At 38.3% G+C, this 57,671-nt stretch carries 57 protein-coding genes, 6 tRNA genes, 1 pseudogene and 1 other annotated feature (1 of these 65 running past the window's edge); of the genes and pseudogenes, 11 read left to right on the top strand and 53 right to left on the bottom strand.

The window, feature by feature from the left end:
- Together BM098_RS00005 and tnpA are read right to left on the bottom strand one after the other, a co-directional pair.
- Window positions 1–863, bottom strand: an 863-nt coding sequence (locus tag BM098_RS00005) for an RNA-guided endonuclease TnpB family protein (protein ID WP_089829115.1), incomplete at its 3' end; no start/stop codon positions are given.
- A gap of 11 nt (window positions 864–874) precedes the next feature.
- A pseudogene (tnpA, locus tag BM098_RS00010) lies at window positions 875–1,273 on the bottom strand (IS200/IS605 family transposase).
- A gap of 292 nt (window positions 1,274–1,565) precedes the next feature.
- On the opposite strand from tnpA, the gene BM098_RS00015 reads away from it, so the two are divergent.
- The gene (locus BM098_RS00015; protein ID WP_089829117.1) at window positions 1,566–1,973 is read left to right on the top strand and encodes a rhodanese-like domain-containing protein; all 408 of its coding nucleotides are present in this window, start codon (window positions 1,566–1,568) and stop codon (window positions 1,971–1,973) included.
- Between the two features lie 45 nt (window positions 1,974–2,018).
- Here BM098_RS00015 and BM098_RS00020 read toward each other — a convergent pair whose 3' ends face one another.
- A complete protein-coding gene (locus BM098_RS00020) occupies window positions 2,019–2,513 on the bottom strand; it encodes a shikimate kinase (RefSeq protein WP_089829119.1) in 495 nt (164 codons plus the stop codon).
- A gap of 193 nt (window positions 2,514–2,706) precedes the next feature.
- Between BM098_RS00020 and comGA the strand changes: the two genes are divergently transcribed.
- Genes comGA through comGG form a run of 7 tightly spaced genes read left to right on the top strand, consistent with a single transcriptional unit; the run spans window position 2,707 to window position 6,557 of the window.
- Complete coding sequence (comGA, locus tag BM098_RS00025) at window positions 2,707–3,693, top strand: competence type IV pilus ATPase ComGA (protein WP_089829121.1); 987 nt, start codon at window positions 2,707–2,709, stop codon at window positions 3,691–3,693.
- The gene (locus BM098_RS00030) at window positions 3,671–4,714 is read left to right on the top strand and encodes a type II secretion system F family protein (RefSeq protein ID WP_159430068.1); all 1,044 of its coding nucleotides are present in this window, start codon (window positions 3,671–3,673) and stop codon (window positions 4,712–4,714) included. The genes comGA and BM098_RS00030 overlap by 23 nt, the downstream gene beginning before the upstream one ends.
- 12 nt (window positions 4,715–4,726) lie before the next feature.
- Entirely contained in the window at window positions 4,727–5,062 is a 336-nt protein-coding gene (gene comGC, locus BM098_RS00035; RefSeq protein WP_089829124.1) for a competence type IV pilus major pilin ComGC, read from the top strand.
- The gene (comGD, locus tag BM098_RS00040; protein ID WP_089829126.1) at window positions 5,025–5,501 is read left to right on the top strand and encodes a competence type IV pilus minor pilin ComGD; all 477 of its coding nucleotides are present in this window, start codon (window positions 5,025–5,027) and stop codon (window positions 5,499–5,501) included. The genes comGC and comGD overlap by 38 nt, the downstream gene beginning before the upstream one ends.
- A complete protein-coding gene (locus tag BM098_RS00045; RefSeq protein ID WP_089829128.1) occupies window positions 5,479–5,823 on the top strand; it encodes a hypothetical protein in 345 nt (114 codons plus the stop codon). The genes comGD and BM098_RS00045 overlap by 23 nt, the downstream gene beginning before the upstream one ends.
- Complete coding sequence (locus BM098_RS00050) at window positions 5,789–6,202, top strand: competence type IV pilus minor pilin ComGF (protein WP_089829130.1); 414 nt, start codon at window positions 5,789–5,791, stop codon at window positions 6,200–6,202. Before BM098_RS00045 ends, BM098_RS00050 begins: the two co-directional genes overlap by 35 nt.
- Window positions 6,171–6,557 (top strand): competence type IV pilus minor pilin ComGG, encoded by a 387-nt coding sequence (gene comGG, locus BM098_RS00055; protein ID WP_089829132.1) that lies wholly within the window; start codon window positions 6,171–6,173, stop codon window positions 6,555–6,557. The genes BM098_RS00050 and comGG overlap by 32 nt, the downstream gene beginning before the upstream one ends.
- 93 nt (window positions 6,558–6,650) lie before the next feature.
- Here comGG and BM098_RS00060 read toward each other — a convergent pair whose 3' ends face one another.
- From BM098_RS00060 to rpmG, 6 genes are all read right to left on the bottom strand, one after another.
- Entirely contained in the window at window positions 6,651–7,268 is a 618-nt protein-coding gene (locus BM098_RS00060) for an MBL fold metallo-hydrolase (RefSeq protein WP_089829134.1), read from the bottom strand.
- An 85-nt stretch (window positions 7,269–7,353) separates the two neighbouring features.
- Window positions 7,354–9,216, bottom strand: coding sequence for an LTA synthase family protein (locus BM098_RS00065; RefSeq protein WP_089829136.1), 1,863 nt, complete (start codon window positions 9,214–9,216; stop codon window positions 7,354–7,356).
- A gap of 129 nt (window positions 9,217–9,345) precedes the next feature.
- Window positions 9,346–10,305 carry an ROK family glucokinase gene (locus tag BM098_RS00070; RefSeq protein WP_307725222.1) on the bottom strand — a complete coding sequence of 320 codons (960 nt, stop codon included), beginning with the start codon at window positions 10,303–10,305 and terminating at the stop codon, window positions 9,346–9,348.
- Window positions 10,305–10,514 carry a YqgQ family protein gene (locus tag BM098_RS00075; RefSeq protein ID WP_089829138.1) on the bottom strand — a complete coding sequence of 70 codons (210 nt, stop codon included), beginning with the start codon at window positions 10,512–10,514 and terminating at the stop codon, window positions 10,305–10,307. The genes BM098_RS00070 and BM098_RS00075 overlap by 1 nt, the downstream gene beginning before the upstream one ends.
- A 55-nt stretch (window positions 10,515–10,569) precedes the next feature.
- A complete protein-coding gene (locus BM098_RS00080) occupies window positions 10,570–11,121 on the bottom strand; it encodes a 5-formyltetrahydrofolate cyclo-ligase (RefSeq protein ID WP_089829140.1) in 552 nt (183 codons plus the stop codon).
- A gap of 113 nt (window positions 11,122–11,234) precedes the next feature.
- A complete protein-coding gene (rpmG, locus tag BM098_RS00085) occupies window positions 11,235–11,384 on the bottom strand; it encodes a 50S ribosomal protein L33 (protein WP_089800746.1) in 150 nt (49 codons plus the stop codon).
- A 214-nt stretch (window positions 11,385–11,598) separates the two neighbouring features.
- On the opposite strand from rpmG, the gene BM098_RS00090 reads away from it, so the two are divergent.
- Both BM098_RS00090 and BM098_RS00095 read left to right on the top strand, forming a co-directional pair.
- On the top strand, window positions 11,599–11,937 hold the full coding sequence (locus BM098_RS00090) for a hypothetical protein (RefSeq protein ID WP_089829142.1): 339 nt from the start codon (window positions 11,599–11,601) through the stop codon (window positions 11,935–11,937).
- 17 nt (window positions 11,938–11,954) lie between these two features.
- Window positions 11,955–12,500, top strand: coding sequence for a hypothetical protein (locus BM098_RS00095; RefSeq protein ID WP_089829144.1), 546 nt, complete (start codon window positions 11,955–11,957; stop codon window positions 12,498–12,500).
- 41 nt (window positions 12,501–12,541) lie between these two features.
- Here the strand turns inward: BM098_RS00095 and BM098_RS00100 are convergent, their stop codons facing one another.
- From BM098_RS00100 to lepA, 42 genes are all read right to left on the bottom strand, one after another.
- Complete coding sequence (locus tag BM098_RS00100) at window positions 12,542–14,680, bottom strand: peptidoglycan D,D-transpeptidase FtsI family protein (RefSeq protein WP_089829146.1); 2,139 nt, start codon at window positions 14,678–14,680, stop codon at window positions 12,542–12,544.
- 108 nt (window positions 14,681–14,788) lie between these two features.
- Complete coding sequence (locus BM098_RS00105; RefSeq protein WP_089829148.1) at window positions 14,789–15,400, bottom strand: superoxide dismutase; 612 nt, start codon at window positions 15,398–15,400, stop codon at window positions 14,789–14,791.
- 149 nt (window positions 15,401–15,549) lie between these two features.
- Entirely contained in the window at window positions 15,550–16,056 is a 507-nt protein-coding gene (locus BM098_RS00110; RefSeq protein ID WP_234987358.1) for a TraR/DksA C4-type zinc finger protein, read from the bottom strand.
- Window positions 16,057–16,199: 143 nt separating this feature from the next.
- Window positions 16,200–16,272, bottom strand: a tRNA-Phe gene (locus BM098_RS00115).
- 16 nt (window positions 16,273–16,288) lie between these two features.
- Window positions 16,289–16,381 (bottom strand) — tRNA-Ser (locus BM098_RS00120).
- 31 nt (window positions 16,382–16,412) lie between these two features.
- Window positions 16,413–16,489 (bottom strand) — tRNA-Ile (locus BM098_RS00125).
- Window positions 16,490–16,493: 4 nt separating this feature from the next.
- Window positions 16,494–16,569: transfer RNA gene (locus BM098_RS00130), tRNA-His, on the bottom strand.
- A gap of 22 nt (window positions 16,570–16,591) precedes the next feature.
- A tRNA-Met gene (locus BM098_RS00135) sits at window positions 16,592–16,668 on the bottom strand.
- A 4-nt stretch (window positions 16,669–16,672) separates the two neighbouring features.
- A tRNA-Asn gene (locus BM098_RS00140) sits at window positions 16,673–16,747 on the bottom strand.
- A gap of 176 nt (window positions 16,748–16,923) precedes the next feature.
- On the bottom strand, window positions 16,924–18,588 hold the full coding sequence (locus BM098_RS00145; protein WP_234987359.1) for a Na/Pi cotransporter family protein: 1,665 nt from the start codon (window positions 18,586–18,588) through the stop codon (window positions 16,924–16,926).
- A 140-nt stretch (window positions 18,589–18,728) separates the two neighbouring features.
- Window positions 18,729–19,370 carry an NfeD family protein gene (locus tag BM098_RS00150; protein WP_089829155.1) on the bottom strand — a complete coding sequence of 214 codons (642 nt, stop codon included), beginning with the start codon at window positions 19,368–19,370 and terminating at the stop codon, window positions 18,729–18,731.
- Between the two features lie 383 nt (window positions 19,371–19,753).
- A complete protein-coding gene (locus BM098_RS00155) occupies window positions 19,754–20,443 on the bottom strand; it encodes a transglycosylase SLT domain-containing protein (protein ID WP_089829156.1) in 690 nt (229 codons plus the stop codon).
- Window positions 20,444–20,759: 316 nt separating this feature from the next.
- The gene (locus BM098_RS00160) at window positions 20,760–21,653 is read right to left on the bottom strand and encodes a deoxyribonuclease IV (RefSeq protein ID WP_089829158.1); all 894 of its coding nucleotides are present in this window, start codon (window positions 21,651–21,653) and stop codon (window positions 20,760–20,762) included.
- A gap of 5 nt (window positions 21,654–21,658) precedes the next feature.
- Window positions 21,659–22,972, bottom strand: a complete 1,314-nt coding sequence (locus BM098_RS00165; RefSeq protein ID WP_089829160.1) for a DEAD/DEAH box helicase — start codon at window positions 22,970–22,972, stop codon at window positions 21,659–21,661.
- A gap of 83 nt (window positions 22,973–23,055) precedes the next feature.
- On the bottom strand, window positions 23,056–24,177 hold the full coding sequence (locus BM098_RS00170) for a Nif3-like dinuclear metal center hexameric protein (RefSeq protein WP_089829162.1): 1,122 nt from the start codon (window positions 24,175–24,177) through the stop codon (window positions 23,056–23,058).
- Window positions 24,170–24,868 (bottom strand): tRNA (adenine(22)-N(1))-methyltransferase, encoded by a 699-nt coding sequence (locus BM098_RS00175; RefSeq protein ID WP_089829164.1) that lies wholly within the window; start codon window positions 24,866–24,868, stop codon window positions 24,170–24,172. Before BM098_RS00175 ends, BM098_RS00170 begins: the two co-directional genes overlap by 8 nt.
- Before the next feature lie 46 nt (window positions 24,869–24,914).
- Complete coding sequence (locus tag BM098_RS00180) at window positions 24,915–25,481, bottom strand: hypothetical protein (protein WP_089829166.1); 567 nt, start codon at window positions 25,479–25,481, stop codon at window positions 24,915–24,917.
- Window positions 25,482–25,585: 104 nt separating this feature from the next.
- Window positions 25,586–26,698, bottom strand: coding sequence for an RNA polymerase sigma factor RpoD (gene rpoD, locus BM098_RS00185; RefSeq protein WP_089829168.1), 1,113 nt, complete (start codon window positions 26,696–26,698; stop codon window positions 25,586–25,588).
- A 29-nt stretch (window positions 26,699–26,727) separates the two neighbouring features.
- A complete protein-coding gene (gene dnaG, locus BM098_RS00190; RefSeq protein WP_089829170.1) occupies window positions 26,728–28,536 on the bottom strand; it encodes a DNA primase in 1,809 nt (602 codons plus the stop codon).
- A 347-nt stretch (window positions 28,537–28,883) separates the two neighbouring features.
- A complete protein-coding gene (locus BM098_RS00195) occupies window positions 28,884–29,690 on the bottom strand; it encodes a pyruvate, water dikinase regulatory protein (protein WP_089829171.1) in 807 nt (268 codons plus the stop codon).
- A 19-nt stretch (window positions 29,691–29,709) separates the two neighbouring features.
- Complete coding sequence (gene glyS / locus BM098_RS00200; RefSeq protein ID WP_089829173.1) at window positions 29,710–31,797, bottom strand: glycine--tRNA ligase subunit beta; 2,088 nt, start codon at window positions 31,795–31,797, stop codon at window positions 29,710–29,712.
- Window positions 31,784–32,674, bottom strand: coding sequence for a glycine--tRNA ligase subunit alpha (gene glyQ / locus BM098_RS00205; protein WP_089829175.1), 891 nt, complete (start codon window positions 32,672–32,674; stop codon window positions 31,784–31,786). Before glyQ ends, glyS begins: the two co-directional genes overlap by 14 nt.
- A gap of 111 nt (window positions 32,675–32,785) precedes the next feature.
- Window positions 32,786–32,961: a binding site (T-box leader), on the bottom strand.
- Window positions 32,962–33,009: 48 nt separating this feature from the next.
- Entirely contained in the window at window positions 33,010–33,753 is a 744-nt protein-coding gene (gene recO, locus BM098_RS00210) for a DNA repair protein RecO (protein WP_089829177.1), read from the bottom strand.
- Window positions 33,754–33,782: 29 nt separating this feature from the next.
- On the bottom strand, window positions 33,783–34,691 hold the full coding sequence (era, locus tag BM098_RS00215; RefSeq protein ID WP_089829178.1) for a GTPase Era: 909 nt from the start codon (window positions 34,689–34,691) through the stop codon (window positions 33,783–33,785).
- Between the two features lie 23 nt (window positions 34,692–34,714).
- Window positions 34,715–35,095 carry a diacylglycerol kinase family protein gene (locus tag BM098_RS00220; protein WP_089829180.1) on the bottom strand — a complete coding sequence of 127 codons (381 nt, stop codon included), beginning with the start codon at window positions 35,093–35,095 and terminating at the stop codon, window positions 34,715–34,717.
- Window positions 35,070–35,540, bottom strand: coding sequence for an rRNA maturation RNase YbeY (ybeY, locus tag BM098_RS00225; RefSeq protein ID WP_089829183.1), 471 nt, complete (start codon window positions 35,538–35,540; stop codon window positions 35,070–35,072). Before ybeY ends, BM098_RS00220 begins: the two co-directional genes overlap by 26 nt.
- A 5-nt stretch (window positions 35,541–35,545) precedes the next feature.
- Window positions 35,546–37,714, bottom strand: coding sequence for an HD family phosphohydrolase (locus tag BM098_RS00230; RefSeq protein WP_234987368.1), 2,169 nt, complete (start codon window positions 37,712–37,714; stop codon window positions 35,546–35,548).
- A gap of 119 nt (window positions 37,715–37,833) precedes the next feature.
- Window positions 37,834–38,781, bottom strand: coding sequence for a PhoH family protein (locus BM098_RS00235; protein WP_089829187.1), 948 nt, complete (start codon window positions 38,779–38,781; stop codon window positions 37,834–37,836).
- 220 nt (window positions 38,782–39,001) lie between these two features.
- The gene (locus BM098_RS00240) at window positions 39,002–39,508 is read right to left on the bottom strand and encodes a hypothetical protein (RefSeq protein ID WP_089829189.1); all 507 of its coding nucleotides are present in this window, start codon (window positions 39,506–39,508) and stop codon (window positions 39,002–39,004) included.
- A 35-nt stretch (window positions 39,509–39,543) separates the two neighbouring features.
- Window positions 39,544–40,542 (bottom strand): flotillin-like protein FloA, encoded by a 999-nt coding sequence (gene floA / locus BM098_RS00245; protein ID WP_089829191.1) that lies wholly within the window; start codon window positions 40,540–40,542, stop codon window positions 39,544–39,546.
- Between the two features lie 2 nt (window positions 40,543–40,544).
- Complete coding sequence (locus tag BM098_RS00250) at window positions 40,545–41,873, bottom strand: NfeD family protein (protein ID WP_234987360.1); 1,329 nt, start codon at window positions 41,871–41,873, stop codon at window positions 40,545–40,547.
- 172 nt (window positions 41,874–42,045) lie between these two features.
- Window positions 42,046–42,492: a GatB/YqeY domain-containing protein gene (locus BM098_RS00255; protein ID WP_089829193.1), complete on the bottom strand. Its 447-nt coding sequence runs from the start codon at window positions 42,490–42,492 to the stop codon at window positions 42,046–42,048.
- 46 nt (window positions 42,493–42,538) lie between these two features.
- Window positions 42,539–42,712, bottom strand: coding sequence for a 30S ribosomal protein S21 (gene rpsU, locus BM098_RS00260; protein ID WP_089829195.1), 174 nt, complete (start codon window positions 42,710–42,712; stop codon window positions 42,539–42,541).
- Window positions 42,713–42,883: 171 nt separating this feature from the next.
- Entirely contained in the window at window positions 42,884–44,224 is a 1,341-nt protein-coding gene (gene mtaB / locus BM098_RS00265; protein WP_089829197.1) for a tRNA (N(6)-L-threonylcarbamoyladenosine(37)-C(2))-methylthiotransferase MtaB, read from the bottom strand.
- Window positions 44,225–44,228: 4 nt separating this feature from the next.
- Window positions 44,229–44,978 carry a 16S rRNA (uracil(1498)-N(3))-methyltransferase gene (locus tag BM098_RS00270; RefSeq protein ID WP_089829199.1) on the bottom strand — a complete coding sequence of 250 codons (750 nt, stop codon included), beginning with the start codon at window positions 44,976–44,978 and terminating at the stop codon, window positions 44,229–44,231.
- Between the two features lie 13 nt (window positions 44,979–44,991).
- On the bottom strand, window positions 44,992–45,939 hold the full coding sequence (prmA, locus tag BM098_RS00275; RefSeq protein ID WP_089829201.1) for a 50S ribosomal protein L11 methyltransferase: 948 nt from the start codon (window positions 45,937–45,939) through the stop codon (window positions 44,992–44,994).
- A gap of 23 nt (window positions 45,940–45,962) precedes the next feature.
- A complete protein-coding gene (gene dnaJ, locus BM098_RS00280; protein WP_089829202.1) occupies window positions 45,963–47,078 on the bottom strand; it encodes a molecular chaperone DnaJ in 1,116 nt (371 codons plus the stop codon).
- A 144-nt stretch (window positions 47,079–47,222) separates the two neighbouring features.
- Window positions 47,223–49,049, bottom strand: a complete 1,827-nt coding sequence (gene dnaK, locus BM098_RS00285) for a molecular chaperone DnaK (protein WP_089829204.1) — start codon at window positions 49,047–49,049, stop codon at window positions 47,223–47,225.
- Between the two features lie 79 nt (window positions 49,050–49,128).
- Window positions 49,129–49,716 (bottom strand): nucleotide exchange factor GrpE, encoded by a 588-nt coding sequence (grpE, locus tag BM098_RS00290; RefSeq protein WP_089829206.1) that lies wholly within the window; start codon window positions 49,714–49,716, stop codon window positions 49,129–49,131.
- Between the two features lie 69 nt (window positions 49,717–49,785).
- Window positions 49,786–50,805: a heat-inducible transcriptional repressor HrcA gene (hrcA, locus tag BM098_RS00295; RefSeq protein ID WP_089829208.1), complete on the bottom strand. Its 1,020-nt coding sequence runs from the start codon at window positions 50,803–50,805 to the stop codon at window positions 49,786–49,788.
- Between the two features lie 96 nt (window positions 50,806–50,901).
- Window positions 50,902–52,065, bottom strand: a complete 1,164-nt coding sequence (gene hemW / locus BM098_RS00300) for a radical SAM family heme chaperone HemW (protein WP_089829210.1) — start codon at window positions 52,063–52,065, stop codon at window positions 50,902–50,904.
- A gap of 156 nt (window positions 52,066–52,221) precedes the next feature.
- Window positions 52,222–54,036 (bottom strand): translation elongation factor 4, encoded by a 1,815-nt coding sequence (lepA, locus tag BM098_RS00305; RefSeq protein ID WP_089829213.1) that lies wholly within the window; start codon window positions 54,034–54,036, stop codon window positions 52,222–52,224.
- 433 nt (window positions 54,037–54,469) lie between these two features.
- Here lepA and rpsT point away from each other — a divergent pair, with 433 nt between their 5' ends.
- On the top strand, window positions 54,470–54,736 hold the full coding sequence (gene rpsT, locus BM098_RS00310) for a 30S ribosomal protein S20 (RefSeq protein ID WP_089829215.1): 267 nt from the start codon (window positions 54,470–54,472) through the stop codon (window positions 54,734–54,736).
- A gap of 123 nt (window positions 54,737–54,859) precedes the next feature.
- Here the strand turns inward: rpsT and holA are convergent, their stop codons facing one another.
- Together holA and BM098_RS00320 are read right to left on the bottom strand one after the other, a co-directional pair.
- Complete coding sequence (gene holA / locus BM098_RS00315; protein ID WP_089829216.1) at window positions 54,860–55,876, bottom strand: DNA polymerase III subunit delta; 1,017 nt, start codon at window positions 55,874–55,876, stop codon at window positions 54,860–54,862.
- Window positions 55,877–56,001: 125 nt separating this feature from the next.
- Window positions 56,002–57,671 carry the 3' portion of a DNA internalization-related competence protein ComEC/Rec2 gene (locus BM098_RS00320; RefSeq protein WP_089829218.1) on the bottom strand. The gene runs 583 nt beyond the window's last position, so 1,670 of the gene's 2,253 nt are visible here — the last part of the coding sequence; its start codon lies off the right edge, out of view; it ends in the stop codon at window positions 56,002–56,004.

Here is a 57,671-nt window from a genome sequence, read left to right on the forward strand (position 1 = left end):
CTTTTACCAAACTTTAGCGCTTGTGACATCCCTATCATATCTAAATCTTCAATCACAACCGCATCATAATTTGTTACTAATGCTTTTGATTTATGGTGAAGGAAATTCTTACGTTGATTGGCGACCTTCTCTTGAATTTTAGCTACTCGAATACGTTGTTTGTCCCAATTTGAAGAACCTTTCTTTTTACGAGAAAGTTTACGTTGTTCAACGGCTAACTTATCAAGCATTTGTCGATAAAATTTAGGGTGATTGGCTTTCTCACCCTCGCTATCAACAAACAACCCATCCATCGCAAAATCTAACCCAACGACTTTTTCAATGTCTTTCGTTTCAATCTCTTTCTCATATTCTGTCAGAATAGAAATATAATATTTTCCTGATGCGGTTATTGATAGGGTACAAGATTTGATGACGCATTCCGAAGGAATGGCACGATGTTGTTTGATTTTAACCATTTTTAATTTAGGCAATTTGATATAACCATCCAATAATTGTATGTTTTCATTGACGCCATTTGTTGTGTAGCTTTGTTTATGTCGTTTACTTTTGAATTTTGGGAACTTGGTATGCCCCTTAAAAAAGGCTTTATATGCTTTATCTAAGTTGAGTTGAGCGTTCGCCAAAGCTAAAGAATCTACTTCTTTTAGCCATTCATATTCCTTTTTGTATTTGGCAGGCGTGGGGCGTTTTACTTTCTTTAATGCTTCTTTATTATCTTTTAGACTTTCATACGTTTCTTTTCGTTCTGCTAACATTTTGTTATAGACAAAGCGAACACAACCAAAGGTTTTGCGTATCACCATAGCCTGTTCTTCTGTCGGATATAATCGAAACTTATACGCCTTATTTTGTTTAGTCATATCAAATCACCTCACTTTATCCCTTGATTTTCAATATATTTTTTCACCACTTCAATAGGTGAACCACCCGTTGTCAACAAACAAAAACTTCTTGACCAAAACATTTCTTCCCATAACTTTTTACGAACATGAGGGAAATCCTTCTTAATGAGTCTTGAACTGGCACTTTTATAGGCATTGATGAATGTCGATCATTCACTATTAGGTTGTGCTTTGAACAAAATATGAACATGGTCAATATCGTGATGCCATTCGACCAATGTGATAGTATATTTTTCGCTCAATGACACAAATTTATCTTTGGCATAGTCTGAAATCCTATCATCTATGACTTTCCTTCGATACTTCACGACTAATACAAGATGGTAATACATTAAGAACACTGAATGGTTATTACTGTCTAGTTTCACTATTACATCAGTCCTTATATTTTATATGACTGATTATAACATATTGAGAATAAAGACAAAAGAAAAAACTTTGGGCTATCGCCCAACCGACATTCATCTCCCCCTTACCGTTGGGCTACGCCCTTCACACGCTTGAAGAGGGAGACTTCTTTCGGAAGTACGTTAAAAAAAGATTACACTTCTATTCACTTTTAATACCATACACCTCTCTTTATCACTCAAAAGAAAACGGTTCACTTTTTGTAAAAAAAGTCGTATAATAGACGCAGACTAAAAAAAGGGGATTTTAATTATGAATATATCACTTGGCATTGCCTGGGACTGGATTGTACTCCTAACCCTTGTCATCGCTTATATCGGGTATACGTTGTATCGCTATTTCAAAACAAAAAAAATACTGACAACTTTATCCGAAGAAGAATTTAGAGAAGGTTACCGAAAAGCACAATTAATTGATGTACGTGAACAAAAAGAATTTGATGGCGGTCATATTTGGGGCGCTAGAAACGTACCTGTTACTCAGTTAAAACAACGGATGAAAGAATTACGAAAAGACATGCCTATCTATCTTTATTGCCAATCTGGTTCACGTTCTCAACGTGCTGCTTGGTTACTCTATAAAAATGGTTACACCCAGATTTACGACCTAAAGGGTGGCTACAAAGATTGGAAAGGAAAAATAAAAAAAGCGTCTAAATAAACAAAAACCCGCTCATCATAAACGTGAGCGGGTTTTTCATAAATTTTATCGGCCTAACTGAGTCATGATCCTTTTTGCAAGTTCAGTCGGTGTACTAATCCGGGTATCAATGACGCATCGGCTCACTTCTTCGTAGAACGGTTGCCTTCGGTTAAACAGGTGTTCTTTTTCGGCTAAGCCTTGTTGCCAAAGTGGACGCGTTTTGTCATGTTTCAATCGCTCAACAATCATTGACCACGGTGTTTCTAAAAAAACAACCTGTTTATCTGTTAGCCACGCTCGATTATCAGCTCGTTCAATAACACCTCCACCTGTTGAAACTATACCCTCATACTCAAACGTTTGAATTAAAGCATCATGTTCCACTTGTCTAAAATAAGCTTCACCATCATCCTTAAAGATTGCTGTGATTGGTTTTTTTTCTTGTTGTTCTATCAATTGATCTAAATCGATTAACGGTTGTTGTTTCAATTCAGCTAAAGCTTTACCAACCGTTGTTTTCCCACTGCCCATAAAACCCACTAAATAAATAGGAGTCACTATCTTTCACACCTTCCCAAAACATTAAGTTATCTGAATTATTATACAAGTTTTCCGAAAAAATTGCCAGGTACATTAAAAATCTCTTCTATAAAGGTTATATTTTTGAAATACTTTCTTTACGCCCCTACTTGTTGTTTCCCCGTTCTTCCATTACAATCAACAGTAGTTAAAATAACTGGAGGTGAAAAAAATGTATAGTTCGGATCGGTTTTTAAATGCCTTGATCTTGTTTGCGGTCAAAGAAAATGTTTCAGATATTCACTTTGTTCCACATGTTAATGAAACAACCGTCTACTTACGTGTACACGGTGAACGACATTTGTACAAAAATCTCTCAAATGAGCATTACACTCACTTACTAAACTATTTGAAATTCCAAGCTCAAATGGATATTGGTGAAAAAAGATTACCTCAAGACGGCGTCGTTACATTACTCGTAAATACCGTAAAAATTGATTTACGCTTGTCCACACTGCCGGCCAAACAAGAAGAATCTTTGGCTATTCGTCTCCTTCCACACAATGAAATTAAACCTCTCAACCAACTTTTACTATTTCAATCGCAAGTAAAAAAACTAACATCGTTAATTAAGAACACCTCAGGCATTGTCTTACTAACAGGCCCAACCGGTTCAGGAAAAACCACCTTGCTATATAGCTTAATTGAAACATTACTTTTGGAACAGTCCTTTCAAACGATTACGTTAGAAGATCCAATTGAAAAAGATTTAAATCATTTCGTCCAAGTTCAAATTAACGAAAAAAGCGGCATGACGTATCACACTGGATTAAAAGCAGCGCTTAGGCATGACCCAGATATCTTAATGGTAGGTGAGATTAGAGATGTCAAAACAGCTGAGTTCGTTTTTCATGCCGCGTATACCGGTCATCTTGTTTTTTCTACACTACACGCAAAAGATGCAACCGGCACAATCCACCGCTTGGTCGAGATGGGTATAAAACCGATTGATCTATCTCAAAACCTATTAGCAATTTGCGCAACAGAGCTGATGAACCTTGATCATCCAAACTACGACCGTGCAGCAATCATTGAATTTTTAACAGGTGAGAATCTTTTAGGTTATTGTACGGACTTTACGAAACCGATAAAGTCCGAAGCAACATTTGCAGATTTGAAACGAAAGGCTTATGCTTATGGCTTTATTTCAACCACGTAAATCAACAGCCTCTCTATCCATTCATCATCAGTTAGCCTTTATGAAACGACTGCAAACGCTTTTAGAAGCACACTATTCAATGAAAGAAGCCTTAACTTATGTTCAGTTTAATAAAAAATTTTATCACGCTTCAAATTTCTTACTCCAAGAACTTGGTAATGGCAAACACTTTGATGTTTCCTTAGCAGAACTTTCATTCCACCCTCAATTTGTCACACACGTACACTACGGTTTGTTGCAAGGTAACCTTGCCGAAGGAATCTACCAGGCCGTTAGCTTTATCACTCAACAACATCAATTAAAACAACAATTCATTAAAACAATTCGCTATCCACTTGTACTGATACTTGGGTTCCTCACCATACTGTATTTTATTCAAATGTACATTTACCCTAATTTTCTTCAGTTATTCCAAACAGCTGAACAAACGTCACCAATGATTGAAACGGCTATTTTCTGTGTCTCTTTATTGTTTTATTTCCTTCGCATAAGCCTTATGTCTCTTATGCTTTTTGGTCTCATAGCCGTGTTTATTTATAAAAAAATGAGTCCTTCTCAGTTAATGAGTTTATTACTACGTTTGCCGATAGCTTTTCAGTTCGTACGTCTGCACACCAGTTTTTTCTTTGCCCATCATCTTAAAAATTTACTCGATGGTCATTTTTCAATTAAGGAAGCATTAACGTTAATCACAAAGGAACAAAATCAATCCATCCTCACACAATCACTGACTGAAATATTGTCCACTTTAGACCAAGGTGACAGCTTGTATCAAAGTTTATCAGCCCATTCTTTTTTCAGTGACCGACTCAGTTACATCTTCCAAACGAATGAATCTCAAGCATTAATTCGCCTTTCACTCGACCTCTATCTAACAGAAACATTTGAGGATGTGACACAAACAATTGAAAAATTAATAAAATATATTCAACCGATCATCTTTTCTTTAATTGCTATGAGTATTGTACTTATTTACCTCTCGATCCTCATGCCTATGATTAATATGATGAATACGATTTAGGAGGACAAACTTATGTTTAAAAAACTTTGTAATTTTATTAAAAATGAAAAAGGCTTTACCCTTATTGAAATGTTAATTGTGATGAGTATTATTGCGGTCTTACTTATCCTTATTACTCCAAAGCTGGCTGATCACCAAGAAAATATTACAAAAAAATCAGATGAAGCGATTGTTGGTTTTGTTAATACGCAAATCCAGGCGTATTACTTAGATACCGGTACATTTCCAACGACTATAAATGCGTTAGTCACAGATAACTATATTGATGAGGATTTGATTTCGAGTGCGTCAAAAGCGATTATTTTTACGGATGAATCCAACAAAAAAGTCGCCCTCGTCAGTGAATAATAAAGAAGCAGGATTCACCCTAATAGAAGTTATGATTGTTCTTTTCGTGATACAGATCCTTTTATCCATTGGTTTTTACGCACTTGATAAATCAGAAGATAAACAAAACTTTAACCGCTGGTACGCTCAATTTGAATTAGACATATTATATCTACAAAAGCGGACGAGCCTTTCAGAGAATCGGCCATACCTTCATTTTAATTTGCCCAGTCATAGCTATACAGTCATCATTAACACTCATCAATCACCGCTTCTTTCACGAACGCATCCAGAAGATTGGAAGATTGTGTTCGCTTCAACGAAAAATAAATTGGCCTTTAATAAAAATGGCCAATTTATTGAACCCGGTACAATCAAAATTGAAACCAATTATTATGTTTTTACGATTGTATTCCCTTTCGGGAAAGGAAGATGTTATGTCACCTACACAGAACGCTAATGGTTTTTTACTACTTGAAGCCTTATTTGTTTTAATGCTAATATCGATGATGGTATGTATCCATCTTCCTCTGCAACAGACGCTTAGAGATCAGCAACAAATTGAAGAAGAACGCACATTACTTTATCATCAGTTTTATGATTATATTATGATGAATGTTGACAGCGAGCGAGTCACTCTCGCGTCTCAAAAGGTTACTATCGACCGGATGCCTATTGGTAATGTTATTCAAGTCACCGGCACCTATGTTAACCGTAACAATGTAGAGGAAGTGATGACTCTGTATTATGTACCGAAACAACAACGGATTTACAATGATTGAATTATTATTAACCATCCACGTGACCATCTTAACAACCATTCTATTATCTATGCTTATCCCCTACATGAAGCCACCATCAAGCTATCAAAGTTTTCAAATCTACCAATTCTTTGGCTCACTTGAAAAAGAAATCCAAACGAGTCAGCACGTTTATATCAATGATGATACTTTGTCGATTCATACTTTAAATGGTGATATTATCACGATTTCTCAGTATCAGCATGTTATTAGACGTCAAGTCAACGGACGTGGACATGACATTCTGTTAAGAGATGTTCAGACCTTCACCATTACAGAAGAGGAGCAGATTCATATCACCATTGAAACTAAAGAGGAGGCGTTGTTTTATGACACCGTTACGCTCTTTCAATCGGGATGAGTCCGGTTCCATCACAATCGTCACCCTCTTTGTTATTCTTGGTCTATTTTTATCATTGTCGTCATTAATGCAAATGTATATAACTGAAAAACAATTTGCTGCACTTGAACAGGTGGAATTACAACATCGATCGCTCCATCAAATGACGTATCAACTTGTCTTAAATCAAGTAAACCAAGAGGTTCCAACGGCATTTACAGGCCAATTTAGTTTCCCTAACGGTGTTACGACGTACACAATATCAAAAATAGATGCGCTTGTTTTGCTTTACATTGACAGTCAAACACCTGACTCTTACAGCGTTCGAAACTACTACGCACTGCCAGAGGCAGCAGCATTGTTTAATGAACCGTAACAGCTTTATATATGTTATTTTTCACTATCAAACAAGAGATTCATCCGAGCTGATATGTCAAAACCCCCACCAGATATCTGATGGGGGTTTTCGTTAAACAAATGGATTCAATTTCTTTTCATCACCAATCGTTGTTTCTGGTCCATGGCCAGGATGGACAATATACGCATCAGGTAAAGAAAATAATTTTTCTTTAATCGTTTGAATCAGCGTATCGTAGTCGCCTAGCGGCAAATCTGTCCGTCCTATGCCTCGATTAAAAAGGCTGTCACCAGAAATAATGTGCTGTTCTTGATTAAACACAAACGCCACACCACCAGGTGAATGACCTGGTGTTTCAATAACAGTAAAGTCAAAGGCACCGATTGACATCGGCCCAGGTTTTAAGTAGCGGTCTGCCGGCTGACAAATAACTTCTTTGACCGGAAAATATTTTGAACCATTCAGAGCAGGATTTCCCATCCATTCATGCTCATTTTCATGTAAATAAACCGGTAAATCATATTGTTTACGTAAAGGTTCTACTGCTCCAATATGATCAAAATGCGCATGGGTTAGTAAAATAGCTTTTGGTTTCATCGCCAATCTATCAATTTCTTTTATTAAACGATTAGGTTCACCAGCTGGGTCAATGATGAGTAAGTTGTCCTCTTTTAAAACAAGATAACCATTCGTCCCCAACTGACCTAATACATACTTTTTAATTTCCATCACTACACCTCAACTTTTATTCTTTTATCAAGAATAGCACAAAAAAACCATCTGAGCCAACAGAAGCACCAGATGGTTTTTACTATTATTTATTTAAATCATGGAATCGCAACAAATCACCATAAATCAATTGATCTGAATAAGTTAACTCTTGTTGTGCACGTTCTTTTAATTCTAGTAAGGCGTCCGTTGTTTCAACCACTTCACCAGTTGAACGATCATAAAACGAGTCTTTCGTGTAAATCACGTCATCTCCAATAAAACTACCGTCCCGTAAAGTGATGAATTCTTTTCTATTTTCACCAAACAAGTTCGTACCAAACCCAATTTCATTACTTCCATCAATACCAAGTAAGTGAAGCAATGTTGGTTTAATATCTATTTGACCGGCTATATCTGAAATAACTTGTCCTTCTTCACCAGGGATATGAATATACATTGGCACCCGTTGTAACTGAATGTGGTCATAGGGTGTAATCTCTTCTTTTTCAAGGTAGCGTGCTGTTGAGCGATCATGAAAATCACTGATACCATAATGATCTCCCATAAGCACAATCACAGAATCTTCATATTCTCCTGAAGCTTTAAGCTCTTCAAAGAATAACTCAAGCGATTCATCTAAATAACGCACTGTTTGGAAGTAATGATTTAATGTTTTAGAATTTGAATCATACGGTGCTAACGTTGCATCTTCTTCATCAAGTGTAAAAGGATGATGATTCGTTAAGGTAATCATCCGGGTGTAATAAGGCTCTTCTAAGCTGGTTAAGTACTTCATGGATTGTTTGAAGAAATCCTTATCTTTCAATCCCCAGCCTACTTGATTCGCATCGGTGACGTTATATGCTTCAACATCATAAAAATGATCAATACCTAAATTGTCATACATCACATTTCGATTCCAGAAACTACTATTATTTGCATGGAACACTGAAGAATTATAACCTGCTTCACCCAACAAATCTGGCAATGACTGATAGGTGTTTTCGCTATGTGTGAAATACACAGCCCCACTTGGCAATGGATATAGGGATGTTTCTGTAATAAATTCTGAGTCTGACGTTTTCCCTTGTTCTGTTTGATGATAAAAATTCTCAAAGTAATAACTATCATCAATTAAATCATTTAAAAACGGCGTGACTTCTTCTCCATGTAGCTCATTATTAATTACAAATGTTTGTAATGATTCTAACCAAACAAAAATAACATTTTTATCTTTGGCAATGCCAAACGTGTCAGTCTCTGACGTATCCGTCGCCTCTTCATCAATATAGGTAATAATTTCGGATAGTTCGTTGCCATCTGCCAGGACACGCTGCGCTTTTGATCGTGACTGTTGAACAATATCATACAAATGGAAGTTGAATAAGCCAATATTTTTGACTAAATACTCCCGGTCAAACCCACGCTGTAACAATTGTGGGCGTTCAATCTCAGCCAGTACATAGTTTCCTAATAAAAAGACGACTGATAAACTTAAAACGAACTTCTTGCGTTTGGGACGCATTGTTGCAGTCACTTGCGTGAAGCTCACATTAGGTTTTGCTAGATAAAAGATAGCGGCAAGATCAAGAAATAGTAATACGTCATACCATTCAATGAGGTTTAGTACACTAGACCCAAGATCTTTTGCGTTACTACCTTGGAACAGAATCGGAATCGTTAAAAAATCTCCAAAGTTCCGGTAAAACATCAAGTTTAAATACAAAATCACTGATCCTAAAATCGCAATCACTTTAATGTATTTCACCTGGTTTTTCTTTTTAAACCAAATCGATAAAGCAAACATGAAAAAGGCTGACACAAAAGGATTAATAAACAGAATCGTTTCTTGCATCATATTTTCTAAATTTATATTAAATAAAAAGCGATAAATCACGTACGTTTTTATACCAAAAAACAAACTGGCAATGACGAACAGCTGATTTATTTGTAATTTTTTAAACATGGTTATTTGTCCTCCTCAACATCTAACTACCCGTTATTTTTCTCTATTAAACGATTGTTACGATTTTGTAAACAAACCGTAAAATCAGTCGCTACTTCATTAGACGTTGTTCAATTAAAAAAGGTTACATTACGATTGATGTTGTTTAACGAGGTAAGCACCTCCTATTATTCCAGCATCATTACCTAATTTAGCGATTTCAAAGGTACTACCCTCTACGATGCGTGGTAGCGCGTAGCGTTTAAAAGCTAACTCTAATGGTTCTAGTAAAGCTTGACCTGCTTTTGACACACCACCGCCAACAATAATTTTATATGGATTGACAATCGTTGTAATATTTGAAATTGCTAATCCTAACGTATCCATTACACGATTCACAATATCCTGTGCGACTTGATCTTTTTCTTTTACGGCATCAAACACATCTTTCGCCGTAAGACGTCCTTTCTTCTCATACAGTGGGGTTAACACCGATTCAGGATGTTTTTCTACATGTTCTTGTGCAATTCGGGCAATACCAGTTGCCGATGCAATTGTTTCAAGGCAACCATTACGACCACAGTTACACTTTACACCATGAACATCCATTGTCATATGACCAATTTCACCTGCCATACCATTAGTTCCACTCACAATCTTACCGCTAACGATAATACCACCGCCAACACCGGTCCCAAGTGTAATCATCACTAAGTTCTCAGCCAATCCACCCGAACCTAACCAGTTTTCACCGAGCGCAGCGATATTGGCATCATTTTCGATATATACAGGTAAACCTGATAAATCATGTAAAATATCGCCTAACGGAAAGTCCATCCATCCTAAATTGACTGCTTGGGCAATATCACCCGTATCAGCAACGACAAATCCCGGAGCGCCTGCACCAATCCCTAAACAATCATACTGATCAATATTATTTGCTTCCAAGTGTTCCATCAAAGATGCCCAAATATCATGAGGAATACGATCCGATTGTTCGCCAGTTTGTGTGGTGATTTCCCATTTATCTAGAATGTCACCCGTTTCTGAGATAATACCAAGCTTAATGGTTGTCCCACCAATATCAACACCTAATAAATATTTCGTCATTATTTTTCGCTCCTTTTAGCTATTTCTAATTCCTTTTCATAACTAAGCACACCTAAACATCGATAATAATCGTCTTCAGTAATAATGCCTTCATGTTTAAGTGCCTTTAATTCAATCAGACTTAATTCAATTTCTGCTTCCCTGTTCCCTATGTACGTAACTATACCAAATCGACGTAAGAATTTTTGCACATCATAATACGTTTTCAAAACGTCACCCCATCTATTATATCAAATTATTAGGAAAATAGAAAAGTTAATTACATTAATTTCTTGCGATTATCAACCTTTCAACAGGTTGGTCATGTATTTCAACTGGAATTCGGTCAATATATTGAGATTCATGCAGGAGCGAGAGTGTTCGTCCTGAGAATTTTTCTAATAATCGGTCATAGTACCCTCCGCCGTGGCCAATACGGTAGTGAGCATTATCAAACACAACACCTGGTACGATTAATAAATCAATAGCTGACAGTTCAGTTTTATTCATGACAGCAGGATTGGGCTCTAATAAATGAAAATGTCCCACTGATAATTGATCGAATGACGTGAGATAGTAAAAGTCAAGTGTCTTTGTCTCTGTTAAACAAAGCGGCACACAGACGCGTTTACCGTCTGAGATCGCACGCTTAATAATGTTCCTTGTATCCCACTCATGCGCATGACTCACTGTTACACCAATTATTTCACTATTTTTATATAGATCCGTTTCAATAAATTGCTGATAAAGCACTTTTTCTATATTCTGTCTCTTAGTTTTCGAAAAGGCTAGTAAATGTGCAATCGTCTCTTTACGCAAGCGCACTTTCTTTTCCATACCCAATGCACCTCCAAGTGAATCACTTTATCATACTAAAACTAAGTTGTTAGCTTATCTTATTAAAGAAAAAACTCTTATCTAAAAGCGTAAGATAAGAGTTTTTACAAGCATTATTTTGTTTCACGGTGAAGCGTATGTTTTTTTAGACGTGGGCTATACTTCTTAAGCTCAATACGCTCAGGGTTTTCACGTTTATTTTTTGTCGTAATGTAGTTACGATCACCAGTTTCAGTACACGCTAATGTGATATTTACACGCATGATTATCCCTCCAAACTTTTCAACTATCGTTTCATAAATTATCATTTTCAGACCAGTTCATTTTAACAAGTTATGAACAAATAATCAAGCATTTGTTTATTTTTCTTTTGTTTTTATCAATAGTTTCAACAGCCGCAATGTCTCCCATCGATTTACCTTTACGACAGGAAGGAAGTTATGCTATAACTAAGAAGAGTGAAAGGGGGCAATACATGTGTTTGAGTTAATCATTGGTTTAGTTATCATAAGTATCGTTTTATTTATACTGTCTTTCTTTATAAGTGATCGCTTTAAAAAAATAGAGGATCAAATTGAACTACTTTCCCTTAATCAGATGCAGGAAAGTTACCAAACAAATAAAAAACTAAAAGTTCTTGAAGAAGAGTTACTTCCAACAAACATCAACACCGACTTTAAGTCTCAAGGGAAATCTACTATGACACAACGGATTGAATCACTATATCGTAGTGGCCATTCACTATCAGAAATTAGCCAATTAACAAAGGTGAGTGAATATGATATCGAACAAATTATTCATACGTTACGATCATGACGAGTTAGGAGGATATTATGAAACAAACGCTTCGTGCTTTTAGTTTAGGGATGCTAGTTGCCACATCAATTTTCAGTATCCACTTTTTCTTTTTTAATGAAGTTAAGGCACCTAATACCGCGTCACCAAGCAATGCTGACATGATTAAGACTTTAAAAAACAGTGGCTACAATATTTATACAGATGAAGCTTTAGCCGAATACATTGATGCACAACTAGCCGAACAAACGCCGACAAAAGAGAATCAAAATAATGATAGAGAAACAGATGAAAGTGAAACGTCGTCAACACCTGAAGATGAGACTTCATCGGAAAGTGTAGCCGACAATGATCAAGAATCATCCAAAGAAACGTCATCATTTATCTTGACAATTGAACCTGGTATGACAATTACTGAAGTATCAAATTATTTAATTATCGCTAATTTAATTGAATCGCGGGAGCAATTTGTTAATTACTTATCAGATAATGGTTACGCCACCAACATTCAGGTGGGATCATTTGAATTGAATCACGACATGCCTTTAGCAGAAGTTGTTGAAGTCATCGCCAATAAAGAGTAAAAGCATCAGTGGAGAGATTCTCCACTGATGCTTTTTTAGTCTTATCCCTCTTCACTTGCTTCATCATTAGCTTCAGTGTCAGTTTGTTCAGGACTCACTTGCTGTTCATTTGCCTTTTTTTCTTTAATATTAAAATAAGCGTCAATCAAACGATTACCAATATTGTGGTGGATCCCGTTTTGATCGTTCCCTACCCCCGCTCTAGGAATAACAATTGCAAAGGCGATTTCCGGTTCATCATATGGGGCATAGCCGACCAAAGTTAGGTTGTTCGTCTGCTGTTCTTCACCATCCACATAAAAGTAGTTCTGTGCTGTTCCCGTTTTTACTGCAACGTCATAAGGATTATTTGCCCAATGAGTTTTACCTGTTCCTTGGGTTGCAGCTAATCGAAAGCCTTGCTGGACACGTTCAATATAAATGTCGTCCATATCAATTCGATTTAAAAGTTGAGGTGACTTACTTGTGACGACTGGGCCTAAGGTCGCTTTATCTCCATTTGATGCATGTTCTTCTTTGACGAGATACGGAGCAAGCCGGTACCCGTCATTCGCGATGGTTGAGACATATTGTGCTAATTGTACTGTCGTATATGTATCGTATTGTCCAATCGCAAAGTCAAGGAGTAAACCTCCGTTAATAACATTGGATCCAACATATCCCGTCGACTCAAACGGCAAATCAATACCTGTCTTAGAGCCTAAACCAAATTGTTGGAAATAGTTCCGCATCGTTTGGAAACTTGACTGGTCAAAGGAACGTAATGGCTCATTATAATTATAAGTTGCCGTGGCAATCCGCATTGCAATCTCAAACATATAAACGTTAGAAGACTGTTCCAATGCTTTTAAATCGTTAAGCAACCCGAAATTACGCCAAGATTTCTTTAGTGGTGTACCTGCGATTTTTATCGGTCGGTCATTTAAGACCGTGCCAATATCAATCACACCTGTTTGATAACCAGTTAAGACAGTGGCACCTTTTATGGATGAACCAGGAATATGAGCATCATATACCACACGGTGCGGTTGATTTTCAAATGTGTCCTCATCACGATTATAATGAGCAGCTGTCATACCTAATACCGCTCCAGTTTGCGGGTCAAGTGCCGCCACTAAAGCATCTTCCATATGCCGATTACGATAAGGATCTTGAGCAATGTATTTTTCCAATTCATCCTTCACAATCTCATCTAACGCCTGTTGGAAATCCATATCAATCGTAAGAACAAGATCATTCCCCGCCTCACCATCTTGTACCGTTTTGGTACCAACAATATCCCCAGCGTTATCAATCGTATATTGAATCACTTCTTTCTGACCACGAAGGACATCTTCATATTGCTGCTCTAAACCACTTTCACCTACGCGATCATTCCAACTATAGCCAAGATTCAAATAATAATCTTGATTATCTCTCGGAATTCCTTGGTCAGCGTCGGTGATATTCCCGATAAACGTGCGGAATGTATCTTCAAATGGATAGATCCGGTTCCAATCAATTTTCGCATCAATACCTGGTAGTAAATTTAGATGTTCTGATACTTGTGCGTACTCTTTATCAGTGACCCCTTCATTTTTTATCACGTGTGGTGATAGTTCAATTGCTTGATCGAGTTCTTTTTTTATCGCGACGACATTTAATTGATACGCATCCGACCAATCAAGACTGTTGTAATCCTCTGGTGTAATGAGATCAAGTTGACGCTGATATAATTCACCTGATGTAAGCTCTTCATCATCTGTTGTCAAACGTTCTTTAATTAACTGCCGGTTTTCTTCATTAGAAACATACCAAAATTCTTTTTTATCTCGTTCATTTACAATGTCGTTTAACCCTTCGAAATCCTCAGCCATCATCACCATGGTGGCTAGCTCCTCCGCAATGTTGATTTTATCAAGGTGCGAATCGCCATTTTTAGGCGGAGTATATGTAATCGAGCGGACCGGTTCATTATCAACAACCAATTCACCATCACTATCATATATTAAGCCGCGCGGCACGGCAATCGATGTTTTTGCATTTTCTGTTTCATTTAGCCGTTCACGCGCTTCTTCTCCATTTAATATTTGCACCACACCTAACTGTAAAATGAGTAGTGAGAATAAGAGAAACACAAATAAAAATAATATATTTAAACGCATGCCCGTTTGTGCACGTTTTTTCTTTTTCTTAGCCATCTTCATCACCTTTTTCTATACATACTTCTTACGTATTATAGCATTAATCATAAAGACAAACAAAAAAAGAATCATACCTGAAGGCATGATTCTTTTTTTGTTCAGTCATTATTTAGCTGCTTGATAGTATTCCTCTACCTTATCCCAGTTAATAACATCAAAGAATGCTTTGATATAATCTGGACGACGGTTTTGGTAGTTAAGGTAATAAGCATGCTCCCAAACATCAATACCTAAGATAGGTGTTTTACCATCGCTAATTGGTGAATCTTGATTTGGTGTGCTTAACACTTCAAGTTTACCATCAGCAACAACAAGCCAAGCCCAACCTGAACCAAAACGAGTCGTAGCTGAATTTGTGAAAGTTTCTTTAAATGCATCAAAACTACCGAACGTTTCATCAATTGCTCGTTTTAAGTCCCCTACAGGTTGTTTCGCGCCATCTTTGCCTAGAACAGTCCAGAAAAGACTGTGGTTCGCATGACCCCCACCATTATTTCTTACAGCAGTACGAATATCTTCAGGTACTTTATTTAAATCTGCTAAAATCTCTTCTACACTTAAATCATCAAATTCACTGTGACCTTCTAATGCCGCATTCAATTTTGTCACATAGCCGTTATGGTGTTTAGTGTGGTGAATGTTCATTGTTTCCTTGTCAATGTGTGGTTCAAGTGCATCGTATGCATAAGGTAGTTCTGGTAATACAAATTTTGTCATAATAAATTGCCTCCTTAGATTTTAGTAATTCTAATCTTTCACAAAATGTTCACTTTTACTATACTCATACTTTATCAAATTTGTATAAATGAAGCAAACATTTTGATTCTCATCTATTCATCCTAATATATTCACTTTTTTTATAATAATTAAACATGTTTTGTTTTACTACTTACTTTTTCAATCGGATTATCATGATCAGTATCTTTTTCGCTTAACGAATCGGATGAACCAAATGCTTGTAATTGTTCAAGCGCATCAACATCATCAATCACAAGTCCTTCTTTCGATTCATGATACATCTTTCGCTCTAACGTTTCATCAGCGTGATCGATACAGGTAGACGTTGTTGGTAAAGCTTCTAAGCGTTCCGAATTTATTTCTTTACCACAAACTTCACAGAGATGATACGTCCCCTCTTCCATCCGCTCGAGCGCGTGTCTAATATCACCTAAATGTCTAATTTCATGTTCGGTTAACGCACGTCTTAATGTTTCATCATATAAAGCAGACCCTTCATCACCTGGATGATTGTCATAGTGTGATAATTCACCTTCATCAAATACTTCTGCTTTATGTTTTTTAATTTGTACAAGTAATGTATCTTGTTCATCTAGTAGGGTTTGTTTAATCGTCTGTAACTGTTCGCTATTCACAAATATCTCTCCTCTCTATCACAACTTTTTGCCTTCTCTTATGTTTTCCACATGATAGATGTTTTAAACATCATGAATGAACGGTCCTATGAAAAGACATAAAAAAAACACTTTAGTACAAAGTACTAAAGTGTTTTTATGAGTGGCTCGGGACGGAGTCGAACCGCCGACACACGGAGCTTCAATCCGTTGCTCTACCAACTGAGCTACCGAGCCATGAAAGGAATAAAAATGGCGGAGGAAGAGGGATTCGAACCCCCGCGGGCCGTGAAGCCCCTGTCGGTTTTCAAGACCGATCCCTTCAGCCGGACTTGGGTATTCCTCCAATGTAATATAAATAATTATTTAGCGTCTGATGGTGGACCCTGCAGGATTCGAACCTGCGACCGATCGGTTATGAGCCGATAGCTCTAACCAACTGAGCTAAGGGTCCTTTATGGGGCGACCGGTGGGGATCGAACCCACGTATGTCGGAACCACAATCCGATGTGTTAACCACTTCACCACGACCGCCATAACGCTATATAATTTTAAATGGTAGCGGCGGAGGGAGTCGAACCCACGACCTCACGGGTATGAACCGTACGCTCTAGCCAGCTGAGCTACACCGCCATAATGGCTCCACAGGTAAGATTCGAACTTACGACCGATCGGTTAACAGCCGATTGCTCTACCACTGAGCTACTGTGGAATAACCTTGTCAATCTGAGTTTTTGTATCTCAGCGACGTTTAATAATATACCATGCTTTAAATTAATCGTCAATAGATTTAGGTAAAATTATCTTAAATTTCTTTTCATGACCAAATATAGTAGGAGAAAACGAAGGTTTTTTATACGTTCTCTCCCCTTATATTCAATCCGTTTTTTAGTGTACCGTTTCAGGAATTTTTTCACCTAAAACATCTTCAGCGATATTTAAAGCGTGATCACCAATGCGTTCTAAGTTACTTAAAATATCGACATAAACAATCCCTGAAGGGCCTGAACATGATCCTTCATTAAGACGGATAATGTGCTTTTTACGGAAGTTTTTCTCCATCCGGTCAATTTGATTTTCTAATTTAACAACATCAAGCGCTTTTTCTCGATTCATATCAGAAATTGCTTCAATCGCTTCTTGTACTATATCTTTTGTTTTATCAAACATTTCATTTAAATCTGCACGTGCGTCATCTGTAATGATGATTTTATTTTTTATTTTATACTCAATCAACTCAATGATGTTCTCGAAGTGATCACCAATGCGCTCAATATCACGGACTGAGTCGATTAGTGCAGTATGCTTCTCGCTATCCGCATCAGAAAGTGGTGCAGAAGCTAGGTCAATTAAATAATCCGTTATTTGAGAATCTAATTTATTTAAAGCATTCTCAATTTGCAGGGCGTTATCCGCATGCTTTTGTTCATGATTGTTTAAGAAGTTAGCACTTTCTTCTAAACCTTTATATGCATATTCACCCATCTTAATAATTTCTTCTTTTGCTTGTTCTAAAGCAACTGAAGGGGCTTGTTGAATAAAGATAGGGTCTAAGTGTGTTGGTTTGAACTCAATAACTGAATCTTCTCCAGGAATAATCCTCGTTACAAGATTTGCCAAAACACCAATAAGCGGAAAGAAAACTGCGACAGCAGCAATGTTAAAAATACCGTGAGCAAATGCAATCGACATTTTCGCATTTAAATCTAACATTGACGTAAGGTATTCAACGAGCAACTGGTAAGGTGATAAAACAAGCATAATAAGAATGGCCCCTAGCACATTAAAAATAACGTGTGTTAAAGCAGCACGACGTGCAGCAATAGATGCACCAATTGACGCAATAACAGCCGTAATGGTTGTACCAATATTATTACCGAATAACACTGGTAAGGCGGCATCTAATTTAATCATGCCGTCTTGAATAAGGTTCTGTAAAATACCAATGGTTGCACTTGAACTTTGAACAACAAACGTAAATACTGTCCCAATGACCACACCTAAGATAGGTACTTCTGACATTTGAACCATCAAGTCTTGGAATGCTTGTAAATAGCGCAGTGGTTTCAGTCCGTCACCCATGAGTTCTAAACCATAAAACAGTGCACCAAAACCAAAGATCGCATGACCGTAGTTTTGTAATTTATTATTTTTCGCAAAGTACATAATAAGTGCACCGATAGAAATAATCGGTAACGCATACGCACCAATATCAACACCAATAATAAAAGATGTTACCGTCGTACCGACGTTGGCCCCCATAATAACTCCGATTGATTGTCTAAAGGTCATAAACCCTGCATTCACTAGACCAATCGCAAGCACAGTCGTACCTGAGCTTGATTGAATTAAAATAGTCACCACAATACCAGCTAATACACCCATAAGTGGATTACTAGTGAATTTATCTAAAATATCTTTTAGACGATCACCTGCGGAGTTTTGAAGTCCTTCTCCCATATACTTAATACCGAGAAGGAAAATACCTAATCCTCCGAAAAACTCGAATAACATCTGTTGCACATTAACTTCCACGGAATTCAATCCCTTCATTTCATAAATTATAGTCGTTTAATAACAATCCTTACCCATTATCACGATTTATAAATGAAATGTAAAGATATTTTGATGAAACTTTACACTATCTTTACAAACTTCAAATATGATGTATTCCACAAAAAAACACGCTGATTTTAAGCGTGTTCATGTAGCTTTTCAACTAAGATTCTCGTACCATCAACAGAGGTGATTTTTACTTGTTCCCCTTTTGCGATAAATTGACCATTAGATATCGCACTATATTCTTGATCATCAACTAAAATACGTCCGACCGGTCGGAGATCTGTCGTCGTTTCTACGGTTCGGTTAACAAATGATTGATAAGATGGATTCACAGAATTATAGCCCGAAGTACTATCCAAACGGTCAGCTAAAATGACTTTAGACCATAAGGCACGGCGCGGTAATATTTTCAGCCAGATAATACTAAGTCCAGCCCCAAATAATAAACCTAAAAAGGCGTACAGTCCTGTCGTTAAATTGGGTGAGGCAAAGGCTAGTGATCCAATCATTAACAGCACACCGATACTCCCTAATAAACCATCATTAATTAATTCACCATCAATGAATATCAAAACAAGACCGAGACCATAAACCAAACCGACAATGACGACCATGCTTGGATCTAAGAAAACAGAAAAATAAAAAGTAATCAAACCTAATCCTAAAATAGCTAAGATCCCTTTGGCTTTGACTAGTACTTCTCCAAACACAAACATTGTTGCGAATAAAATCACAATTAAACTGAGAATCGGATAAGCCGATAAGATTGGCATACAACCCCTTCTTTCTTCATAATATAAAAAGCATCACGTACGGTTTTTAAATAAGAAAGTTAATTATCCTTTTAGTATGATCATCTGTTAATTATTTGGTGAAAACTTACCAAAAAAGAATAATGCTTCTACTTCCTATTATCCCCCTCACAGAACTTCATATCAAGTGAAAAATAAAATTTTAATATGTTAATGATATCTCAGGTGATTTTACTAACTCTTATGAATAAAACAGAACAAAATCACGCATGACTAAAGAAAGGGTGACTATTTAGCTTTTAATGATAGGAATATTCGGTCACAAAAGGTGTTGCTCGGTCATTACTATTTTCTCGTATTTAAAAAGCCGGAAGCAGTAGCTTCCGGCTTTGATTAAGCTATATTTAGTTCATAGCCACAGCATAATGCTGATTAGCTTTTGATTGAATAACAGTCGCATATTGGCTTTTTGCTGTACCATTAGCCTGTTTATAGTTTTCCATACCTGTCATTCCCCGATGATAAGCTGTTAAAGCTTCATCCCATCGTCCGTACTTTTCATATAAATAATCAAGATAGACAACTGATAGTTTCATTGAATAGTAGAGATCAAACAACATAGATTTTTCATAAGCGACACCAGCCATTTCCGCAATCCACGGAGCTGTATTTTCCATAAACTGTGCCATACCATAAGCGTGACCATAAACTGTTTCTGGCCCTACAGTATCGGGTGAGAATGTATGACCTGTTTCTACTTTAAGCAGTTCATACACGATAAATGGATCGATATCATATTTTCTTGCCTCTTTAATCATGTAGACTGCCCAACCCTTTTTAAAACGGCCTTCGCTGTCTTCCATCATTGTTTCGGCATCCTTTTCAATGGTTTGCCACACAACCGACTGAACATCGGATGTGTCTTTTTCAAAAGCTTCAGAATCGGCATCAATGTGTCTTTGTGATTTATCCGATGCGATTAACATTTCACCTTCAGCTTTTACTGTTTGCTCGTTATTGTTTAGTAAGTTCAGGCCAGATAATAAAATAACAAAAATAAGAGCACTTACTAAAACGACGTAGCGTTTTGTCATAAATTTCTTCCTTTCTGTATGTCTGTTTGACAATACAAATCGTTATACTACACTATTTAAAAGTACTTTGCAACCTTTAAGGTTTACAATATCCACATATAGTATTTATCTAACATATACTTAATTATATTTCTTTTATAAGTTAATTATAAACTATTATTTGGAATTTTTTAGTTATTTAAAACCACTCAAACAACTGATATTAAAGCGTTTCCCTGAGTTATCCACAGATAAAATAAAGAGAACCATAAATACCCTTTTAATCAGGTACTTACAGTTCTCTCTCATTTCAACATAATACTTCAAATCATTTACTTTATTGATTTAAAATTTTGTTTTTTAAATCTTCATCGAAAGTTTGGTCCTTTAACATTTCAATTTCAAATTTGTATGGTGGTTTCTTATCTTTTTTATCTTCTCCTACATAGGGTGTTTCGAGAATTTTAGGAATTGCCTTAAACGCGTCATGATGCACGATGTAGTTTAGTGCATCAAAACCAATATGACCAAAACCAATATTTTCATGACGGTCTTTATGTGCCCCTACTGGATTTTTACTGTCATTTACATGCACAACTTTGACACGATCAAGACCGACAATTTTATCAAACTCATTGAGCACACCATCAAAATCATTGACAATATCATACCCTGCATCGTGCACGTGGCATGTATCAAAACATACTGACAGTCTCTCATTTAAAGTCACACCATCAATAATTTGAGCGATCTCTTCAAAGGTACGACCAATTTCCGTTCCTTTTCCTGCCATTGTCTCTAAGGCAATTTGCACTTCTTGGTCTTTTGTTAATGCTTCATTAAGACCTTCAATAATACGTTTTATACCGATTTCACTACCGGCCCCCACATGTGCCCCTGGATGGAGTACAATTTGTTTGGCGGATAAGGCTTCAGTGCGGTCTACTTCACTTTTCATAAAGTTGATGCCCAGCTCAAATGTTTCTGGCTTCGTTGTATTTCCTAAATTGATAATATACGGCGCATGAACGACTAAATCTTCAATACCATGGGCTTTCATGTGTGAAAGACCTGCTTCGATATTTAATTCCTCAATTGCTTTACGTCTCGTGTTTTGTGGCGCACCGGTATAGATCATCATCGCGGTTGCGTTGTAACTTGCTGCTTGTTCGCTTGAACCAAGCAACATCTTTTTTCCACTCATTGAAACGTGTGATCCCAATTTCAACATTTTACTCACCCTCGTTTATTTTTACTGCGATTTAATTGCTGTTTAATACGTTGTTGTTGACGCTTCATTTTCTTTTTATAGCCCGGTTTTACTTTTCCAGGTTTTTTGACCTTCAACCATGCTTCACGGTCAGTATCGTGCCCATCTTTCTTACGACGTTGACGCTCATCCCATTGTTTAGTCTCACGCCACTCACCTTTAATGATATCATAAGTCGTAAAGTCAATTTTACGCGACGTTAATTTTTGTAGTAGAGGTACATCGTCTTCATGATAAATATTAATGGCTGTTCCTTCCATACCGGCACGAGCCGTTCGACCAATACGGTGGATATAAAACTCTTCTTCTTTAGGAAGTTGAGCATTGATGATATGACTGACACCTTTAATATCAATCCCGCGGGCAGCTAAGTCGGTTGCGACGATATATTGATATTTAAGTGCTTGGATATCTTTTAGTACCCGTTTTCTTTCACGTGAAGGTAAACCACCGTGAATGATACCTGCATTGATCCCTTTACCTAAAAGATTTTTGTGTAATTTATTTGCCTCATCTTTATTATTTGTAAAAATAATCGCTAAATAAGGGTTAATGACTTTGGTGATATCAAAAATAACGGATGCAAGTTCCCGGTGTCTCAGCGGGATTAAACGGTGTTCAATCTTCTCAGGTGCAAAGTGGTCTTTAATATGCACATGGGTCGGATTTTGCAAATATTTCTTTAAAAACGGATGTAGACGTTCAGGAATCGTCGCTGAGAAAACAGCTAACTGAATCCCTTGATTTGCTTTTGTTAACATTTGATCAATTTCATTGATGAGACCAAGGTCTAACATAAGGTCGGCTTCATCAACAACAAAACTCTTAGCCTTATATAAATCAATCGCACCTTCATTGATCAAGTCAAGTAAACGACCTGGGGTCGCTACAATAATATGCGGTTGTTCCTTTAATTTTTCGATTGAACGTTTTTTATCTGTTCCACCAATAAATAATTTTGATTGAAGTACACCTTTATGTGGTGATAAGGCAATAATTCGTTTCACTTCCTCATGAATCTGCGTAGCTAACTCACGTGTTGGTGACGTCACCACAAATTGCACTTCACGTTTATCTAATTCAATTTGATTGAATAAAGGTAAAAGAAAAGCATGTGTTTTGCCTGATCCGGTATGTGATTGACCGATAACACTTTCTCCGCGCAACATAGCCGGGATAACTTTTTGTTGAATCGGTGTTGGTTCTTTAAAACCTAAACCATCCACAACGTCGTGAATCCAACTGTTTAATGCATACTCTTTAAATAAATGTTTTTCCATAATGGTCTCCTTTTTTTAAAACAACGTCCAAACTATACCTTTAGTATAACTTAGATTGGCCCTCATGCCTATTTTACAACCTTTTAAATAAATCTAAATGGGTTGGTGTTTACACGTGATACGACAATTGGATAGTCACAGTCAGTTTTCTTGAAAATAGCCTGACAGATCTCTTTAAAGTCGTCTTTCATCACACTTTCTAAATAATGCCCCGCATCAATAATATTTAACCCAAGCGCTGCTATATCTTGCGTTGAATGGAAGGTCATATCACCGGTGATATAGACATCAGCTTGCTTTTTCAATGCCGCCATCGTGAATTTTTCTCCACTACCACCTAAAATAGCCACGCGCTTAATTAATTTATCTGATTGCCCCGCAACTCTGACACCGTCTAAACCAAAGGTCTCTTTTACCTTCTTAATAAACGGATGAAACGAAATAGGTTCAGTTAAATCTCCAACCCGTCCGATCCCTCGTACTTTTCCTGTGTTAAGTAACGGTATCAAATCAAAAGCAGGTGTCTCGTAAGGATGTACTTCATCAATTATTGATAATGCGTTAGACACTTGATCATGCGTTATTAAGTACTCGAGTTTGACCTCTTCCACAGCTTCTCGTGTCTGACGCTCACCAATAAACGGATCCGCTTTGTCTGTCGGTTGAAAGCGACCGATACCATCTGTTTCATAAACACACGCTTCATAGTTCCCCATCGTACCAATGCCTAAACGCGTCAAGGCCTCATCAAGTATTTCCTTATGCGTATGCGGGACAAACACTTGCAACTTTACATTTTTTATCTCATCTTCTTCAACAAGCATCTCTCTATTGACAAGTGCTAACCGATCAGCTAAACGATCATTCATCCCGCCATCAACGCGATCATAATTTGTGTGAGCTGAAAAAATCGTTAAACCGTTCAATAGACATTTTTTAATGAGCCGTCCTTTCACCGTCGAAAAATCAATTTTTTTCATCGGTTTAAACATGATAGGGTGATGGCTCATGATCAGGTTGACACCTTGTTCAATTGCCTCATCAACAACCGCTTCTGTCACATCTAATGTTGTTAAAATACCGGTGAGCGGTGTATTCACATCGCCCATTTGTAAGCCAACCGCATCCCAATCATAGGCTAACGCTTGAGGGACTACTTGTTCAAATGCCGCCAAAAATTCTTTAATATATAAGGGTTTATGCATTTGTTAACACCTCGCGAATCCATTGTTTTCGTTGCTGATACAGCGCTAATTTTTCTTCATTAATTTGTTTGGCTAAAGCCATATTATCGATCACTCGCACAACGTTGTCATATTCGCGTTCCCACTTTTCTTTAAACACAGCTGATGACTCCCGCCGTAAAAACGGACCAAACAAGAGATCTTTCGGTGTTAATGCGGCACTTTTTAATACTTTATCAGCAATTAGTATTTCATAGATATGGCCATCTTCTTTAAGGATTTCTTCTCTGACAAGGTTGAAATCATTCTTTACTAACCATTCCCTTAAATAATGGCTGTCCATATTCGGTTGTAAGACTAATCGCTTTACATGTGTTAAATAGGCTTTTCCTTCGGCTAAGATGGCACGAATTAACCCACCACCCATACCGCAAATAACAACAGTATCTACCGGGGCTTTTCCTATGACTGTCAAACCATCTCCTTTTCGAACATCAATACGGTCCGATAATTGATTACCCCTCACATGTGAAATCGCCGCTTCGAACGGCCCTTGGTTCAATTCACCGGCTATTCCTTTCGCTGACGGATCTTGTTGGCAAACATAAATTGGTAAATAGGCGTGGTCACTACCAATATCAGCAAAAAAAGCACCCGTATCAATATATTGACTTGCTTGTTTTAATCGATTCGATAACTTAATAATCTCCATTTCTTCACACCCTTTCAGCCTATAATCATCATCATTTTATGGTCTGTTAAATAAATAATCCAATGATACCTAAGACAATCATCAATCCACTTACGAGCAGTAACCATCGATCTTTTTTTATGATCCCGACACTCACACCAGCAATAATCATGAAAACAAGGACCATTGTGCGGTAGAAAAAGGGGATGGCTAATGTCCCACTAAGATATAAACCAGCTAATACGAGACTGATGAAGTATAGTGCTCGACTATAGCTCACAGTCAATATCTTTATATGCCGACTTAAAAGATAAAATAACGACACAACGACAATAGCACCCATAACAAAAGCTACTTCAATTATGGTTGAAAATTCTAGCAAAAATAAGCCACTTAGCATCAGCGGCACAACCGATAGCATCAATAAACCAAATAAATGCGGCATTAACATAGCGAGCGTATCATCTGATGACGCCGGCTCAGGTTGTAATAAATCATCAAGTTCATCTGTAACTGGTCCTGTACCTTCTGTATAAAGAGCCAGCAAAAAATCGCAATAATGCTCCGGCAATAAATGATTATCTTTCCAGTATTTAATTTCATGTATAATTGTTGCTTTACGTTGTTGGTCCATCCCATCACCTCATTGATGCCAGCAAATTATTTTTATGTAAAAAAAGTCAATCGAGTTTCAATTGAATCTCAATTGAGACTGGATTGACTATACCAATCACGACTTTATTCTAAGAAATCTTTCAAACGTTTACTACGTGATGGATGACGCAATTTACGTAAAGCTTTTGCTTCAATCTGTCTAATCCGTTCACGCGTAACACCAAAGACTTTTCCTACTTCTTCAAGTGTACGGGTACGGCCATCATCAAGTCCAAAACGCAAACGTAAGACGTTTTCTTCACGATCTGTTAGTGTATCAAGCACATCTTCTAATTGTTCCTTTAATAATTCATAGGCTGCATGATCGGAAGGTGATGTTGCTTCTTGGTCTTCAATGAAATCACCTAAATGCGAGTCATCTTCTTCACCGATTGGTGTTTCAAGTGAAACAGGCTCTTGCGCAATTTTCAATATTTCTCTCACCTTTTCAGGAGTTAAATCCATCTCTTCTCCAATTTCTTCTGGTGTTGGTTCACGACCAAAGTCTTGTAAGAGTTGACGTTGGATCCTAATCAGTTTGTTAATTGTTTCAACCATATGCACTGGAATACGAATCGTCCGTGCCTGGTCAGCAATTGCACGTGTGATCGCTTGTCGAATCCACCAAGTAGCATACGTACTAAATTTAAATCCTTTGCGGTGATCGAATTTCTCAACCGCTTTAATCAGACCCATGTTACCTTCTTGAATTAAGTCTAAGAATAACATCCCACGACCAACATAACGCTTAGCAATACTGACGACTAACCGTAAGTTTGCTTCTGCTAAACGTTGTTTTGCCTCTTCATCGCCTTGCTCAATTCGTTCAGCTAAACTAACCTCTTCTTGTGCTGAAAGTAAGTTGACACGACCAATTTCTTTTAAGTACATCCGCACCGGGTCATTAATTTTAATCCCAATCGGTACACTTAAATCATTGAGGTCGAATTCTTCTTCTTTTTTGATATCTTTTTCATCCGGGTCTTTTTCTGCATCAGAAATTACATCAATCCCTTGTTCTTGAAGGTGTTCGTAAAATTCATCCATTTGATCGGAGTCAAGCTCAAATATAGCTAAACGCTCAGCGACATCATCATAAGCAATAACACCCGTTTTCTTTCCAACTTGAATGATTAACTCTTTGGCTTGGTCTAATGTAATTTCTGGTTCATTTTGTTTCGACTTCTTATCTGCCATAACAGCATCCCCCTCCAACTAACTTTAGCCTACTCACGCAATGGCTCTTTTAAACGTTTTTTAATCTTAACAATTTCCATCCCAACTTCTGCTGCCTTGGTATAGTCTTTGTCAAGCTCAGCTTGTTTTTGCTGATAAAATAAATCTTTAATAAGTGCCTTGTCTCCTTGTTCACTTTGAATCATATAAACATAATCATTGATTTCGTCTTCTGTCACCTCAGGAGAGAGTGACTGCATTGCAAGTTCAATAATCAAATTTTTAATTTCTGGTTCTTCAATCCGCTCAATGAATTGGCTCACGTCTGCTGGATGTCCAGTTTCATAATAAGCGTAAAGGTGTGTCACAATCACTTTATGCACATCGACATTAAATGAGGCACCTAAACGGTGCTTCATTCTTTCGGCAATCGTTGCATCATACAACATATAACTGATAAGTTTTCTTTCAGCATTATAATAAGCGGGATATAACCGCTGCTGTTTTTTTCTCGCATTTTCTTTAACAATCCGAGGTTTTTGATCGGGCATGATGTGTTGGCGCTTTGACTCAACTTCTCCCATAATCGTATCGATAGAAAGGTTATATTCATCCGCTAACTCTCTTGCGTAGTGTTCTCTTTCGATCGGCTTAGTGAGCGCTGCAATATAGCGGATGGCTTCATCAATATATTGCATTCTACTTGCCTCAATCGCTGGATCATACTGCCGTTTTAAGTAAGTTAAAACGAAACTCATATACGTCGCACTTTGATTGAGTATTTTTCGTTCAAATGCTTCTTTTCCGTTGGCCTTTAAATACCCATCTGGGTCATCACCATCAGGTATCGAGGCAATACGCGATTCAAGTCCTGCTTTTTTCAATCGCTCAGCTGCTTTAAAAGCAGCTTCAATACCAGCATTGTCACCGTCATAACAAACAATGACTCCATCAACATAACGCTTTAACAGTTGTGCTTGATGATCGGTAAGAGCTGTACCTAGTGATGCTACACCATGAGTAATCCCGTATTGATCCGCGGTAATCACATCCATATACCCTTCAAATAAAATCGCTTGATTTAATTTTTTCATCTCACTGCGGGCTTGATCAAAATTGTATAATAAGCGCCCTTTTTGAAACAGTTTTGATTCAGGACTATTGAGATATTTAGGTTCTTCATCACGAATAGTACGTCCGCCAAAACCAACGGTTTTGCCTAAATGGTTTCTAATAGGAAACACGACACGTCCTCTAAAACGATCCAACACTTTACCATCTTCAGTCTCTGACAGAACGCCCGTGTGGGCTAAATGATGAAGATGAAATGACTTTTTCTCTAGTAATGTCGTGGTGACATCACTTTTATAAGGGGCAAAACCAACACTGAATTTCTTCATTGTCTCTTCGGTTAAACCACGACCTGTCAAATAAGCTTTCGCTTCCTCTGCTCCATTGGCGTGTACTAATGAATGATGATAAAACATCGTCAAGAATTCATAAGCGTTTAAACTCTCTTGGTCCATTTGATTATTTTGTTGGTTCTGTTGACTTGAGATAGACTCAGGTAACACGATCCCACTTCTATTGGCCAAGTATTCAACTGCTTGATAAAAATTAAAGCCTTCATGTTCCATTAAAAAATTAAACACGTTTCCACCTTTTCCACAACCAAAACAATGAAATATTTGTTTTTCTTGTGTGACCGAAAAGGACGGTGTGTTCTCACCATGAAAAGGACAAAGACCAAAGTGATTTCGTCCTTTCTTTTTCAGTGAGACGTGTTCACCAATAACGTCAACAATATCATTTGCTTTTCTTACCTCTTCAATTAATTGTTCAGGAATTTGACCTGCCATTAATATCACCAACACTCAATTTTTAGATAAAATCAAAAATCCCTTCAAGATTCGACATCAAGAAGAAAAAAAACGAAATCATCCCATGATAGTATTACTTTACCTTAAATACTCGCGTATTAAACGTCTTTCAATGTATTCCGCGATCAAATACATTTCTTTTATGACTTATTCTTTGTGTAAGTTAAAAAATCCTGCCTAAAAATTAAAAAAGTTTAAAAACAGACAAGTTTTTTACGCAAATATTAATTATAATATAAATAAACAAAAACATCAAAACATATATTACTAAATAGTAAAATCCTTTTTGTTAATGTTCACCATCAACAAAAAGGATTTCACTTATGTTACCCTAACATTTGCAACTGCAAGATAATATTCGCTGTTTCTTCGACTGCTTTATAGGACACATCAATCACCGGACAATTGAGGCGTTCAACAAGCCAGTCAAAATATTTAAGTTCTTGTTCAATTCGGTTCGTTGTCGCATAATTGGCATTTGGCTTTAAGCCGAGTGCTTTTAAACGTTCTTTTCTGATATCGTTCAATTTTTTAGAATTTATTTTAAGGCCGATGCACTTGCTTGGATCGACTTCAAATAATTGTTTGGGCGGGTCAACTTCAGGCACGATCGGCACATTAGCAACTTTAAAGCTCTTTAAAGCTAAATATTGGCTTAAAGGTGTTTTAGACGTGCGAGAAATACCGACAAGGACAATATCTGCTTTTTCAATCCCTCTAGGGTCTCGTCCATCATCATATTTTACCGCGAATTCGATGGCTTCGATGCGCTTAAAGTAAGCTTCATCTAATTGATGACTAAGTCCTGGTTTGACTCGGGGCTTTTTTTCGAACATCCGTTCCATCGAATCTAGTATCGGCCCTAAGATATCAATCGCTTCTATATCTAATTCCCGGGCGCGCTGACTGATAAATTCACGTAAGTCAGGGTCAACCAACGTGTAACCAACAATGGCTCTGTCTCTTGCAACTGTCATAAGCACATGATTGATTTTTTCTCTCCCATCGACATAAGGCTCTCTTACTAACTCATATTCATGATGGTCACCAAACTGCAACAGTGCTGATTTGATAACTTTTTCAGCTGTTTCACCGAGTGAATCTGATACTAAGTAAATCACAGGTTTAACCATGTTATCACCTCAAACTTTTTTAAAATTGTTGTTTCCATTCGATTTGGGTAAAATCACCGATTAAGTCGACGAGTTGTTTGACCTGATTTAGTAAAGCCAAACGGTTATTTTTTACTTTCTCATTTTCAACCATAACCATTGTCTCATCAAAGAAACGATTGATCGCTGGTGTAAGAGCTTCTAATTCTGATAAGGCTTCTTGATAAGCTTCTTCTGATATCCGGGCCTCATAGGCTGCTCTAACTTCTAAAAGTGTTTGATACAAGGCTGTTTCCGATTCATTCTCAAAAAGATGCGCCTCAACTTCTGTTGTTGTTGCTTTGTTCGCCAAATTCATTGAGCGCACAAGTGCTTCTTCGGTTTGTTTAAAACTTTCATCTTTTCGTTTTTCTTCTAATAACTCGGCCTTAATAAAGAGTTGATGTAATTGACCGAGCCCTCTATGTGTAACAGCTTCTACAACATCACGTTCGATGCCACGTTCTTTTGCTAAGAAACTCACTCGCGCCCGGAAAAAGTCTGTCACATTCTGATTGACCACTTGATAATCATCCACTTCGATACTGGTTGTTTCATAGTGACTGATAATCAGGTCTAATAGATTTTCAAAGGATAAAGACCAACCAAAACGTTCTAAAATTTGAACAACACCCATAGCTTGTCGACGTAAGGCATAAGGGTCTTGTGAGCCCGTTGGCATTAAGCCAACCGCGATACAACCAACAATGGTATCCATTTTATCGGAGACACTAAGGATTTGACCAACAGTTGATGCAGGTAAATCATCATGAGCGTGTCGTGGCATGTATTGTTCATTCAAAGCGATACTAACGGCGTCACTCTCACCTTTTAGGCGGGCATACTTTTCTCCCATAACCCCTTGCAAGTTCGTAAACTCATTGACCATCTGAGTCACTAAATCAAATTTGCTAATTTCAGCAGCACGACGAACATCCTTCACGACAGGTTGATCGAGTTGTAAAGCAATCGCCACACTTTGACTGATGGCTTCCACACGTTCAACTTTATCATGCAACGTACCTAATTTTTCTTGGAAAACCATGCGTGTTAATTTTTCATTATTTGCTTCAATCGATTGTTTTTGATCCTCTTCATAAAAGAAGACCGCATCTTTTAATCGTGCATTTAATACTTTTTCATTTCCGCGCTTTACCGTATCAATATGATCACGATTACCGTTTCGAACAGCAATGAAGTAAGGCAATAATGTCTGATCGGTTTGTCTGACCGGGAAGTAGCGTTGGTGTTCTTTCATTGAGGTAATAAGCGCCTCTTCAGGTACATCTAAGAAATCTTGGCTAAACTCTCCGAAGAAGACGGTTGGGTATTCCACGAGGTGAGTGACCTCTTCTAGTAAGTCTTCATCGATTGGTACGACGAAATCTTGTTCAGTCTCAAGTGCTTTAATTTGCTCAACAATCATTGACTGTCTTTTATTTGCATCAGCAATCACATATTCTTCTTTTAATGCTGCCTCGTATGCTAAAGCATCCTTAACTGTAATCGTTTGACCAAGGAAGCGATGTCCTCTTGTTTCATTGCCTGATGTGACACCTTCTATTTCAAATGGAATCACTTCAGCATCATTTAACGCAAGGATCCATTTAATCGGACGAATAAACCGTAGCGAACGATTACCCCAGCGCATGTTCTTAGGGAAATTTAGTGATAAAACAACGTCTTTAAAAGCTGGTAAGATAGCTGTCGCCAATTTTCCTTCAATATATTTTTCAACAAAAATATAGTCATGACCGTCAACTGTTTTCACAACAATATCATCAACTGTTTTGCCTTGCCCTTTGCAAAAACCAATGGCTGCTTTTGACCATTCACCGGCTTGGTCTTTTGCGATTTGTAATTTGGGTCCACGCACTTCCTCATTAAGGTCAGGTTGTTTGGACTCAAGGTTATGAATAAGGACCGCAAAGCGTCTCGGTGTTATAAACGTATCAATCTCACTATAAGCTAAACGTGAAGCTTCCAGCCACGCCTTTGTTTTTTCAGTTAATTGTTTTTCTGTATCTGAAAGGAACCGTGCTGGCATTTCTTCTAAACCAATTTCGAATAAAACATTACTTGTTGTCATGAGAGCCCTCCTCTTTTAACAGCGGGAAGCCTAATGCTTCTCGTTTTTCTACATATAATTTTGCTATTTCACGCGCTAAGTTTCTTACCCGTCCAATATAACCGGTTCTTTCCGTCACAGAAATAACCCCACGTGCATCTAGTAAGTTAAAGGTATGAGAACACTTTAAGACATAATCATAGGCTGGGAAGACGAGTGCCTTTTCCATCGCACGCTTAGCTTCTTGTTCATATTGGTTAAACAGGTTAAACAACAAGTCTGTGTCTGACGCTTCAAAAGTATAGGTAGAATGTTCAAATTCTGGTTGATAGAAAATATCACTTACTGTAACGCCTTCTGTCCAGGTTAAATCAAAGACATTTTCTTTGTCTTGGATATATGATGCTAAACGCTCGATTCCGTAAGTAATCTCAACTGCAACTGGCTTAGCTTCAAGGCCACCAATTTGTTGGAAATATGTGAATTGGGTGATTTCCATCCCATCTAGCCACACTTCCCATCCAAGACCGGCCGCACCGAGGGTTGGATTTTCCCAGTTATCTTCAACGAAGCGGATATCATGTTCTAACGGATTAATGCCTAATTTCTTTAATGAATCTAAGTATAGTTCTTGAATATTATCTGGTGATGGTTTCATGATTACCTGAAACTGATGGTGTTGATACAAACGATTAGGGTTATCACCATAACGACCATCAGCTGGACGACGTGATGGTTCTACATAGGCCACATTCCAAGGCTCCGGACCTAAACTTCTCAGTAAGGTCATCGGCGACATCGTACCGGCCCCTTTTTCTGTATCATAGGCTTGCATTAAAATACAGCCTTCATCTGACCAATGCTTTTGTAATGTTAAAATCATATCTTGAATATGCATGCAATTGTCCTCCTTTTTTTGAATCCTTCATTCTTTACATGATTGGTGTCGCTAGCTTCTTTCAGTACCACATAAAAAATCCCGTCCCTATGCTTCAATCATTGATCGAAACATAGGGACGGGATTTCCGCGGTTCCACCCTATTTACTAAAGCTCGCTTTAGTCACTTTTTGTGAATAATTTGCTCAAGAGTGCCTTCAAACAAGGACGATTATTTGGCTTTCACTATCCCAAATTCGCTACAAAAACCGTTCGCTTATTCTACTCTTCTCTTTCATCGCTTATAAAGATAATCTAGTTAAAATCTTAATGAAACAACAGCCGTTTGTCAAGCACTACTTTAATGCATCCAACTGATCTAAAAATCGACGCGATTTTAAAAACACACCTGAATGGTGTTCAAAGTATTCCTTGAGCACGTTATTAATTAACTGTTTGTTTTCTGGTTTTACTGAAATATTCTCAACCCGGTTCACATCGACTTCTAAAAAAAGACGCATCAATTTAATCACTTGCGGATTTAAAGCGAAGCTATAAGCGTCACGCTTACCGCACGCTTGACAAAGCGCTCCACCATCACCAATTGAAAAGTGCGTCAAGTTCTCAGTTGTCCCGCAGGACTGACAGTGATCTAAGATTGGCTTTATACCCAACAATGGATAAAGCTTCATTTCGTACATCATCGTCACGACTTCTGGATCTTTATCTTGTTCAATCGCTGTTAGTGTCTTCAGGAGTTGATCGTAAATAAAGGGTAAGGGTGTGCGTTCATCTAACACACGGTATGTCAGCTCGGTCATGTAACTCGCATAGGCCGTTTTAAATAAATCTTCTCTTATCTTCCGAAAAGAATGAATCACATCGCCTTGCTGGAGGGTACCTAAGCCTTTACCTACTCTTAGTAAAAAGTCACCTTGAATGAACATTTGTGAAATAGCACCGTTTCTACTTTTCGGTTTTTTCGCTCCTTGTGCAATCACGGCAATTTTACCGAATCGTTTCGTCATCAAGGTAACAATTTTGTGTGTTTCTTTATAATCAAACGTTCGAATAACAATTGCTTCTGTTTTTTCAAACATGAAAACCGTCCCCTACCCTTAAATTTACCTTAACGATAATTTTCTGGATCAAATCCAAATTCACTTAAATAGCGCTCTTGATTACGCCAATCTTTTTTCACTTTCACCCAAAGTTCTAAATACACTTTATTACCAAGCAAACGTTCGATATCACGCCGAGCTTGGTGACCGATTTTTTTCAACATTGTGCCTTGTTTCCCAATCACAATTCCTTTTTGTGTCGAGCGTTCCACTATAATCGTTGCCTGAACAAGTACTTTTTCATCCGGGTTTTTCTCGATTTTTTCAACGACGACCGCAATCGAATGCGGGACTTCTTCACGGGTATGATGCAAAACTTTCTCACGAATGAGTTCACCAATAATAAACCGTTCAGGATGGTCAGTCACTTGGTCTTTCGGATAATACTGTGGTCCCTCTTCTAGTTGGTCGGTTAAAACCGCTAATAAATGATCAACATTGTTGCCTTCCAGTGCTGAAATCGGAACAATTTCTTTAAAATCATATTTATCCTTATATTGCGTAATTAGCTTAAACAAGTCATCTGGATGAATCCGATCAATTTTATTGATGATCAAGTAAACAGGCTTTTTCACAGACGCTAAGCGGTCAATAATATACTGGTCTCCGCGACCAAAGCCTTCTTCTGCATTGATCATAAACATGACCGCATCGACTTCGTTTAGGGTGTTTTCAGCAAGTTTGACCATAAAGTCACCTAAACGGTGCTTAGGCTTATGAATCCCTGGTGTGTCAATAAACACAAGCTGAGCATCGTCAGTCGTGAGTACCCCTTGAATTGTATTTCTTGTTGTTTGTGCTTTATCACTCATAATAGCAATTTTTTGTCCTATTACACGGTTCAAGAAGGTTGATTTCCCTACGTTTGGTCGACCGATGATTGTAATAAAACCTGATTTAAATAATTGATTTGTCATATATGTTCCCCCATGTCATGTTGTTACAAAAATAGTGCAAGTAATTTAGGAATAAAAATAATCGAGCCAATCACGAGCGCAATACCACTCGCTACTAATACCCCACCAGCGGTTAAATCTTTAATGATACCCACTTTTGGATGCCATTCAGGCGCTAAATAGTCCAGCAACATTTCAACGGCTGTATTAAATACTTCCGAAGAGAGCACGAGGCCAAAAGTTAAAAACAATAAGACCCACTCTGTGAAGCTCACGCGAAAAACAAAACCTAAAATGATGACACTCACTGTGAATAAGATATGAACCCGCATATTGATTTCATTTTTAAACGCGAATATTAGACCATTAATGGCATATTTCAATCCAATTGTTTTTTGTTTAATCTCTTGATAATCCGAAGCCATTAAGCAGTTCCTCTTGTTTTTTATTCATTACTTTTTCATCTTCGGGTTCAATGTGATCATAACCAAGTAAATGCAAGAACCCGTGTAAGGCTAAAAATCCAAGTTCTCGCTCAAAACTGTGTTCGTATCGCTCAGCTTGTTCTTTCGTTCGGTCAACCGAAATAATAATGTCACCCAGTACTTCTGGCATGCCGGGCAACGGTTCGATAGGATAACCATCGTCAGTTTCCTCAAGTAATGCAAATGATATCACATCGGTCGGTTGATCTTTGTCTCGAAAATCACGATTGAGTTCTTGAATTCGAGCATCGTCAACAAAGGTCACCGATAATTCAGCAAAGTCGGATACCTGTTCTTCCTTTGCGGCATAGTGAAGCAGTTCATCAACGAGCAACATGTATGTGTCTAATACCTCGTCTGTATCATTCAGATAGTCTATTAACATAGGGCTCATCCTTTCTTTTCGTCTGGATATTCAATCCGAGAATGATAAATACCATTTAACGTTTCAGATAATGTATAGCTAATTTTTCTTAAATCCAAGAATGTTAAGTGACAGTCATCAAATTGACCATCTTGCATCCGGTCATTGATAATTGCTTGGATCAAGTTATCGATTTTTTCCTTCGTCGGTTCTTTCATTGATCTTACAGCTGCTTCGACTGAATCACAAATGGAAATGACCGCATTCTCTTTGGTTTGTGGTTTAGGACCTGGGTAACGGAATTTTTCTTCTTCTACATCAGGCAACGATTCTTTTGCCTGATAATAAAAGTACTTCACAAGCGTGGTTCCATGGTGCTGTTTCGCCACATCAATAATTTCTTGCGGAAATTTATTTGCTTTTAATATTCTAGCCCCGTCAAGTGTATGGGATAAAATAATCGTTGCACTTTGAATGGGTGACAAAAAGTCGTGTGGGTTTTGAATCCCCATTTGATTTTCAATGAAATAATGTGGATGTGCTGTTTTACCAATATCATGGAAGTAGCTGGCTACACGAGCAAATAAACCATTCGCCCCAATCGCTTCACACGCCGCTTCACTAAGATTAGCAACCATTAAACTGTGGTGATACGTTCCCGGTGCTTCAGTTAATATTTTTTTAAGTAACGGATGGTTTGGATTCGCTAATCGAATTAATTTTGTATCAGATAAAATACTTAAAATTGATTCAAAGAAAGGCAACGTTCCAACAACAACAACGCCTGAAATTATCGCTTGAATAATCCCAAAACCTACTTGCATCATAATAAACGTCCAAGTATAACTCTCATAAGCAATTAAGAGAAAGCTAAGAATAACGATACTGTTTACAAGGCTATTTACGAGCACAACCTTTAAAATGGTAAATCTTTCTGTCACTTTTCGCAACACAAAAATAGTTCCAAGTTGAGAGAATAAAATATACACGCCCGCTTGTAAGTTAAGTGCGCCTGGAATCGCCTGATTGAATAACACCGTAGCTGCTAAACTAAAGAATAAGGCATAAAGGATTGCCAGTTTTTCTTTAAATAATAACCGAATCAACATGCTGACAGACGCAATAGGCATCAGTAAATAAAGACTTGTAGCCTCTACTTCAATCAGACTCATAAACTTCATGATGATTAACGGTACTAGCGTTAAAATCAGTAATGCAAATGCATGCTTGCCTCTATCTCTTGTCAAATCAACGTCAAAGTAAAAGCCATAACCAAGTATACTCACTAACAAGACTACAAAAAATCCAAGACCTATAAGCGGATAAAAATTTCGTCCTTGATCTAATAAACCAACGAGTGACAGTGTTTCATATATATCATTAGAGATTGTCTGTCCTTCTCTTACGATAACTTCTCCCGCTCTGATCATTTGTGGTTCAACATTATTTAAGGCTTGTTCTTCAGCAGTCATCGTCTTTTCGATTGAGAAAAATGAATTTTCAACAAGCAAGGCTTGACCGAGTGTACTTAATGTTGCGACAATGTCTTCTGGTAGCATTGAATACCGCAATCGATCAGTTAAACTCTGTTTTTTTTCTGGTAACTCATCTCGCGTGATTCCTTCATTAAATGCTTCATTAAGCGCACTAACAAGTAATGTATAACTGCTGTTTTTTTGAGCAGTAGACATAGACATTACTATTTCCCACTCCTCCTGAGATAGGGATTGATAGACGTCTTCACCTAACATTTCTTTTAACAATTGTAACTTCTCCGGTATCGTTCTTTCAACTTCTGCCAGTTTTGTTGTTGGTTCATCTTCACTGTCTGAATTGTTAGTCGTATCTGCGTCATCTGGTTGTTCATTTTCAACAATGACAGGTTTATTCACGACCTCAATCGCTTCAAAGATATCTTCAATCAGTGCTAACTGTTCTGAGGTAATACTATGTAACACTTCGTATCGATCACCTACAGCTTGCACCGCTTCACGTTGTAATCGCTCAGTTTCCTTCGTATCCTCAATCGTAATTGGCGATTGAATCGTTTCTTGTGCTTGACTAAAGCGTTCGATTTCAAATGTCTCAGTATAGACATTTGAGACGAGTAATAAGAAGAGTCCAATGCCGATAAAGATAAGGGTAACCCAAATAATGATATGTTGATACGACTTAATTATCCGTTCTAACCGCATTTTCACGCACAAAACTCCTTTAGCTTGTGACATTAACTACATTTTACCACACATCAACTTTTTTTGGTCAGTTAATTCACAGAGAAAAAGACCATCACAAAAAATGACGGTCTGATGAACTATTCTTGTTCATAGGCATCGATGATTCGTTGAACGACAGGGTGTCTCACAACATCTTGTTGTTTTAAATAAACAAAGCTGATTCCTGATACATGTTTTAATCTATTTTCAACTGAACGTAAGCCTGAATCTGTCCCTCTTGGTAGGTCGACTTGAGTTATATCACCGGTCACAATCATTTTTGAGCCAAATCCTAACCGGGTCAAGAACATTTTCATTTGATTAGGCGTGGTATTTTGTGCTTCATCAAGAATAACATAAGCATCATCTAACGTCCGTCCCCGCATATAGGCAAGTGGTGCAATTTCAATCGTTCCCCGTTCAATCAGACGAGTAGTATGTTCCTGACCTAGTATCGCGTGTAAACTGTCATAAAGCGGACGTAAATACGGATCGACTTTTTCTTTTAAGTCCCCTGGTAAAAAACCTAAACTTTCACCAGCTTCAACAGCGGGCCGCGTAAGAATAATCCGTTTAATATCTCCTTTTTTTAATGCTCTCACCGCCATAACGACGGCTAAAAAAGTTTTTCCAGTACCGGCAGGACCAATACCAAAAACAACATCCTGTTTTTTCATTTGGTTCACATAGCCACGTTGACCGATCGTTTTTACTCGAATTGGCTGACCAAGGTGTGTACGCATAATTTCTTCTTCAAACAATTGATGAAATTGATCAATTCGCCCTTTCTTGGCTAGGTCAACAGCATAAATAACATCGCGCTCGGTAACACTATTGCCACGTCTAATGACATCAATCAATGCTTTTAACACAGCATTTACTAACTCAGCATCCGTTGCTCCACCTTCAACACGCACTTCTTCCCCGCGAGTAATAATGGTCACTGATAATTTATCTTCAATAAGATGAAGGTGGCGGTCTTCTGTCCCGAACAACGCCTGGACTTCATCATGGTCCTTAAATACTAAATCAATCAAATGTGTCATAAATAAACTCCCTTAAGTTAAATAATCATTAATAAATGGTGGTCACGTTTACTTTACCACTCTCAATCAATTGATGCAAAATTTTTTCATCATCGTTTGATTTGATTGGGCGTCCATCAAAGCGTTGCTAAAGAAATGACTGCTGAGTAACTAGATTCCTACCGACTTGATTGAAAATAAGTAAAAACCCTTAACGCACATCTGCGTTAAGGGTAAATAATTAATTATACTTTCTCGTTTGATAAGGTTTTTTCGCGCGCGGGGGCGATAAGACTTCCGCCATAATCACACTGCGCTTTAAACCACCTTTTGATAGCTGATTCTTTAAAGCAAGCGAGCGTTTTACTTGTTTTTTAGGTTCAGGTGCCGGCATATCTTTTGTTGTCTTGTTCATCTGTTGCCTTGACACTCTTACCTTTCGATCAGACTCTTTTTTCGAGTCAACTGCTAACTTATCCCGTAAATCATGTAGTTGCGATTCCATCGTCTGATTGGTCGACAGTTTCTCCTCCCGCTCGGCTTCTGCATACGGCGAATACTCATATTCACTGTAGGTCTCAACCTGAGGTGACGGTTCTGTTCGCTCAGTCATCACTGGTTGAGGTTTAGTTTTCATTTGTTTTGGTGTTTTCTTTTCAGCTTGTTTACCCTCATCGGATTTAGATTTTAATACACTTGATCCGACTATAATTAAGAAACTGATTAATGGAACAATAATATCTTCCATTTGATCACATCCACTTCATTTTTGTCACAGACAATCTATTCCTCATCTGTATCTTCTTCTGACATTTTGCCGATTGAGTCTCTCATCTCAGTATCAGCACCAATATTACGGTAATTCATGTAATCCATGACACCCATATGACCACTGCGTAAGGCTTCGGCTAGTGCGCGTGGCACATCTGCTTCTGCTTCGACCACCTTCGCGCGCATCTCTTGAACGCGGGCAACCATTTCTTGTTCTTCGGCCACAGCCATCGCCCGACGTTCTTCGGCTTTTGCCTGGGCAATGTTTTTATCTGCTTCCGCTTGGTCAGTTTGAAGAATCGCCCCAATATTTTTACCGATATCAACATCGGCAATATCAATTGAGAGAATTTCAAAGGCTGTCCCAGCGTCTAACCCACGATTTAAGACATTGTGTGAGATAGAGTCTGGATTTTCAAGCACTTGCTTGTGGGATTTTGAACTACCGATCGTACTAACAACACCTTCACCAACACGGGCAATAACAGTCTCTTCACCCGCACCACCGACAAGGCGGTCAATATTGGCACGTACGGTAATACGTGCTTTGGCTTTCACTTCAATCCCATCCATCGCAATACCTGCGATAAACGGTGTTTCAATCACTTTCGGGTTAACACTCATCTGAACCGCTTGTAAGACGTCACGACCTGCTAAATCAATCGCAGCCGCACGTTCAAAACTTAGTTCAATATTGGCACGTTGTGCAGCAATAAGAGCATTCACAACCCGGTCAACATTACCACCCGCTAAATAGTGGGATTCTAATTGATTTGTGTTGACATCAACACCCGCTTTATGAGCCTTAATAAGGGGATTGATGACACGATTTGGCACAACGCGACGTAAACGCATACCGACTAATGTGAAAATACTTACTTTAACCCCTGCCGCTAACGCACTAATCCACAGTGCCACTGGCACAAACGTTAATAGAACGACAAGTGCAATAATGATAATTCCAATCGCAATGATTGGGAAAAAATGCTGTACAGTATTAAATTCATTCATAATTATTTTTCCTCCTCTTCGATTCGTTGTACAACGATACGTGACCCATTGACTGAGATAATTTCAATCGGATCATTTTGGTTGATAAAGTTTCCAACCGATACAATATCTAAGCGTTCACCTTCAAATAAACCTGTTCCTGAAGGTCTCAGTGGTGTAAGTGCACGTCCTGTTAGCCCGACGAGTTGCTTGCGACTAACAGATGACACATAACCCTTATCAACCGTCTCCCGGTCAGCCAGAATAATATGGCGCAATAAACCTTTTTGTAAGCCAATCCGCTTATACAGATAAACGGCAACTAAAATTGTCAGGGTAATGGCAATTAAAAGACTCAGACTCAAAGCAAAAATATTGTCTGTTGCCATAAATAAACTCACGATAATACTCATTGTTCCTAAGCCACCGAGAATTCCCCCTGGGACAAAGAATTCTATCACAATGAGTGCAGCACCAAGAATCAATAACACAAAGACCTCATAACCGGCAAGCCCTGCGATTAAGTGTCCATAGAAGAATAACAGTAAACTAATCAGTCCAACAGAACCTGCAACACCAAAACCTGGTGAATACAATTCGACAACAAGACCAATGCCTGCTAGTGACAACAAGATTGAAACAACAACAGAGTTTGTTAGAAATCTTGCTAGAGATTCAGCCGGTTGCTGCTCAACATCAACGATGGTGGCATTTTCTAATTCAAGCGCTACTAAAACATCATTAAGTGATGCAACAGTCCCGTTAGAGTAGCCGACCTCTAGAGCTTTTGTTGGTCCGAGTGTCAAATAAGTTCCTTCCGGGGCATTATATTCAGGTAAATCAATCGATGCATCTGCCATTGCCTCAGCATAAATACGCTCTCTTCCTCCTGCTTCTGCTGCACTACCCATTGCCTCGCGCCAGTAAGACTGCGCTTTTTGATCAGCAGCTGTTCCATCATTGTTAATGATCCCGCTTGCGCCAATCGTTGCCTGCGGAGCCATATAGATGTTATCCGAAAATAGGGCGATATACGAGCCAGCTGAGAGCGCACGTGAACGTATGTAAGTCGTTGTGTCAATCTCTACAGCTTGCAACAGTTCACCAATATCATTAGCTGCTTCTACAAGACCACCAGGTGTATTCACTTCAAAAACAATATGGTCGGCTTCTTGTTCTTGAGCTTCATTAATTGCGCGAGTTAAAAATGCTCCCAATCCTTTTTCAACTTCATTTTCAATCGGAATCACATAAACGGTTTCACCGTCTGCTTCAACAGATTGTGGCCCGAGGACGTGTACAACCGGTATAAGAATGACTAACATCAACATAATAGCATAAATCTTCTTCACTTCACCACCTCCTTCTTATAAATGTCAATATTGAAGAACCTTACCATACTATGGTATCAGTATAACATGTAAATATCAAAAAATATTGTAAAATCTCTTGGTTCTTTTATAAAAAGTAAAAAAGACCCTATCCAATAGGATAAGATCTTTTTCATTTGAGATTTCGTAATATTTATGATAAATGTTTTTGCACGAGTTTATTCACTTGTGTTCCATCCGCTTTGCCTTTAACCTTCGGCATAAGCGCACCCATCACTTTACCCATCTCTTGTTTAGATGTCGCTTGAACTTGTTCGATTGTTTCAATAACAATTGCTTCAAGCTCGTCATCTGATAGCTGCTCTGGCATATATTCTTGTAAAAACTCAATCTCTCGATCAAGACTCTCAACAAGATCATCGCGTCCAGCTTCTTTAAATTCACGGAGGGAATCCTTACGCTGTTTTAGCTCACGAGCTAAAACAGTGAGTTCTGCTTCTTCAGATAATGACTCGTTACCAAGCTTGATTGCTTCATTTTGAAGTGAAGCTTTCACCATGCGAATTGTACTTAGCTTTTGCTTTTCCTTATTGCGCATCGCTTGTTTCATATCTTGGTTTAACGTTTCTAACAATGACATTACTTTCTACACCCTCTTTATAAGAAAACAATCTTCTTATCGGTAATTACTTACGCTTTCTAGCCGCCTCAGATTTCTTCTTACGTTTTACGCTAGGTTTTTCATAAAATTCACGCTTACGATATTCAGACATTGTACCTGATTTTGATACACTGCGTTTAAAGCGACGAAGAGCATCTTCAAGAGACTCGTTTTTACGAACGCGAGTTGTATTTGACATGCTAATTTCCCTCCCTCCGAAGCATCCAACATTTTGATAGGACATTTTAGCCATAGGACGAAAAATGTCTCTATGACATTATAATATATAGATATTTTTAGGTCAATGTTTTGTTTTCAAACAAACAAGAACTTTGACAAAAAAACAAGAACAATCACTATAAAAGCGTGATTATACTTCAGTTAATCGTGGTTCTGACATCACTCGAACAAATTCACCTTGATTGATCGGATAGCCGGCTTTTGTTAGTTTTACACGAACAATTTCACCAATCATAGAAGCTTCACCGACAAATTGAAGACGCATATAATTGTCTGAGTAACCCGTTAACCATGTTTGGCCATCAATTTCTTCAACTTCTTCAGGAATAACTTCAACAACGTCCCCTTCATAACGACTTGCATAGGCTTTTGCTTGTTGTTCTGAGAGGGTCATCAGTCTGTGCACCCGGTCATTTTTTACCTCATCATTAACTTGGTCAGCCATCTTAGCTGCTGGTGTGCCTGTTCGTTTTGAGAACGGAAAGACATGCAGTTCTGAAAAACCAATCTCTTGAATAAAGCGATACGTCTCCATAAACTCCTCATCTGTTTCCCCCGGGAAACCAACAATCACGTCAGATGTGACCGCTAAACCTGGTAAGGCTTGTTTCAATCGATTTATTTGTGATTTATAAAACTCAGTAGAATATTTACGGCGCATCCGTTCCAGCACCGTATCAGATCCAGCTTGTAGCGGCACGTGTAAGTGACGCACAATTTTTTCTGACTCATCAATCACTTGCATCACTTTTTCCGTAATTTGACTCGCCTCAATAGAAGAAATACGAATCCGCTTTAAGCCATCGACTTTTGTCTCTAGGTCTGACAACAAATCTGCAAAGTCATAGTCGGTAAAATCTTCTCCATATCCAGCGGTGTGAATACCAGTTAAAACAACTTCCTTATAGCCGGCATCGACAAGTTGTTGAGCTTGTTTAATTACATTCTCCGGCTCACGTGAGCGTAATAATCCGCGGGACCATGGAATAATACAGAATGTACAGAAGTTATTACAGCCTTCTTGAATCTTTAAATTCGCCCGGGTACGATCTGAAAAGTCCGGAACATCCATTTCTTCAAAGACACGGTTTTTCATAATGTTTGAGACACCATTCACTGGTTCGCGGGTCTCAATATGTTGTTCTATATAGTCAATCATCTTCCCGCGGTCCTGAGTACCGACCACAACGTCGACACCAGGAATCTCCATGACTTCACCTGGTGATACTTGAGCATAACACCCCGTTACACAGACGACGGCTTCAGGATTTTTGCGAATCGCACGTCGAATAATTTGACGTGATTTCTTATCACCTGTATTGGTTACGGTACACGTATTAATCACATAAATATCCGCGATGGCTTCAAAATCAACGCGTTCATATCCTTGATTTTTAAATGACTGCCATATTCCTTCTGTTTCATATTGATTTACTTTACAACCTAATGTATGAAAGGCAACTGTCGTCATCTTCTCACTCCGTTTCTTCAAAATAATAAGATAGTGCTGATAATAAGTATAATGGGGCGGTTTCTGTCCGCAATATTCTTGGCCCTAAACGGATCGCTTGAAAATGAGCCTCATAAAAAGCATGGACCTCTTTCTCATCCAGTCCACCTTCAGGGCCAATCACAATCAAGACCCGATCACCTGGTTGAATCTTGTTAAAGTGATGCGAGAGTTTGTTTGACTCGAGTTCGCGGGCCGTTTCTTCATAAGCCATAAATAAATGATCATACTCATGACTTAATTCTACAATATTCATAAGCGTCTGAACAGAGTAGATCTCAGGTAAGATTTGTCGATGTGACTGCTCACTCGCTTCCTTTACAATCTTTTGTAAGCGCGCTAATTTCTTGCCTTCTTTTTTCTTATCCCACTTCACAATCGACCGAACGGCATTAAACGGCACAAAAGATCGTGCGCCAAGCTCAGTAGCTTTTTGCACGATCCAGTCCAATTTATCACCTTTAGGTAGGCCTTGCACGATCGTGACATCAACCGGTAACTCTGTCTGAGCATCCAAATAATCAACGAGTCGTAAAGTGACTTGTTCATCGATCGCAGTAATTTGACAGATGGCTTGTTTACCATCCGGATGACTGCAGATGACATGATCGTCTACTTTTTTTCGCATCACATTGACAAGATGATGATAATCATCACCTGTAATGGTAACTTGTTCACCTTGCCACTGATCTTTCTCAACAAAATAATATTGCATCACGTGTCACCCTTTACTCGTTTTCTGGCTTTTTAGCCACAATCGAAATCCAATCTTCCATTTGATTTACTTCGATAATGTCAAATCCTGCGTCGATTAATGCTTGCTTAACATGATCTTTTTTCTGCATAATAATTCCAGACGTAATAAAATAACCTCCTGGTTTAAGAGCTTTAAAAGCATCCTGTTCAAATAAAAGAATAATCTCGGCTAATATGTTCGCCACCACAATATTGACTGATGTTTCAACACCTTGGAGTAAGTTGTTTTGCTTGATTGTCACGACGTCATGAACGTGATTCAGTTTCGTATTTATACGCGCCGAATGAACAGCAACTTCATCTAAATCATACGCATCGATATGACTCGCACCTAGTTTAGCCGCGGCAATACTTAAGACACCCGAACCGGTACCGACATCGATAACGGTATCACCACTCGATAAATAATTTTCAATCGCTTGAATACTCAACACGGTGGTTGGGTGTGTCCCCGTCCCAAATGCCATACCAGGGTCTAGTTCAATGATTAACTCGTCAGCACCAACGGGTGTGTAGTCTTCCCATGTGGGGGTAATCGTAATATGATTTGAAATCTTAACCGGTTTATAATACTTTTTCCAAGCCGTTGCCCATTGTTCTTCATTAACTTCGCTAACGGATATTTGATTTAGTCCTAAGTCAATGTCATAAGCGATCAATTGATTGATTGCCTCTTTAATTTGGTCAACCGTTTCACCTAGAAAGCTATTCACAGACAAGTAGGCTTTGAGAATCACACCTTCTTCAGGATAATCCTCAGGGTCTAAATCATAGATTTCACCAAAAACATTCTCTCTCGTTTTTAAAAAGTCAGCTTTATCCTCAATAACAACACCACTTGCGCCTGCTTCATGTAAAATATTTGATACCGGTTCAATCGCTTCATTGGTCGTATGAATACAGAGTTCGGACCAGTTCATGACAATCACTCTCTTTTCTTTATTTACTCACCCTTAAAGGCGCGTTTTACTCGATCGAAAAAGGACCCTTCATTTTCATCCATCGGTTCATTTCCGCTTAATTCATTAAATTCTCTTAATAATTCTTTTTGACGCTCTGTTAGATTTGTTGGGGTAATGACACGAATCTTAACGTGTTGGTCACCATGACCATAGCCACGTACATTTGGTGCACCTTTCCCTTTTAATCTAAACGTCTTACCTGTTTGCGTACCTGAAGGTACTTTAAGCTTCACTTTTCCGTGCACTGTTGGTACTTCGATTTCATCACCTAATGCTGCTTGGGTATAAGTAATTGGCATTTCACAGAAAATATGATCGCCTTCACGTTGATAAAATTCATGACGTTTGACTTGTACGACAACATAAAGATCACCACTTGGTCCACCATTAACCCCCGCTTCGCCTTTTCCTGGGATACGGATTTGTTGACCATCATCAATACCTGCTGGAATCTTAACATGAATTTTCTTCTGTTTTTTCACACGGCCTTGACCATGACAGGTTGGACATTTCTCTTTAATTTCTTTTCCTGTCCCATTACAGTGGTGACACACACGTTTATTGACGACACGACCAAATGGTGTGTTTTGTTCAACGTTAAGTTGACCACTCCCGTGACAGTGTTGGCATGTTTCTGGTTGTGTACCTGGTTTAGCACCACTCCCGTGACACGTTTCACATTCTTCTTCTTTTGGAATTGAAATGTCTGTTTCCTTACCAAAGATCGCCTCTTCAAATCCTAAGACCATCGTATATTGTAAATCATTACCTTGTCGCGGAGCATTTGGGTCACGACGTCTGCCACCACCAAAGAACATGTCGAAAATATCGCCAAAATCTTCGCCGCCAAAACCGCCGCCACCAAATCCTTGTTGTTGAGGACCTGCATGACCAAATTGGTCATATTGGGCACGTTTTTGTTCATTGCTTAACACTTCATAAGCTGCTTTCGCTTCTTTAAATTTATCTGGAGCATCCGTATCTTTGTTTACGTCCGGGTGATATTTCCGAGCGAGTTTACGATATGCTTTTTTAATTTCTTCTTTTGAAGCCCCTTTTTCTACACCGAGCACTTCATAATAATCACGTTTACTCATAGATTTTCACTCCCGTCACTTCTCATTTCACATAACCTTAATCATAACATGCACAAAATAAGAAGTACAATATTGTTTCGATCATTAACATGAAAAGAGTCAAAGCCAAGTAGACTTGACTTTGACTTTTTCAAAAGAAAGAGATTACTTTTCTTCGTCGTCAACCTCTTCATATTCTGCATCAACAACATCGTCATCGCTTCCAGCTTGTTCTTCGCCTTGTGCTTGTTGCGCTTGTTGTTGCGCTTGTTCATAAAGCTTTGTTGATAGTGCTTGTACTTCTTGTTCAAGTGCATCTTTCTTCGCTGTAATATCTTCTAAATCTTCGCCTTCTAACGCTTGTTTTAGTGCGTCTTTAGCTGCTTCTGCTTTTTGTTTTTCGTCATCACTTATGTTTTCACCTAAGTCTTTTAATGTCTTGTCTGTTTGGAACACAAGTTGATCCGCTGCGTTACGTAGATCAATTTCTTCACGACGTTGTTTGTCAGCTTCAGCGTTTTCTTCTGCGTCTTTTACCATGTTTTCAACTTCTTCTTCTGAAAGACCTGAAGATGATTGGATGGTAATTGATTGTTCTTTGTTTGTTCCTAAGTCTTTGGCACGAACGTTAACAATACCATTCGCATCGATATCAAATGATACTTCGATTTGTGGTACGCCACGTGGTGCTGGTGGAATATCAGTTAACTGGAAGCGACCGAGCGTTTTATTGTCCGCTGCCATTTCACGCTCACCTTGTAAGACATGGATATCTACCGCTGTTTGGCTATCCGCTGCAGTTGAGAATACTTGTGAGTGACTTGTTGGAATGGTTGTGTTACGTTCGATTAATTTCGTTGTCACACTACCCATCGTTTCGATCCCGAGTGAGAGAGGTGTCACATCAAGTAAGACAACGTCTTTAACATCCCCTTGTAAGACCCCACCTTGAATTGCAGCACCAAGAGATACCACTTCATCAGGGTTTACACCTTTAGAAGGTTCTTGTCCTGTTTCTTTTTTAATTGCTTCTTGCACAGCAGGAATACGTGTTGAACCACCAACAAGTAGCACTTTATGAATCTCAGATGCTTTTAATCCAGCATCACGTAAAGCTTGACGAGTAGGACCCATTGTACGTTCAACTAAATCACTTGATAACTCTTCAAACTTCGCACGTGTTAAGTTCATTTCCATGTGTAATGGTCCGGCTTCACCTGCAGTAATAAATGGAAGTGAAATTTGGGTTTGACCGACACCTGAAAGGTCTTTTTTCGCTTTTTCAGCTGCGTCTTTTAGACGTTGTAGCGCCATTTTATCTTTAGATAAATCAATGCCATTTTCTTTCTTGAATTCTTGTACCATATAGTCGATAATGACTTGGTCAAAGTCATCCCCACCAAGACGATTATCCCCTGCTGTTGCGATAACTTCAAATGTACCGTCACCGATATCTAAGATCGATACGTCAAACGTACCGCCACCAAGGTCATACACTAAGACTGTTTGGTCTTGATCACCTTTATCAATACCGTAAGCAAGTGCCGCTGCGGTTGGTTCGTTAATAATACGTTCAACTTCAAGTCCAGCGATTTTACCCGCGTCTTTTGTCGCTTGACGTTCAGCATCGTTGAAGTAAGCCGGCACAGTAATAACCGCTTTTTCTACTGTCTCACCAAGATAGTCTTCTGCATACGATTTAATGTATTGAAGAATTGCTGCTGAAATTTCTTGTGGTGTAAATGATTTTCCATCAACTTCGACTTTATAATCTGTTCCCATGTGTCGTTTAATTGATTGAATCGTGTTAGGATTAGTAATCGCTTGACGCTTAGCTACTTCCCCTACTTGACGCTCACCATTTTTAAATGACACAACAGAAGCTGTTGTACGTGCGCCTTCTGGATTAGGAATAACTTTAGCTTCCCCACCTTCCATTACTGCTACACATGAATTTGTTGTACCTAAGTCAATACCAATAATCTTACTCATAATTCATTGTCCTCCTCAAAATATCATATTTATTTTAACTTTTTTCGCTTGATGCACTTAAATAATAAACCTTTGGTGATTACTGATTTACTTTCACCATCGCCGGTCTAATAACCCGGTCTTTTAAGCGATACCCTTTTTGTAAGGTGTCAATAATCGCTTGAGATTCATATTGATCATCTTCCACTTGCATAACCGCTTGATGGAAGTTTGGATCAAACGTTTCACCTTCTGTTTCAATTTCTTCAACGCCAGCTTGACTGAGCGCTTGCATAAGTTGACGATAAACCATTTCCATGCCTTCATAGAACGAATCCATTGAACTTTCATCCGGCTTCGATTGAAGCGCGCGGTCGAACGTATCAACAACTGGCACGAGGTCCGTTGCTAAGTCTTGAGCTTTGTATTTTAAATCAGCCGCTTTCTCGCGTTGCGTACGTTTTCTAAAGTTATCGTACTCTGCCGTTAACCGCAACATTTTTTCTTTTAACGCCTCGTGATCTTTTTCTAGCGTTTGAAATGCTTCTTGACTAACGTCAGTGTCTGTTTGCGCTTCGTTTTGACCGGTTACCTTATCGGTTGTTGTTTGATCATCAACGATTTCGACATCAGCTTCTGAAACATCTACAGTTTCTTCATCAACTTTTGTTGATTTATTTTCTTCCATTCAGGAAACCTCCCTTAACTGCTGTGCTTATAGTGTACACCCTTTAAAAGAGCGGTACTTTTACTTGTGTTACCAATTTTTAAAGGTCTTAGTCATGTCATTAGATAAGCGTTCGAGTAAAGAAATCACCCGTGAATATTCCATTCGCTTAGGACCTAATAACGCAATGGTTCCTATTTGTTGACCTTTAAGTGTGTACGTAGCGGTAATTAGACTACAATCTTGCATTTCGGTCACTTTGTTTTCTTGACCGATCGAAATGTGAATCCCTTGGTCTTGTGACCGCAAGATACTTGCCATTGTTTCTTCTTGTTCAATGACGGAGTATAATGAGTGAATCTTTGCGACATCACTAAACTCGGGCTGCAGTAACATGTTTGTAATGCCACCGACGTAAATGTTATTCGGTTGTTGATCAAGTAACGCACCTTTTAAATACTTAAACGCCGTCGCCACATCTTTAACATAATGGTCAATAATCGATGTGAGTTCCATCTGTAGTCGGTTAGGCAATTGAATAATTGGCACACCGATGAGCCGCTCATTTAAAATATTGACAAGCTTTTCTAAGTCAAGCGGATTGATCTCTTTTGGAATCGTAAACGACCGGTGTTCAACATGACCTGTGTTTGTCACAAGAATGGCTACTGCTGTTGTTTTTGATAAATGAATGATTTGAATCTGTTTTAATGTTGTCGCATACACCTCAGGACCTAAAATGATCGATGTATAATTCGTCAAATCACTTAAAACATTGACTGAGTTTTGAATAACTTGTTCAAATTCAACCATACCTTGGTTAAAGACACCAGAAATTGTCTGTTCATCACGTGGTGATAAATCAATCGGCATAAGCAAATGATCTACATAATAACGGTAACCTTTTTCAGATGGCACACGACCAGAAGATGAATGGGTCTTTTCTAAAAATCCTAAGCTTTCTAAATCTGCCATTTCGTTACGAATCGTCGCAGGACTAAAGCTTACTTCATCTTTTTTTGAGATGGCGCGTGAACCAATAGGTTGAGCTGTTTGAATAAACTCATCAATGATTACCTGCAAAATAAAGAGTTGTCTTGTCGATAACATAATGATTCACCTCTGTTAGCACTCAACTCTTTCGAGTGCTAATACTAATAATAAATTATCAAATTCATTCCCCGTTGTCAATCCAGATGCCTGAAATTATTTGAGGTATTTATTAATATCTAGCGCATCCGGCAATAAGAATGCTTGAAAAACACTGTTACCAAACAATTGCCCGTGGTCAGTCATACGGATAGCTTCGCCGTCATCTTCTACCCATGTTTTCTCGACTAATTCGGCTATCGCTTCTTGATATAACGCATCATAATGGAAACCAAAGCGTTTGAAAAAGACATTCCGGCTCACGCCTGAGCGTTTTCTAAGACCTAAAAACATCTGCTCTTCTATTTCTTCTTTTATCGTAATCTCATCACGATTTAATACTGCTTCCCCGCGTTCGGTTGCCGCTTTTAAATAAGCAGGAAATGGACGATTATTAATATAGCGTTCGTGTGGTAAGTAGCCGGACGCACCTGCACCAAACCCGTAATAGTATTGGTTATCCCAATAGGTTAAATTGTGTTGCGATTCAAAGCCCGGTTCACCAAAGTTACTCACTTCGTACTGGAACTTTCCATGTTCTGTCATCTTTTTTAATAACAGTTCAAACATACTGGCTTCTAATTCTTCTGGTGCTTTATGCAGTTTTCCTTTCATGTAACGCTGATAGAACACTGTCTTTGGTTCGATTTGTAATGAATAAGATGAATAGTGCGGTAAATCATAACTTAAAGCACGGTCAAGTGACTGTTCAAATCCTTGTAATGTTTGATTTGGCAAGCCATACATTAAATCGATACTTATATTTGTTAAGCCATGTTTTTGTAAGGCCGCGATGTTGTCATCAACATCACTGATTCGGTGCAGGCGTCCAAGTTCTTCTAATAAGGCATTATCAAATACTTGTACCCCCATGGAGATCCGGTTCACCCCGTAGGTTTTAAGTAATTTTATTTTGGCTTCGTTTAAATCTCCCGGGTTCGCCTCAAAAGTATATTCTAAACAATCAGCTACATTGAAAAAGCGTTGCAACATCTGTAATAAGCGCTCCAATTGACGTTCATTTAAAGCGGTTGGTGTCCCGCCTCCGACGTAGATCGTGCGCATCGTTTGCTGGTCTGTATGAATATAATAAGCTATTTCCTTTTCTAACGCATCAAGATAGTCATCAGCCATTTGTTCTTCATAAAAGAACTTCGTAAAGTCACAGTAATGACAAATCTTCTCACAAAAAGGAATATGGACATAGGTCGACGTGATCATCATTTCACTTCTTTCTATCAATAAACCCAGACGGGTTTGGTATTTGTATTTAGGACATGTGAATCGGTAAGTCAGCCACATACCTTATTCATCTTAAGAAAGTTCTGAGTTGAAGTCAAACAAAACCTCACTAACACGTGCTAGTGAGGTTTTATCTTATTCATCATCCATTTGTAAAACAGCCATAAATGCTTCTTGTGGTACCTCCACAGAGCCGACCATTTTCATTCGTTTCTTACCTTCTTTTTGCTTTTCTAATAATTTACGTTTACGTGAAATATCTCCACCATAACATTTTGATAGCACGTTTTTACGCATAGCTTTAATCGTTGAACGTGAGACAATCTTATTACCGACAGCCGCTTGCACTGGCACTTCAAATTGTTGACGTGGAATTAAACTTTTCAGCTTTTCAACGATTTGTTTCCCGCGCTCAAATGAGAAATCACGGTGAACGATAAATGACAAGGCATCGATTGTATCGCCATTGAGTAGGATATCCATTTTAACAAGCTTAGACTGTTTATAACCAACAAGTTCATAGTCAAACGATGCATATCCCTTGGTTTGTGATTTTAACTTATCGAAGAAATCATAAACGATTTCGGCAAGCGGAATCTCGTAGACAATATTGACACGGTTCTCATCCAAATAATTCATATCAATAAAATCGCCACGTTTACTTTGGCATAATTCCATAACTGGACCAACGTAATCGTTCGGGACCATCACCGTTGCTTTGACATATGGTTCCATTACTTTCTCAATCGATTGAGCATCTGGCATAAAGGACGGGTTATCAATCGAAATCACTTCACCGTCTGTTTTTTCAACTTGATAAATAACGCTTGGTGCTGTGGTGATCAAATCAATATTAAATTCACGTTCAATCCGTTCTTGAATAATTTCCATATGCAACAAACCAAGAAACCCACAACGGAAACCAAAGCCTAACGCTTGTGATGTCTCAGCTTCATATTGAAGTGAAGAGTCATTAAGTTCTAAACGTTCAAGTGCTTCTCTTAAATCGTTGTAGTTACTTGCATCAACTGGATAAAGTCCACAGAACACCATTGGGTTTAATCTGCGATAACCCGGTAAAGGTTCACTAGCTGGATTCTTGCTTAACGTGATCGTATCACCAACACGGGAATCACCGACGTTTTTGATCGCAGCCGTTAAGTAACCAACATCACCAACTTCTAATTTTTTTAATTTCTCAGGTTTCGGGTTGAAAACACCCAATTCATTGACTTCAAATTCTTTTCCTGTTGCCATCATCTTAATTTTATCGCCAACGCTTACCGAACCTTCTTTAATTCGAACATAGGCTACAACCCCGCGGTATGGATCATAAAGCGAGTCGAAAATCATTGCTTTAAGCGGGGCATTTGCATCACCGTCTGGTGCTGGAATCCGGTCAACGACCGCTTCAAGTATCGATTCAATCCCAATACCTGATTTTGCGCTGACTAACAATGCTTCCTCACCATCAATACCGATAACATCGGTAATTTCTTGTTTCACACGTTCAGGATCAGCACTCGGTAAATCAATTTTATTAATAACTGGAATGATCTCTAAATCATTATCAAGTGCTAAATAAACATTTGCTAATGTTTGTGCTTCAATCCCTTGTGCCGCATCGACAACGAGGATCGCCCCTTCACATGCTGCTAAACTACGCGACACTTCATACGTAAAATCGACGTGTCCTGGGGTATCAATCAGGTGGAAAATATAATCTTCACCATCTGTGTGTTCATATTTTAATTGAACCGCATTCAATTTAATGGTAATCCCGCGCTCACGCTCTAAATCCATCGCATCTAACATTTGTTCTTTCATCTCACGCTGGGTGAGGGCTTTTGTTTTTTCTAAAATACGGTCAGCAAGCGTTGACTTGCCGTGGTCAATATGGGCAATAATTGAAAAATTACGTACCCTTTTCTGGTCTCTTCCTTTTGTCACAATACTTCACTCCTATTTTTTCGACAACAATACAGTGTTGATTATAGCAGTGAATCACCAATCATTCAATTATTTTTGACACTAACTTAAAACCAATAGATCAATTCATTCAATAGTTAAATAGGAGACATCTTCATAAGTTGGCTACCATTATGACAACTAATACACAATTTTGCACGTAAATGATAAGATATTCCGAAAAAACTGCTGCCTTATCCAGAGAATGTAAACCTTCAACGGATGGTTTAGAATCGTGCTGTTTCAAGCATGAGTCTTCCATTCTTCATTTCTCTGACAAGTGACTTTCATTACTTTTTTAAAACAAAGTTATCAAATTGAATATATTTATATTGAAAACTTTGATAAGCTTTGGTACAATAGCATCTGTTCCATGATTATTTATATGGATGTTTATAGGTGGAGGTGAAATTACATGGCAAATATTAAATCAGCTAAAAAGCGTATCCGCGTAAATGAGGATGCTCGTTTACTTAATGCACCAGTTAAAACTGAAATGCGTTCAATGATTAAGCGCGTTGAAAATTTAGTAAATGACAACAAAGTTGAGGATGCGAAAGCGGCTCTTAACGTTGCAATTAAAAAAATTGATAAAGCGGTTCAAAAAGGCATTGTGCATAAAAACAATGGTTCACGTCAAAAATCACGTTTAGTGAAAAAAGTTAACCAATTAAGTGCATAAAACACTTCAATGACCAACATAAAAAAACGATCCTCATTCGAAAAGGATCGTTTTTTGTTTGGCTTTTTTAGTTTTACTTAAGCAACAACGGGTTAGCTTAGACGAGAAAACATCTCGACGTTTTTAAGCAATAAGTTGATACAGTAACATTTCAAACGCTAAACGTTTCTCCATTTTCCCCTGCTTAATCGCATGATCTGTTTCCGCACATAAATCAAGGGCTTGGTACAGCTGTTCTAGGTTAAACCGTTTGGCCCGTGTTTCTGACATCTTAACAACATACGGGTGAACTCTGATTTGTTGGGCGATTTGCTTTTGACTATACCCTTTTCCTAGTAACGTTTTCACTTGATAAATGGTCCTGATTTGTGATGAAAGCAAGGCAAGCAAACCAATCTCTTCTTCATTTAATCGTACCAAGTCTTTATAGGTATTGATGGCGAGTGAGAGATCACGGCTTATTACAGCATCAACTAGAGTAAAGCTTGAAGCTTTGGCTGAGTGTGAAATCAACGCTTTCGCATCATCATCACTAATCGCGCCTGAAACTTGAAATAAACTCAACTTCTCAATTTCTTTCTCAAGCAATTGTAACGACGTGCCCACTTCTTGAATTAACCGGTCTTCTATTCGTTTTGAAAAGTCAATCTGATACTGCTGCTTAAAATACTGGAACCATTGACCGAGGTCTCGTTCAACCATAGTTTTACATTCAATAAACTCCCCTTGTTTTTTTAACGCTTTAACGACTTTTTTACGCTCATCTAATTTCTCATACGGGACAACGACGATTAGCGTTGAAAAATCAACCGGTTGTTCGATATATTGAACCAACCGGTCCAAATCGTGTTCCACCGAGGTCTTCACTTTTTTACCTGTTAAGAAATAACTGGCCTCACACACAACCACTTTATTACCACCGAAAAACGGGAAGGTTTCGACTTCTAATACCGCATCTGATACCGGTTGTTCTTCCATATCATAAGTAATCAGTTGATCTTCTTTTTCTGCTTCAGATAAGCGATCATCTACGACAGATTGGATAAATGATTCAATTAAAAACTGTTCATCGCCGAAAATGACGATGACCGGTTGTTTGGCTATATTTTTTATTTGTTTCTTTGCTTCTAGGTAATGCATATTATGCTGTCGCTCTCATAAGAGCTTCCTCCTCTTTCGTCCTGATCTACACTTTCATTTATCTCTTCTTCTCCATTTAGTTTAAAGTTGTTTCACCAGTTTGACAAGAAGAAACCGGTAGATTTTTAACCTTGGTTGTTTGTATACCATTGATAAGTTCCATTATTTTTATGGAACCGGTAAATGACTGCCCCGTCTGTATCCGTTCGAAACAGTTGAATGTGATGCGCCTTAAGTCGCGTAATGACATCAGGATGCGGATGATGGAAATTATTATTAAGTCCTACCGATATGATTGCATACTTAGGACTTAATTGTTCAAGTAAAGCGGCACTCGTTGAGGTTTGACTACCATGATGGGCAACCGTCAATACATCCATGTCCTTGTCTGGATACTGCGCTAAAAAGACACTCTCTTGTTCTGCTGATATATCGCCAGTCAACAAAAATGAAAAGGGTCCAAAGGTCGTATGAATGACCATTGAATTATCATTTGGATCTAGGCTTTGCGTAATAGGTAAAACAATATCAAAATTATGTTGTTGCATGCGGTAGCGCTGACCTACTTTTAGAGTTGTATAATCGAGATAAGGCAATTTACTATCCTCGTCAAAAGATGAATGAATATAAATACCCTCAACAGAAAAATCTTCAACTAAGAAAGGTAGACTACCAATATGATCTTGGTGACTATGGGATAAGAACACCCCGTCAATTTTATGAATACCACGGTAATGCAAAAAAGGTTTAATCACACGGGTGTATGCTTCATCCGTTACTTCAATGTAATCTTTACCTGTTGTTGCGCCAACATCATACAAGTAGACCCCTTTTCGATGAGGTAATTCCATGACGAGGACATCCGCTTGACCGATGCTGAGTTGTGTTACCTGACCATATGGTTCAAAATAGGGCATGATTTTTATCAACGAGATAATAATAACAATCAAAATACCGTAACGGCTGGCTTGTCGATACTTTTCTTGGTCGATAAATCTTAACAATAAAAACAAACTGACTGCATATAAGATGAGATGCAGTAAATAAGGTCGTCCGGTGATAAATGGGAAGTAACAAAATCGGTCAATTGTCGATAATAACAAAAACAAGCCGTTAAAAATAGTCATAAGTATATGATCCATCACAGGCAATAACATCGGTACAAATAGTGCTATGACTGCAATGCCAAAACAAAGTGGGATAATCAGAAGTGAAAAGAGGAGGTTCACTGGTGGATTGATGACTAAACTTACTAAATTCACACTGTAAAATTTAGTTAATTGAAGTGGTAATGTGATTAAAAAACTTAGGGCTGTGATAAAAATTAGGCTTGTCAACGCGTGTTTATATCGAGATAAAATCGGACGAGATAGTACAATACTAAAAGTGACAAGAAAAGAATATTGAAAGCCTAATTGGAAAAGCCAATAAGGTTTTATCATAATGAGAAAGAGAAAAACAAAGGAGAGGGCATCTAACGTTGATAGTTTTGTTCGAATGATGAGAGCTAAATAACCTAAAAGACCAACCAAGCTTGCACGAAAGACCGAGGGCGTTCCCCCAGCAATGAAAGGAAAAGTTAGAAATACTAAAAGTAAGACGAGCCATGTCGTTTCTTTATTTAATCGGCATATACGTGTTAAAAACAAAGATAACATGTGCACCATGAGTCCCACATGAAGACCTGATATTGCTAGAAGATGTGTTAAATGCCAACGCGTAAATAAGTCCTTAAACTCGTCATCAAGTAAACTCTTTTCCCCTAGTACAAGCGCACTGACTAGACCAAAGGTGG

Source organism: Halolactibacillus halophilus (assembly GCF_900115605.1).
Taxonomy (GTDB): Bacteria; Bacillota; Bacilli; order Bacillales; family Amphibacillaceae; genus Halolactibacillus; species Halolactibacillus halophilus.

Coding starts and splice junctions, on each gene's coding strand:
- BM098_RS00240 (WP_089829189.1), bottom strand. CDS start 39,508: ATGGAAGATATTATTGTTCCATTAATCAGTTTCTTAATTATAGTCGGA.
- prmA (WP_089829201.1), bottom strand. CDS start 45,939: ATGAACTGGTCCGAACTCTGTATTCATACGACCAATGAAGCGATTGAA.
- BM098_RS00105 (WP_089829148.1), bottom strand. CDS start 15,400: ATGACAAAATTTGTATTACCAGAACTACCTTATGCATACGATGCACTT.
- BM098_RS00175 (WP_089829164.1), bottom strand. CDS start 24,868: ATGGAGATTATTAAGTTATCGAATCGATTAAAACAAGCAAGTCAATAT.
- BM098_RS00030 (WP_159430068.1), top strand. CDS start 3,671: ATGGCTTTATTTCAACCACGTAAATCAACAGCCTCTCTATCCATTCAT.
- BM098_RS00080 (WP_089829140.1), bottom strand. CDS start 11,121: ATGGAAAAGAAAGTGCGCTTGCGTAAAGAGACGATTGCACATTTACTA.
- rpsT (WP_089829215.1), top strand. CDS start 54,470: ATGGCAAATATTAAATCAGCTAAAAAGCGTATCCGCGTAAATGAGGAT.
- comGC (WP_089829124.1), top strand. CDS start 4,727: ATGTTTAAAAAACTTTGTAATTTTATTAAAAATGAAAAAGGCTTTACC.
- comGG (WP_089829132.1), top strand. CDS start 6,171: ATGACACCGTTACGCTCTTTCAATCGGGATGAGTCCGGTTCCATCACA.
- floA (WP_089829191.1), bottom strand. CDS start 40,542: ATGAATGAATTTAATACTGTACAGCATTTTTTCCCAATCATTGCGATT.
- BM098_RS00165 (WP_089829160.1), bottom strand. CDS start 22,972: ATGGAAAAACATTTATTTAAAGAGTATGCATTAAACAGTTGGATTCAC.
- BM098_RS00270 (WP_089829199.1), bottom strand. CDS start 44,978: ATGCAATATTATTTTGTTGAGAAAGATCAGTGGCAAGGTGAACAAGTT.
- hrcA (WP_089829208.1), bottom strand. CDS start 50,805: ATGTTATCGACAAGACAACTCTTTATTTTGCAGGTAATCATTGATGAG.
- BM098_RS00015 (WP_089829117.1), top strand. CDS start 1,566: ATGAATATATCACTTGGCATTGCCTGGGACTGGATTGTACTCCTAACC.
- BM098_RS00235 (WP_089829187.1), bottom strand. CDS start 38,781: ATGACACATTTGATTGATTTAGTATTTAAGGACCATGATGAAGTCCAG.
- glyS (WP_089829173.1), bottom strand. CDS start 31,797: ATGACAACAAGTAATGTTTTATTCGAAATTGGTTTAGAAGAAATGCCA.
- BM098_RS00180 (WP_089829166.1), bottom strand. CDS start 25,481: ATGGACCAACAACGTAAAGCAACAATTATACATGAAATTAAATACTGG.
- BM098_RS00145 (WP_234987359.1), bottom strand. CDS start 18,588: ATGAAGGGATTGAATTCCGTGGAAGTTAATGTGCAACAGATGTTATTC.
- BM098_RS00170 (WP_089829162.1), bottom strand. CDS start 24,177: ATGCATAAACCCTTATATATTAAAGAATTTTTGGCGGCATTTGAACAA.
- glyQ (WP_089829175.1), bottom strand. CDS start 32,674: ATGCATATTCAAGATATGATTTTAACATTACAAAAGCATTGGTCAGAT.
- ybeY (WP_089829183.1), bottom strand. CDS start 35,540: ATGTTAATAGACTATCTGAATGATACAGACGAGGTATTAGACACATAC.
- recO (WP_089829177.1), bottom strand. CDS start 33,753: ATGTTTGAAAAAACAGAAGCAATTGTTATTCGAACGTTTGATTATAAA.
- BM098_RS00230 (WP_234987368.1), bottom strand. CDS start 37,714: ATGCGGTTAGAACGGATAATTAAGTCGTATCAACATATCATTATTTGG.
- BM098_RS00220 (WP_089829180.1), bottom strand. CDS start 35,095: ATGGCTTCGGATTATCAAGAGATTAAACAAAAAACAATTGGATTGAAA.
- BM098_RS00095 (WP_089829144.1), top strand. CDS start 11,955: ATGAAACAAACGCTTCGTGCTTTTAGTTTAGGGATGCTAGTTGCCACA.
- BM098_RS00060 (WP_089829134.1), bottom strand. CDS start 7,268: ATGGAAATTAAAAAGTATGTATTAGGTCAGTTGGGGACGAATGGTTAT.
- holA (WP_089829216.1), bottom strand. CDS start 55,876: ATGCATTACCTAGAAGCAAAGAAACAAATAAAAAATATAGCCAAACAA.
- BM098_RS00050 (WP_089829130.1), top strand. CDS start 5,789: ATGTACCGAAACAACAACGGATTTACAATGATTGAATTATTATTAACC.
- dnaK (WP_089829204.1), bottom strand. CDS start 49,049: ATGAGTAAGATTATTGGTATTGACTTAGGTACAACAAATTCATGTGTA.
- rpoD (WP_089829168.1), bottom strand. CDS start 26,698: ATGGCAGATAAGAAGTCGAAACAAAATGAACCAGAAATTACATTAGAC.
- grpE (WP_089829206.1), bottom strand. CDS start 49,716: ATGGAAGAAAATAAATCAACAAAAGTTGATGAAGAAACTGTAGATGTT.
- BM098_RS00070 (WP_307725222.1), bottom strand. CDS start 10,305: ATGACGAAATATTTATTAGGTGTTGATATTGGTGGGACAACCATTAAG.
- BM098_RS00045 (WP_089829128.1), top strand. CDS start 5,479: ATGTCACCTACACAGAACGCTAATGGTTTTTTACTACTTGAAGCCTTA.
- rpmG (WP_089800746.1), bottom strand. CDS start 11,384: ATGCGTGTAAATATCACATTAGCGTGTACTGAAACTGGTGATCGTAAC.
- BM098_RS00155 (WP_089829156.1), bottom strand. CDS start 20,443: ATGACAAAACGCTACGTCGTTTTAGTAAGTGCTCTTATTTTTGTTATT.
- BM098_RS00065 (WP_089829136.1), bottom strand. CDS start 9,216: ATGTTTAAAAAATTACAAATAAATCAGCTGTTCGTCATTGCCAGTTTG.
- BM098_RS00195 (WP_089829171.1), bottom strand. CDS start 29,690: ATGGTTAAACCTGTGATTTACTTAGTATCAGATTCACTCGGTGAAACA.
- era (WP_089829178.1), bottom strand. CDS start 34,691: ATGACAAATCAATTATTTAAATCAGGTTTTATTACAATCATCGGTCGA.
- mtaB (WP_089829197.1), bottom strand. CDS start 44,224: ATGACGACAGTTGCCTTTCATACATTAGGTTGTAAAGTAAATCAATAT.
- dnaJ (WP_089829202.1), bottom strand. CDS start 47,078: ATGAGTAAACGTGATTATTATGAAGTGCTCGGTGTAGAAAAAGGGGCT.
- BM098_RS00100 (WP_089829146.1), bottom strand. CDS start 14,680: ATGGCTAAGAAAAAGAAAAAACGTGCACAAACGGGCATGCGTTTAAAT.
- hemW (WP_089829210.1), bottom strand. CDS start 52,065: ATGATCACGTCGACCTATGTCCATATTCCTTTTTGTGAGAAGATTTGT.
- BM098_RS00160 (WP_089829158.1), bottom strand. CDS start 21,653: ATGTTGAAATTGGGATCACACGTTTCAATGAGTGGAAAAAAGATGTTG.
- BM098_RS00255 (WP_089829193.1), bottom strand. CDS start 42,492: ATGTCATTGTTAGAAACGTTAAACCAAGATATGAAACAAGCGATGCGC.
- comGA (WP_089829121.1), top strand. CDS start 2,707: ATGTATAGTTCGGATCGGTTTTTAAATGCCTTGATCTTGTTTGCGGTC.
- rpsU (WP_089829195.1), bottom strand. CDS start 42,712: ATGTCAAATACAACTCGCGTTCGTAAAAACGAGTCTCTTGAAGATGCT.
- BM098_RS00150 (WP_089829155.1), bottom strand. CDS start 19,370: ATGCCAATCTTATCGGCTTATCCGATTCTCAGTTTAATTGTGATTTTA.
- dnaG (WP_089829170.1), bottom strand. CDS start 28,536: ATGGCAGGTCAAATTCCTGAACAATTAATTGAAGAGGTAAGAAAAGCA.
- comGD (WP_089829126.1), top strand. CDS start 5,025: ATGAATCCAACAAAAAAGTCGCCCTCGTCAGTGAATAATAAAGAAGCA.